At 44.2% G+C, this 57,671-nt stretch carries 56 protein-coding genes, 1 rRNA gene and 1 pseudogene (2 of these 58 running past the window's edge); 20 read left to right on the top strand and 38 right to left on the bottom strand.

What is annotated here, in order from left to right; all coding sequences use genetic code 11:
- The 3 genes from sacB to ACQE26_RS04515 all read left to right on the top strand — a co-directional run.
- On the top strand, positions 1–1,140 hold the 3' portion of the coding sequence (gene sacB, locus ACQE26_RS04525) for a levansucrase (RefSeq protein WP_500470762.1). It extends 282 nt beyond the left edge of the window; 1,140 of the gene's 1,422 nt are visible here — the last part of the coding sequence; its start codon lies beyond the left edge, outside the window; the stop codon is at positions 1,138–1,140.
- 61 nt (positions 1,141–1,201) lie between these two features.
- Complete coding sequence (locus tag ACQE26_RS04520; protein WP_500470761.1) at positions 1,202–2,758, top strand: glycoside hydrolase family 32 protein; 1,557 nt, start codon at positions 1,202–1,204, stop codon at positions 2,756–2,758.
- 77 nt (positions 2,759–2,835) lie between these two features.
- Positions 2,836–3,498 (top strand): GntR family transcriptional regulator, encoded by a 663-nt coding sequence (locus tag ACQE26_RS04515; RefSeq protein WP_060963823.1) that lies wholly within the window; start codon positions 2,836–2,838, stop codon positions 3,496–3,498.
- A 72-nt stretch (positions 3,499–3,570) separates the two neighbouring features.
- Here the strand turns inward: ACQE26_RS04515 and ACQE26_RS04510 are convergent, their stop codons facing one another.
- Both ACQE26_RS04510 and ACQE26_RS04505 read right to left on the bottom strand, forming a co-directional pair.
- Positions 3,571–4,080, bottom strand: a complete 510-nt coding sequence (locus ACQE26_RS04510) for a DinB family protein (protein WP_500470760.1) — start codon at positions 4,078–4,080, stop codon at positions 3,571–3,573.
- A gap of 50 nt (positions 4,081–4,130) precedes the next feature.
- Entirely contained in the window at positions 4,131–5,348 is a 1,218-nt protein-coding gene (locus ACQE26_RS04505; protein WP_500470759.1) for an MFS transporter, read from the bottom strand.
- 275 nt (positions 5,349–5,623) lie between these two features.
- Here ACQE26_RS04505 and ACQE26_RS04500 point away from each other — a divergent pair, with 275 nt between their 5' ends.
- Positions 5,624–6,499: a LysR family transcriptional regulator gene (locus ACQE26_RS04500; protein WP_500470758.1), complete on the top strand. Its 876-nt coding sequence runs from the start codon at positions 5,624–5,626 to the stop codon at positions 6,497–6,499.
- 65 nt (positions 6,500–6,564) lie between these two features.
- On the opposite strand, the gene ACQE26_RS04495 is transcribed toward ACQE26_RS04500, so the two are convergent.
- Positions 6,565–7,443: a LysR family transcriptional regulator gene (locus ACQE26_RS04495; protein WP_500470757.1), complete on the bottom strand. Its 879-nt coding sequence runs from the start codon at positions 7,441–7,443 to the stop codon at positions 6,565–6,567.
- A gap of 126 nt (positions 7,444–7,569) precedes the next feature.
- On the opposite strand from ACQE26_RS04495, the gene ACQE26_RS04490 reads away from it, so the two are divergent.
- The gene (locus ACQE26_RS04490) at positions 7,570–8,148 is read left to right on the top strand and encodes a LysE family translocator (protein WP_064108052.1); all 579 of its coding nucleotides are present in this window, start codon (positions 7,570–7,572) and stop codon (positions 8,146–8,148) included.
- 18 nt (positions 8,149–8,166) lie between these two features.
- Here ACQE26_RS04490 and ACQE26_RS04485 read toward each other — a convergent pair whose 3' ends face one another.
- The 7 genes from ACQE26_RS04485 to ACQE26_RS04455 all read right to left on the bottom strand — a co-directional run bounded on the left by ACQE26_RS04485 (position 8,167) and on the right by ACQE26_RS04455 (position 13,556).
- Positions 8,167–9,369 (bottom strand): MFS transporter, encoded by a 1,203-nt coding sequence (locus ACQE26_RS04485; RefSeq protein ID WP_500470756.1) that lies wholly within the window; start codon positions 9,367–9,369, stop codon positions 8,167–8,169.
- Positions 9,369–10,259 carry a LysR family transcriptional regulator gene (locus ACQE26_RS04480; protein ID WP_438421017.1) on the bottom strand — a complete coding sequence of 297 codons (891 nt, stop codon included), beginning with the start codon at positions 10,257–10,259 and terminating at the stop codon, positions 9,369–9,371. Before ACQE26_RS04480 ends, ACQE26_RS04485 begins: the two co-directional genes overlap by 1 nt.
- A 157-nt stretch (positions 10,260–10,416) precedes the next feature.
- Complete coding sequence (locus tag ACQE26_RS04475; protein ID WP_500470755.1) at positions 10,417–10,785, bottom strand: DUF1304 domain-containing protein; 369 nt, start codon at positions 10,783–10,785, stop codon at positions 10,417–10,419.
- A 30-nt stretch (positions 10,786–10,815) separates the two neighbouring features.
- Complete coding sequence (locus tag ACQE26_RS04470; RefSeq protein WP_004393039.1) at positions 10,816–11,454, bottom strand: nitroreductase family protein; 639 nt, start codon at positions 11,452–11,454, stop codon at positions 10,816–10,818.
- A 13-nt stretch (positions 11,455–11,467) separates the two neighbouring features.
- Positions 11,468–11,902: a MarR family winged helix-turn-helix transcriptional regulator gene (locus tag ACQE26_RS04465; RefSeq protein ID WP_016937339.1), complete on the bottom strand. Its 435-nt coding sequence runs from the start codon at positions 11,900–11,902 to the stop codon at positions 11,468–11,470.
- Between the two features lie 137 nt (positions 11,903–12,039).
- The gene (locus tag ACQE26_RS04460; RefSeq protein ID WP_060963817.1) at positions 12,040–12,918 is read right to left on the bottom strand and encodes a YitT family protein; all 879 of its coding nucleotides are present in this window, start codon (positions 12,916–12,918) and stop codon (positions 12,040–12,042) included.
- 185 nt (positions 12,919–13,103) lie between these two features.
- Positions 13,104–13,556, bottom strand: a complete 453-nt coding sequence (locus ACQE26_RS04455) for a MarR family winged helix-turn-helix transcriptional regulator (protein WP_045925748.1) — start codon at positions 13,554–13,556, stop codon at positions 13,104–13,106.
- Positions 13,557–13,675: 119 nt separating this feature from the next.
- Here ACQE26_RS04455 and ACQE26_RS04450 point away from each other — a divergent pair, with 119 nt between their 5' ends.
- Positions 13,676–14,110, top strand: coding sequence for a GNAT family N-acetyltransferase (locus ACQE26_RS04450; RefSeq protein WP_060963816.1), 435 nt, complete (start codon positions 13,676–13,678; stop codon positions 14,108–14,110).
- Positions 14,111–14,285: 175 nt separating this feature from the next.
- On the opposite strand, the gene pdxR is transcribed toward ACQE26_RS04450, so the two are convergent.
- Positions 14,286–15,734: a MocR-like pyridoxine biosynthesis transcription factor PdxR gene (gene pdxR / locus ACQE26_RS04445; RefSeq protein ID WP_500470753.1), complete on the bottom strand. Its 1,449-nt coding sequence runs from the start codon at positions 15,732–15,734 to the stop codon at positions 14,286–14,288.
- A 136-nt stretch (positions 15,735–15,870) separates the two neighbouring features.
- Between pdxR and ACQE26_RS04440 the strand changes: the two genes are divergently transcribed.
- Both ACQE26_RS04440 and ACQE26_RS04435 read left to right on the top strand, forming a co-directional pair.
- A complete protein-coding gene (locus ACQE26_RS04440; RefSeq protein ID WP_500470752.1) occupies positions 15,871–16,752 on the top strand; it encodes a DMT family transporter in 882 nt (293 codons plus the stop codon).
- Positions 16,753–16,866: 114 nt separating this feature from the next.
- Positions 16,867–17,844: an HD domain-containing protein gene (locus ACQE26_RS04435; RefSeq protein WP_500470751.1), complete on the top strand. Its 978-nt coding sequence runs from the start codon at positions 16,867–16,869 to the stop codon at positions 17,842–17,844.
- A gap of 238 nt (positions 17,845–18,082) precedes the next feature.
- Here the strand turns inward: ACQE26_RS04435 and ACQE26_RS04430 are convergent, their stop codons facing one another.
- The 4 genes from ACQE26_RS04430 to ACQE26_RS04415 form a co-directional block, all read right to left on the bottom strand.
- Entirely contained in the window at positions 18,083–18,751 is a 669-nt protein-coding gene (locus ACQE26_RS04430) for a TetR/AcrR family transcriptional regulator (protein ID WP_500470750.1), read from the bottom strand.
- Between the two features lie 94 nt (positions 18,752–18,845).
- Positions 18,846–19,568, bottom strand: coding sequence for an MBL fold metallo-hydrolase (locus tag ACQE26_RS04425; RefSeq protein WP_438421025.1), 723 nt, complete (start codon positions 19,566–19,568; stop codon positions 18,846–18,848).
- 91 nt (positions 19,569–19,659) lie between these two features.
- A complete protein-coding gene (locus tag ACQE26_RS04420) occupies positions 19,660–20,814 on the bottom strand; it encodes an FAD-dependent oxidoreductase (protein WP_500470749.1) in 1,155 nt (384 codons plus the stop codon).
- Between the two features lie 416 nt (positions 20,815–21,230).
- Positions 21,231–21,566, bottom strand: a complete 336-nt coding sequence (locus ACQE26_RS04415; protein WP_500470748.1) for a LysE family translocator — start codon at positions 21,564–21,566, stop codon at positions 21,231–21,233.
- A gap of 136 nt (positions 21,567–21,702) precedes the next feature.
- On the opposite strand from ACQE26_RS04415, the gene ACQE26_RS04410 reads away from it, so the two are divergent.
- On the top strand, positions 21,703–23,772 hold the full coding sequence (locus ACQE26_RS04410; protein ID WP_500470747.1) for a thioredoxin domain-containing protein: 2,070 nt from the start codon (positions 21,703–21,705) through the stop codon (positions 23,770–23,772).
- Here ACQE26_RS04410 and ACQE26_RS04405 read toward each other — a convergent pair.
- Positions 23,769–24,665 (bottom strand): CPBP family intramembrane glutamic endopeptidase, encoded by an 897-nt coding sequence (locus ACQE26_RS04405; RefSeq protein ID WP_060963805.1) that lies wholly within the window; start codon positions 24,663–24,665, stop codon positions 23,769–23,771. The genes ACQE26_RS04410 and ACQE26_RS04405 overlap by 4 nt on opposite strands.
- 216 nt (positions 24,666–24,881) lie before the next feature.
- Between ACQE26_RS04405 and ACQE26_RS04400 the strand changes: the two genes are divergently transcribed.
- Positions 24,882–26,213: an MFS transporter gene (locus ACQE26_RS04400; RefSeq protein WP_500470746.1), complete on the top strand. Its 1,332-nt coding sequence runs from the start codon at positions 24,882–24,884 to the stop codon at positions 26,211–26,213.
- Positions 26,214–26,245: 32 nt separating this feature from the next.
- Here the strand turns inward: ACQE26_RS04400 and ACQE26_RS04395 are convergent, their stop codons facing one another.
- The 12 genes and pseudogenes from ACQE26_RS04395 to ACQE26_RS04340 form a co-directional block, all read right to left on the bottom strand.
- Complete coding sequence (locus ACQE26_RS04395) at positions 26,246–26,626, bottom strand: VOC family protein (RefSeq protein ID WP_016937329.1); 381 nt, start codon at positions 26,624–26,626, stop codon at positions 26,246–26,248.
- A 56-nt stretch (positions 26,627–26,682) separates the two neighbouring features.
- Positions 26,683–27,621: a LacI family DNA-binding transcriptional regulator gene (locus ACQE26_RS04390; RefSeq protein WP_500470745.1), complete on the bottom strand. Its 939-nt coding sequence runs from the start codon at positions 27,619–27,621 to the stop codon at positions 26,683–26,685.
- A gap of 62 nt (positions 27,622–27,683) precedes the next feature.
- A pseudogene (locus ACQE26_RS04385) lies at positions 27,684–28,275 on the bottom strand (exodeoxyribonuclease III).
- Between the two features lie 46 nt (positions 28,276–28,321).
- Complete coding sequence (locus tag ACQE26_RS04380; protein WP_500470744.1) at positions 28,322–28,849, bottom strand: methylated-DNA--[protein]-cysteine S-methyltransferase; 528 nt, start codon at positions 28,847–28,849, stop codon at positions 28,322–28,324.
- A complete protein-coding gene (locus ACQE26_RS04375) occupies positions 28,846–29,409 on the bottom strand; it encodes a bifunctional transcriptional activator/DNA repair enzyme AdaA (protein ID WP_500471450.1) in 564 nt (187 codons plus the stop codon). The genes ACQE26_RS04380 and ACQE26_RS04375 overlap by 4 nt, the downstream gene beginning before the upstream one ends.
- A 198-nt stretch (positions 29,410–29,607) precedes the next feature.
- Positions 29,608–29,847, bottom strand: coding sequence for a 30S ribosomal protein S18 (gene rpsR, locus ACQE26_RS04370; protein WP_004392983.1), 240 nt, complete (start codon positions 29,845–29,847; stop codon positions 29,608–29,610).
- Between the two features lie 43 nt (positions 29,848–29,890).
- Positions 29,891–30,406 (bottom strand): single-stranded DNA-binding protein SsbA, encoded by a 516-nt coding sequence (gene ssbA / locus ACQE26_RS04365; protein WP_016937325.1) that lies wholly within the window; start codon positions 30,404–30,406, stop codon positions 29,891–29,893.
- Positions 30,407–30,445: 39 nt separating this feature from the next.
- Entirely contained in the window at positions 30,446–30,733 is a 288-nt protein-coding gene (rpsF, locus tag ACQE26_RS04360) for a 30S ribosomal protein S6 (protein ID WP_004392977.1), read from the bottom strand.
- A 111-nt stretch (positions 30,734–30,844) separates the two neighbouring features.
- On the bottom strand, positions 30,845–31,945 hold the full coding sequence (ychF, locus tag ACQE26_RS04355; protein WP_045925735.1) for a redox-regulated ATPase YchF: 1,101 nt from the start codon (positions 31,943–31,945) through the stop codon (positions 30,845–30,847).
- A gap of 127 nt (positions 31,946–32,072) precedes the next feature.
- Entirely contained in the window at positions 32,073–34,076 is a 2,004-nt protein-coding gene (locus ACQE26_RS04350; protein WP_500470742.1) for a molybdopterin-dependent oxidoreductase, read from the bottom strand.
- 46 nt (positions 34,077–34,122) lie between these two features.
- Positions 34,123–34,329 carry a DUF951 domain-containing protein gene (locus ACQE26_RS04345; protein ID WP_004392973.1) on the bottom strand — a complete coding sequence of 69 codons (207 nt, stop codon included), beginning with the start codon at positions 34,327–34,329 and terminating at the stop codon, positions 34,123–34,125.
- A gap of 85 nt (positions 34,330–34,414) precedes the next feature.
- A complete protein-coding gene (locus ACQE26_RS04340) occupies positions 34,415–35,419 on the bottom strand; it encodes a YkvI family membrane protein (RefSeq protein WP_500470741.1) in 1,005 nt (334 codons plus the stop codon).
- A 163-nt stretch (positions 35,420–35,582) separates the two neighbouring features.
- On the opposite strand from ACQE26_RS04340, the gene ACQE26_RS04335 reads away from it, so the two are divergent.
- Both ACQE26_RS04335 and yyaC read left to right on the top strand, forming a co-directional pair.
- Positions 35,583–36,086 (top strand): GNAT family N-acetyltransferase, encoded by a 504-nt coding sequence (locus ACQE26_RS04335; RefSeq protein ID WP_500470740.1) that lies wholly within the window; start codon positions 35,583–35,585, stop codon positions 36,084–36,086.
- 157 nt (positions 36,087–36,243) lie between these two features.
- On the top strand, positions 36,244–36,858 hold the full coding sequence (gene yyaC, locus ACQE26_RS04330; RefSeq protein WP_060963795.1) for a spore protease YyaC: 615 nt from the start codon (positions 36,244–36,246) through the stop codon (positions 36,856–36,858).
- Between the two features lie 29 nt (positions 36,859–36,887).
- Here the strand turns inward: yyaC and ACQE26_RS04325 are convergent, their stop codons facing one another.
- From ACQE26_RS04325 to rpmH, 10 genes are all read right to left on the bottom strand, one after another.
- On the bottom strand, positions 36,888–37,739 hold the full coding sequence (locus tag ACQE26_RS04325) for a ParB/RepB/Spo0J family partition protein (protein WP_500470739.1): 852 nt from the start codon (positions 37,737–37,739) through the stop codon (positions 36,888–36,890).
- Positions 37,732–38,493: a sporulation initiation inhibitor protein Soj gene (gene soj, locus ACQE26_RS04320; protein WP_007409899.1), complete on the bottom strand. Its 762-nt coding sequence runs from the start codon at positions 38,491–38,493 to the stop codon at positions 37,732–37,734. The genes ACQE26_RS04325 and soj overlap by 8 nt, the downstream gene beginning before the upstream one ends.
- 298 nt (positions 38,494–38,791) lie before the next feature.
- A complete protein-coding gene (gene noc, locus ACQE26_RS04315; RefSeq protein WP_500470737.1) occupies positions 38,792–39,643 on the bottom strand; it encodes a nucleoid occlusion protein in 852 nt (283 codons plus the stop codon).
- Positions 39,644–39,764: 121 nt separating this feature from the next.
- Positions 39,765–40,484, bottom strand: coding sequence for a 16S rRNA (guanine(527)-N(7))-methyltransferase RsmG (gene rsmG, locus ACQE26_RS04310; protein ID WP_045925731.1), 720 nt, complete (start codon positions 40,482–40,484; stop codon positions 39,765–39,767).
- 13 nt (positions 40,485–40,497) lie between these two features.
- On the bottom strand, positions 40,498–42,384 hold the full coding sequence (gene mnmG / locus ACQE26_RS04305) for a tRNA uridine-5-carboxymethylaminomethyl(34) synthesis enzyme MnmG (RefSeq protein WP_004392959.1): 1,887 nt from the start codon (positions 42,382–42,384) through the stop codon (positions 40,498–40,500).
- A 16-nt stretch (positions 42,385–42,400) separates the two neighbouring features.
- Positions 42,401–43,780, bottom strand: coding sequence for a tRNA uridine-5-carboxymethylaminomethyl(34) synthesis GTPase MnmE (gene mnmE / locus ACQE26_RS04300; RefSeq protein ID WP_007615094.1), 1,380 nt, complete (start codon positions 43,778–43,780; stop codon positions 42,401–42,403).
- Positions 43,781–44,068: 288 nt separating this feature from the next.
- Positions 44,069–44,710 (bottom strand): RNA-binding cell elongation regulator Jag/EloR, encoded by a 642-nt coding sequence (gene jag / locus ACQE26_RS04295; RefSeq protein ID WP_438421040.1) that lies wholly within the window; start codon positions 44,708–44,710, stop codon positions 44,069–44,071.
- Positions 44,707–45,456 carry a YidC family membrane integrase SpoIIIJ gene (gene spoIIIJ, locus ACQE26_RS04290; RefSeq protein WP_014471334.1) on the bottom strand — a complete coding sequence of 250 codons (750 nt, stop codon included), beginning with the start codon at positions 45,454–45,456 and terminating at the stop codon, positions 44,707–44,709. The genes jag and spoIIIJ overlap by 4 nt, the downstream gene beginning before the upstream one ends.
- Before the next feature lie 160 nt (positions 45,457–45,616).
- On the bottom strand, positions 45,617–45,967 hold the full coding sequence (gene rnpA / locus ACQE26_RS04285; RefSeq protein ID WP_016937314.1) for a ribonuclease P protein component: 351 nt from the start codon (positions 45,965–45,967) through the stop codon (positions 45,617–45,619).
- A gap of 152 nt (positions 45,968–46,119) precedes the next feature.
- Entirely contained in the window at positions 46,120–46,254 is a 135-nt protein-coding gene (rpmH, locus tag ACQE26_RS04280; protein ID WP_003178075.1) for a 50S ribosomal protein L34, read from the bottom strand.
- A gap of 619 nt (positions 46,255–46,873) precedes the next feature.
- Between rpmH and dnaA the strand changes: the two genes are divergently transcribed.
- From dnaA to ACQE26_RS04240, 8 genes are all read left to right on the top strand, one after another.
- Positions 46,874–48,214 (top strand): chromosomal replication initiator protein DnaA, encoded by a 1,341-nt coding sequence (gene dnaA / locus ACQE26_RS04275; RefSeq protein ID WP_016937312.1) that lies wholly within the window; start codon positions 46,874–46,876, stop codon positions 48,212–48,214.
- A 184-nt stretch (positions 48,215–48,398) separates the two neighbouring features.
- On the top strand, positions 48,399–49,535 hold the full coding sequence (gene dnaN, locus ACQE26_RS04270; RefSeq protein WP_021494589.1) for a DNA polymerase III subunit beta: 1,137 nt from the start codon (positions 48,399–48,401) through the stop codon (positions 49,533–49,535).
- Positions 49,536–49,669: 134 nt separating this feature from the next.
- Complete coding sequence (gene rlbA, locus ACQE26_RS04265; RefSeq protein WP_004392910.1) at positions 49,670–49,885, top strand: ribosome maturation protein RlbA; 216 nt, start codon at positions 49,670–49,672, stop codon at positions 49,883–49,885.
- A gap of 15 nt (positions 49,886–49,900) precedes the next feature.
- Entirely contained in the window at positions 49,901–51,013 is a 1,113-nt protein-coding gene (recF, locus tag ACQE26_RS04260) for a DNA replication/repair protein RecF (protein WP_013350724.1), read from the top strand.
- A gap of 17 nt (positions 51,014–51,030) precedes the next feature.
- Positions 51,031–51,276 (top strand): extracellular matrix regulator RemB, encoded by a 246-nt coding sequence (gene remB, locus ACQE26_RS04255; protein WP_004392908.1) that lies wholly within the window; start codon positions 51,031–51,033, stop codon positions 51,274–51,276.
- Between the two features lie 56 nt (positions 51,277–51,332).
- Entirely contained in the window at positions 51,333–53,249 is a 1,917-nt protein-coding gene (gene gyrB, locus ACQE26_RS04250) for a DNA topoisomerase (ATP-hydrolyzing) subunit B (protein ID WP_095241057.1), read from the top strand.
- A 216-nt stretch (positions 53,250–53,465) separates the two neighbouring features.
- Positions 53,466–55,925 carry a DNA gyrase subunit A gene (gene gyrA, locus ACQE26_RS04245; protein ID WP_500470735.1) on the top strand — a complete coding sequence of 820 codons (2,460 nt, stop codon included), beginning with the start codon at positions 53,466–53,468 and terminating at the stop codon, positions 55,923–55,925.
- A 362-nt stretch (positions 55,926–56,287) separates the two neighbouring features.
- Positions 56,288–57,671, top strand: a 16S ribosomal RNA gene (locus tag ACQE26_RS04240) (it continues 166 nt past the right edge of the window).

The raw sequence follows: 57,671 nt of genomic DNA, 5'->3' as shown, positions 1-57,671 counted from the left end.
GGAACAGTAGCTGAATACAACGGCTATCACGTCGTGTTTGCTCTTGCTGGAAGCCCGAAAGACGCTGATGACACATCAATCTACATGTTTTATCAAAAGGTCGGCGACAACTCGATCGACAGCTGGAAAAACGCGGGCCGTGTCTTTAAAGACAGCGATAAGTTCGACGCCAACGATGAAATCCTGAAAGATCAGACACAAGAATGGTCCGGTTCTGCCACCCTTACTTCTGACGGAAAAATCCGTTTATTCTACACTGACTTTTCCGGTAAACATTACGGCAAACAAAGTATTACAACGGCGCAGGTAAATGTGTCAAAATCTGACAGCGCGCTCAACATCAACGGAGTGGAAGACCACAAAACGATTTTTGACGGCGACGGAAAAACATATCAGAACGTTCAGCAGTTTATCGATGAAGGCAACTATACATCCGGCGACAACCATACGCTGAGAGACCCTCACTACGTTGAAGACAAAGGCCATAAATACCTTGTATTCGAAGCCAACACAGGAACAGATAACGGATACCAAGGCGAAGAATCTTTATTTAACAAAGCGTACTACGGCGGCAGCACGAACTTCTTCCGTAAAGAAAGCCAGAAGCTTCAGCAGAGTGCTAAAAAACGCGATGCTGAATTAGCGAACGGCGCCCTCGGTATGATAGAGTTAAATAATGACTACACATTGAAAAAAGTCATGAAGCCGCTGATCACTTCAAACACGGTAACTGATGAAATCGAGCGCGCGAACGTTTTCAAAATGAACGGCAAATGGTACTTGTTCACTGATTCACGCGGTTCAAAAATGACGATCGACGGTATTAATTCAAACGATATTTACATGCTTGGTTATGTATCAAACTCTTTAACAGGTCCTTACAAGCCGCTGAACAAATCAGGTCTTGTACTGCAAATGGGTCTTGATCCTAACGATGTGACATTCACATACTCTCACTTCGCAGTGCCTCAAGCCAAAGGCAACAATGTCGTGATCACAAGCTACATGACAAACAGAGGCTTCTTTGAGGATAAAAAGGCAACTTTTGCGCCAAGCTTCTTAATGAACATCAAAGGTCAGAAAACATCCGTTGTCAAAAACAGTATCCTTGAACAAGGACAGCTTACGGTTAACAACTAATCATAATAAAAAGAAAATGCCGATATTTCATTGGCATTTTCTTTTATTTCTAAACAAGATGGTGAATTCAATCATGGCACGAAAATGGCCCATTGCAATATTGATCATTCTGGGTGCGTTCCTGTTTGTCGGCTTACTGCCGGACGAAAGCAACAATTCCTCTAAAACAAACACGAAGAATAAACCGGATTACCGGGCGGCATATCATTTCACAACCCCGGACAAATGGAAAAACGACCCTCAAAAACCCGTTTTTTTCGATGGGAAATATCATTACTATTATCTTTATAATCGGGATTATCCGAACGGCAACGGCACAGAATGGCGGCACGCTGTATCAGAGGACTTGGTGCACTGGACGGACGAAGGCACGGCTATTCCGAAATACACCAACCCAAACGGCGATATATGGTCCGGTTCTGTCGTCATTGATAAACACAACACGGCAGGCTTCGGCAAAAACGCACTGGTCGCCATTACAACGCAGCCGACGGCCAAAACCGAAGCACAAGAACAATATTTATGGTACAGCACGGATAAAGGAAAAACATTTACATCCTATAGTGATCAGCCCGTCATGAAAAACCCTGGCACTAAAGATTTCCGGGACCCGAAGGTGATTTGGGATGAACAGGATAATAAATGGGTGATGGCCATGGCCGAGGGCGAAAAAATCGGCTTTTATGAATCACCCGATTTAAAGAATTGGCATTACACGGGCGGTTTTATTACCCAGCAGATCGGCCTCATCGAATGCCCTGACCTTTATATGATGCGTGCAGATGACGGAACGGCCAAGTGGATTCTCGGCGCAAGCGCAAACGGCAAACCTCAGGGCAAACCGAATACGTACGCTTATTGGACCGGAAACTTTGACGGAAAAGAATTTACTGCCGATCAAGCGGAACCGCAATGGCTCGATTACGGGTTTGACTGGTACGGCGGCGTCACATTTGAGGACGGCAATAGCAAAGATCCGCTGACAAAACGCTATGCGCTGGCATGGATGAACAATTGGGATTATCCGAATGAAACTCCGACACTAAAGAACGGCTTTAACGGCACGGATTCTATCGTTCGTGAAATCCGCCTTCAGCAGCAGGATGGCGGCACCTACAGCCTGATGTCAGAGCCGGTTGAAGCATTGAACCAATTAACCTCTTCAACGGACGGCGCTGAAGACAAACAGGTGAACGGTTCTGAAACGTTGCCGATCAAGGGTGATACGTATCAGCTTGATATGGATATCTCTTGGTCTGATATCAAAAATGCAGGCGTCAGACTCAGAGAATCAGCAGACCAAAAGCGGCATATTGATGTCGGTATTTCAGCAGAAGACGGCTGTGCCTATGTGAACAGATCATTTACAGATCAGCCTGATAAAACCGGGACATATACTGAAAGCAAAGCGCCATTTGACGGAAAAAAAGGGCGCGTTCATCTGAAAATTCTCGTGGATAAAACGAGTATTGAAGTATTTGCAGATGACGGAAAAACCGTTCTCACAAATGAAGTGTTTCCAAAACCAGAAGATCAGGGAATCACTCTCTATTCTGAAGGCGGTTCCGCTGACTTTCAGCATATTGAGATAAAGCATCTCGGTTCAATTCATCCTTAGATCTCTCTTCATTTCTAACCGGCGTTCAGACTGTGTTAAAATGCTTGTATGTATACTACGATTCATGAGGTGTTCCATTGGATAATCAAAACAAAGAACCTGTGCTGAAAAGAACCATCATGCGGGACGAAGTGTATCACACGCTCAGAAACTGGATCATAACGGGCAGGCTCAAACCTGAAACAAAGTTAAAGGACAAGGAACTGTCGGAAACATTGGGAATCAGCCGCACTCCGATACGGGAAGCCTTATTGCGCTTAGAAGATGACGGCTTGGTCATGACAAAGGCAAACAGATGGACGCTTGTCGCTCCGATTGAGTTAAAAGAAGCGGAAAACTTGTATTCCATTGTCTGGACGCTTGAAAAACTCGCGCTGCAGCAAGCCCTCCCGCATATGGACGCTGCAGTGATTCAGGAATTGAAACAGCTTAATGAAGAGTTGCTTCAAACGGTGAAGGCCGGCGATAAAATGGCCATTCTGGAAGCGGATAATGCATTTCACCATCGCATCATTCTGCTTACAGACAATGCCGAACTCTGCAAATTGCTTGCGGGCCTGAAGGTGAAAATCCAGAGAATGGAGATCCGCTATTTCAGCGAAGATGATGCATTGACCAGATCATACAATGAACACGCTGCTATCATTCACGCATTAGAACAGCAGGATGACGCCGCTGCCCTTGCAGCGCTTGAAGCGAATTGGAAAAACAGTTTAGAACGTCTGCAGAACATGTCTTAGCAAACGAAAAAGCCAAATCATGTGATTTGGCTTTTTACGGATATAACAAGGCAGCCGACTTGGCTGTCTTGTTTACTTTTTATTTATATATAAATAAATACCGTAATCCGTCGGCACAGAAGCATACCCCATCTGTCTGAGCATGGCTGTTATATTCCCGCGATGATACGTTCCGTGGTTCACAACATGGAGAATCATATCGGCCGTCGTGGTTTTCATGATGTCACCTGACGGATGCTCTATTTCAAGGGAGAGATTGATATTTTCCTCCTTTTGCAAAAAAAGTTGATATCGGTCTGATAATTCCAAAAATAGATCTTCCAGCTCTTCTATCTCTTTAGACAAGATGTCCTCTTTTTGCTGTTCAGCTGATTTCAGCGTATCCTCCAGACGCTCTCCGGAGAACACATCATACCACCCCTTATCCGACAGATACACATGAGTCAATACACCGGCTATCGACGGAAAGACACTTTGAATCTCTTTACGGTACACATCCTCCGGAAGCTCTTTAAGCCGGGTGAATATTTGCTGATTTGCCCAAAGATGATAATCATACAATTGCAGTGCCAGATGTCCCACAATACCCTCTCCTCTCTCGATACAGAACGTACGTTCCTCATTATACCACGCTACATGCGGCTCTGTACCGTTTTCTTCATTTGCAGCTGAGAAAACCCGATAAAGGCTGAAAATAATAAAAGAATCCCCGCGCTTATATAAATAAACCGCACGCCGAATACATCCGAGATCATCCCTGTCCCGATAATGGAAAACATAAAAATGAACTGAACTAATGCTGATCTCGCCGCTAAAATATTGACTCGTGTCTGTTCGGTCGTGATGTTTTGAAGAAAGGTTTCCTGCGTCAGATCTCTTAATACACAAGCCGGCCCCATACACAGCACCAGAAAAAGGGCCAGAACAGCACTGCTGGTCAATCCATAAATAAAAGTGAGCATTCCATATGCCAAGGCTCCCGTCAGCATAAGCGGAATGAGGCTGCGCTGAAACTTACCGGATAACCTATAGATGATCAAGCCGCCGATCATCGTCCCTGCATAATAGGCTCCGTTCACATATCCCCACCACGCTTCTCCTTTTTGAAGGACGTCATGCACATAAGTTAAGGACACAGATCCGATCCATATCATGCCTGCCCACGATTCGATCACATCCATCACCATAAGGGCCCGCAGCTGTTTCTGCTGAAATAAATACACCCAGCCGCTTGCCGCATCTGCAAAAAGTGAACGTTCCCTGACTGCTGCCGCCGCACAGATGCGTACTTGAAGAAACAGAATGATGCCCAAAACCGAAGAAACCAGTAACATGACAGTGATGATTATTGTATAGCTTTCTCCCAAAAACGCGATGATGACGCCGCCCAGAGACCATCCGGCAAACTGAACGGTCTGATCCGCCGCAGATAATAAGCCGTTCGCCTTCGCCCTTTGATCAGGAGGAATGATTTCTCCAATCAGCGCGCTTTTTATCGGAGCGAACCAGCCGTTGCAAAAAGAAATCCCTCCAATCAGACAAAACAGCAGAAAAAAGAAAGCGGATAAACCGGTTTGGATCACATAAAACAAACAGACTAACAGTGTCACCTGTATCAATTGAGAACCGATTAACAAAGACCGAAGCGCAAACCGGGCGGTGATCAGCGGCAAAACGGCGCTTCCCAATACGCGAAAGACAATGCTGACGAACGTCATGAGAGAAGCCGCCGCCGTCGAACCGGTTTTTGTAAACAAAAACAAGATAACAGCCATTGTATAAAGTGAAAACCCTAAATTGATAGCGGTCTGGCTGTATAAAATAGAGTAATACGCCCTCTTCAAATTCATCTTCTGCAACCCCGCTCCCTGATTCCGATCAGCTCTCTTAAAAAACAGAGTTCACTCCATCTATTAGTCTTTATGAGCAGAAAGGAAACTTTCAGCAAAAAATAATGAAACACTCTGGCTCATAGCACAACGAAGGATACCAATAGAAAAAACCGAGATTTTCGGTTGTGTACATATATGCCATTGCCATACTGGCACCTGCCCCTTATGATGTATAATGCATAATAAATATATCTATAATGCCTATAAGTAATAAAATGAAAGAGGTGACATTGATGGAATGGGAACAGCTTGAATATTTCCAAACGCTCGCACAAACTGAGCATGTCACAAAAGCCGCAAAGCTATTGTCCATCTCACAGCCAGCACTCTCCCGCTCAATTTCCCGATTGGAAAACCACTTAGGCGTCCCGCTGTTTGACAGACAGGGCCGTTCGATTACATTGAACAAATACGGAGCAATGTTTTTAAAACGGGTTCAGACCATGATGAAAGAGTATACTGACGGCCGAGAGGAAATTCAGGCTTTATTGCAGCCGGATCAAGGAGAAGTATCTCTTGGATTTTTACATACACTCGGGACAGCCATCGTTCCGGATGTCATCAAGACCTTTCAGCAAAAACACCCCGGGATCAGCATTACATTAAGACAAAACCATTCCTATTGGCTGCTCGATCAGCTGAAAGAAGGTAAGCTTGATCTCTGCCTTCTCGCATCCACTAAACCCGAAAAGTCGATTCGATGGGTGCAATTATGGAGTGAGGAACTCTTTTTATATGTACCGAAAGGACATCGGCTGGCGCATCGTGAAACCGTCACCCTGGACGAACTCGCCGAAGAACCTTTTATATTGCTGAAAGAGGGGTATGCGCTCCGTATGACGGCTGATCAGCTATTTGAACAGGCAGATATCCATCCGAAGATTATGTTCGAAAGTGAAGAGGCGGCAACTGCGGCCGGCTTCACGGCCTCCGGTCTCGGCGTTTCCATTCTGCCTGATTTAAAAGGCTTGGATCAAAGCAACCTCTCAAAAATACGCATCAGCTGGCCAAAATGCCAGCGCGTGATCGGCCTCGCCTGGATAGAAGGCAGATTTTTATCTCCTGTTGCTGAAACGTTCAAACAGCATGTGATTGAACATTTCGGCTGAACAATGCCGTCCTGACGAAAAAAAGCCGACGCTTGGACGCATCGGCTTTCAAATTTACCTAAACATTATTTATCACCAAACGACTCAAGAACAAGCGACACAAAAGCCTCGGCGGCCGGAAGCTGCCATTTTTTCTTTTTGACCAGCATATGAGAGTAAAGCCGCTCGAACGGCTCCGACTGCTGAAGAATTTTCAGCTTCCCCGCCTTTACCTCTTCTTTTACCGTGATATAAGGTAAAACAGAGAAACCGATTCCGCTCATCACCGTCTGCTTAATGGCCTCTATACTCCACAATTCCATTATTTGCAAATGACTGATATCATGTTTGACGAGAAACCTTTCAAACATGGTCCGGTAGCTGCATCCTTCTTCATTTGTAATAAAAAAGTTTTTGCCGCTTTGTTGATAATCGTCAAAATGATCCGGTGCGTCACTGCCTGCCACGAGGACGATGCGTTCCTCCAATAAGGAATGATGAATGCATTTTTCAATTTGTATCTCCGGATAAACCATAAATGCAATATCCACACGGCCGCTTAACAATTCCACCTGATTCTGTCCGCATGTTCCGTTGCTCAATATGATACTGACGTTCGGATACTTCATGGAATATTCCCTGATAATCGGCCCCAGCCTGGAGATGGTCAAAGACTCCGGCGCCGCAATTTTTAAAACGCCTTTAATCTCGTGAATGCTTTGCATATTTTTGATCTTGTCATGGGCGGAAAGTAAATCCTCGGCTAACGGAATCAGCTCTCTTCCTAAAGGCGTCAGCTTCAAACGTCTTTTTTCGTACGTAAATAACGCTCCGCCGATCTCCTGTTCAAGCGCTTGAATATGAGTCGTAATCGTCGACTGCGTATAACCCAGCTTTGCCGCCGCCCCTGTATAGCTTCCCTTATCTACAATGGTCTGAAATGTAATCAGATGTCTGATCTCCATATGAATTCACCTCTAAGATGTATCGAAAAAATCAATAATGCGATTTTGTTTTTCAATTTTATTTATACCTATTCTTATCATACAATAAAAAACGGCTCCATCACATTAGCAAATGAAGGTGATTTAATGAGTATCATAGCTTTTCTTTCTTATGTCCTGATGACATCTATTACGCCCGGGCCGAGCAATATTTTAATGATGAATGAAGCGCGCAGAGCCGGCTTTATCGGGTCATGGCGTTTTAATGGCGGCATCCTGACGGGATTTGCAGCACTCGGCATTCTCAGCGGTCTGTTCACAATGAGTGTTTATCATTGGATTCCCGTCGTGGAACCTTACTTTAAAATCGCCGGAGCTGTCTATTTGCTCTATTTGGCTTGGCAGATCTCTCTGCCCAAAACATCCAAAGGCGATTCTGAAAAAACACGATCGTCTTTTCTATCGGGATTTCTGTTTCAAATGATCAATATAAAGAGTATTTTATTCTTTTTAACCTTAATGAGCGCTTTTATATTGCCATTTCAGCACACGTATCCATTGATTGCTTTCTGGCTCGCGTCGGCTATTCTCCTGGGCTGGGCGGCTTTACTGCTCTGGTCGGCGTTCGGCTCTGTTTTTAAACATCTCTTTGAGAAACACGATAAAGCGTTTCGAATCGTGATGTGTCTGCTGCTCATCTATTCTGCGGTAAGCATTTATCTGTAATTCAAAAAAGATAAACGCCTATTGGTGTTTATCTTTTTTTCGTTTCATCAATAATCCCAGCCAGACTGAAACGGCGGCTGAAACGGCAGAAAGCGCCGTGATCATGGTGACAATGCCGCCCCAGCCGAATTGGTGATAGAAAGCGCCGCTTGCAGTCCCCCCGATGCTCCCTCCCACATAATAGGAAAACAAATATAAGGCTGCGGCCTGTGCCTTATCGCGTACTGCCAGTTCGCCAACCCAGCTGCTGGAGATCGAATGGCCCGCAAAAAAGCCGAATGTGAAAATCGCAACTCCTAAAATCATGATCCCTATATCAGCAGATAAAGTAATGCAGACACCAATCATGACAATCACCAATGAGAGTGTAAGAATTCTCCTTTTACCATATTTGTCTGCTAACATGCCCATCCACGTTGAACTGAACGTTCCGACAAGGTATACGAGAAAAATAAATCCGACTGCCGTTTGGCTTAGTGAATAAGGCGGCTTCATCAATTGAAAACCGATATAGTTATATAAAGATACAAAGCCGGCTTCCAGTAAAAAACCGATGATCAAAAGGCAGCCGAAACCGGGCGTCCTGTATTGAAGGTAAAATGAGGTGAAAATGTCGTTTCTTTTATATATCCGGGACGTAAAATGAGAAGAAGCAGGAAGGGTCGTCCAGAAGATAATGCTTGCCAGCAAACTGATGAGACCGATCGTCAGCAAAGCCGTATGCCAGCTGAAGGAATCCGTCAGAAAGCCGCTGATGATGCGCCCCGTCATGCCGCCTATCGAATTTCCGCTGATATAAAGCCCCATTGCCATCCCTAAGCTGTCCGGCTCAATTTCTTCAGCTAAATAAGCCATTGCCGCCGCGGGAAGCCCCGCTAATGCGGCTCCCTGCAACGCCCTGCAAACGACGAGCAGCTGAAAGTCCGAAACAAACCCTGTGAGAACAGCTAGGACGGATGCAGCAAATAATGACACGCCCATTATCTGCTTCCGCCCGTACATTTCTGAGAAAAAACCGGCGAATACCAGAGTGATAGCCAAAGCAATCGTTGCCGCTGATTGGCTTAAGCTTGAAACCGCCGGTGACAGATGAAAATCGTTTGCGATATCAGGCAGCAGCGGCTGCGTTCCCCAAAGGATGGCAAACGTGCAAAACCCGCCAGCAAACAAAGCGAAGTTTACCTTTTTGAATTGAAGTGTGCCGCGGCGAATGTAAGTCATTATCTCCCCCCTTTTCTGTTAAGCCGGGTTTGAATAAACGCTATAAAATTCTCCGCTGCCGGCGATAAATAGCCGTCCTTTCTCCAAGCCAAACCAATCTCTCTTTCACAGATCGGATTGGTGACACTGAGAAGTTTGACCTTTCGTTTATCAAAAACGTGCAAGTCAGGGATAAGAGACACACCCAGTTTAGCGCCGACTAACCCGGAAGCTGTCACAATATCTTCTCCCTCAAATACGACATCCGGTGAAAATCCCGCTTTTTCACACAACTCTTTAATCATGCCGTGAAGAACATTTGTATCTTTAAAAGAGATAAACGGTTCATGCTCCGCCATTTTCAAATCAATTTCATCATATGAGGCGAGCGGATGTTCAGCAGAAACGGCTAAATATAACTCTTCTGTTAAAAGCGGCTGGCAGATCACCTCATCGTTTTCATCACGAAGAGAAGTCAGTGCGATATCCACTTCTCTTGATGTTAATTGCTCGATAATCTGCTGATTTGACGCTTGGGTCAGCTGAAATTTGACATGAGGATACATGTGTTGAAACGAACTGATGATGTCCGGAACCATGCTCATGCCAAGTGACGGCAAAAAAGACAATAAAATTGTGCCGCTGTTGGGATGTATTTCATTCCATACTTCCTGCTTACCGATTTCAATTTGTCTGATAGATTGTTCCACACGATGCAAAAACATTTTTCCATACCGATTCAAATAAATATTTCTGCCTTTGCGGTCAAAAAGCTGAACGCCCAGCTCGTCTTCAAGCTTTGAAATCGACCGGCTGAGAGCGGGCTGAGATATGGACAGCTGTTTTGCTGCCTGTGTAATATGCTGCACTTGCGCCACTGTCTGAAAATAATTAATCTGATGCCAATCCATTGATTGCCTCCGCTGATTTGTTATTTCCACTTATCATACGTTACCCGATCTATAACTTCTAATTGTTAGTTTGCATGAAACTGATGCATATAAGGAATATTTTTCGAAACAGAATAAAAAAAGAGGGCTTCCGAGAAGGAAGCCCTCACTCCGTCTGCTACGCCAATAAAAGAAAAATAAGCGCTAAAACAGCCGGAAGTCCTTGTTTTACGATAATTGATTTGTTTGAAGTAAAGCCGCCGAAAAGAGCGGCGATGACCACGCAGATGACGAAAAACAATTGAATCATATGACCAATCGGATCAGCTCCGAGGATCAGCCCCCAAATGAGGCCGGCAGCCAGAAATCCATTATACAGACCTTGATTTGCAAACATGACCGCCACATTCCGATCACCTTCTAAATGCTTCGGCAATTTGAAGGACCGCTTAGCTGCCTTCGAATTGATAAAAAACATTTCAAGTATCATGATAAATATATGTTCTAAAGCTACAATTCCGACGAAAACAGCTGCAATCATGTCCACTGTCTCTCTCCTCTCAGCTTCACTTCAACCTTATTTCCATTGTGCGATGGTTTCGATAGGAAGACGGTAGGAAGCATATCCTTCGTCTGCCGCTTTTCCGATTGATAACAGCATGACCGGTACATAACGCTCTTTATCCATTCCGAAAACCTCGGCGATCTTTTCTTTGTCGTAGCCGCCGATTGGGTTTGTGTCATAGCCGTGCGCACGTGCCGTAAGCATCAGCTGCATAGAAACGAGGCCTCCGTCAATCAGAATGGTTTCACGGTTCACTTGCTCCGGAAGTTTTTCAAAGTGTGCCGTCAACGCAGCGATTTGTCTGTCTTTTACTTCCTGCGGCATGTAGCCCAGTTCGACCGCTTTTGAATAAATTTCTTCTAAATAGTCATCACTGTTCATATCTGCGAAAACCGCGATCACCGCAGATGATGTGCTGACTTGTGTTTGGTTAAAGCTGGCGAGCGGCGCGAGTTTTTCTTTTCCTTCAGGGCTGTCAATGACGAGGAAACGCCATGGCTGCGCGTTAACTGAAGACGGCGCTGTCGTTGCTTCTTCCAGGATTTGAGTCATTTCTTCTTTGCTGATTTTTACAGCCGGATCGTAATTTCGAATGGAACGGCGGCCTTTCATAATGTCCATAAAGTCGTTTGTTTTCAGTTCTGTTTTCATGTGTAATACACTCCTATGCTTTCATATTTTCTATATTATTCTGCATCTGCGACAATACGTTTTTTAACATACTGCGTTCTTCCGCGCTGACACCGGCAAGCATTTCCTTTATGAAACGCTCCTTCTCTTTTTTGGAAGTCTCAATTCTCTCCCGTCCCTGTTCAGTAAGCCGGACAAGTATAATGCGGTTGTCCTCAGGTTTGCGCCTTCTTGTGACCATTTCTTTGGTTTCAAGCTGTTTCAAGTGTCTTGTTACAGCCGCACCATCAATATTCACCTTTTTCTGAAGATCGCTTTGACTGATCTCGTCGACGTGAAAGAGCACGGCGAGAAGCTCAAGACGGGATTGGCTGATTCCGGTGCACGCTTCAAACTTCGCTCCGATTACTTTATGCAGTGATTGAAGCTGATATAAAATCTCGCCTTCCTCTGAACAACATGCTGTCAAAACCCATCCCTACTTTCTTTTGCGCAATTAATTGACTAGTCAATGTTTGATATATCAATAATATACACCCGCTATTCTTTTTTTGCAAGTTTTTTTCTCCTTTTAAAAAAAGCTGCCGGTGAACGGCAGCTCGCTTCTTAATGATTATGAACTTTTCTGAAATTACTGCCTTTTACTTCAGCCACATCATATACCGTTACAAAGGCGTGCTTATCAATGTCATTAATAATTTCCTTCAGTTTGGTCTCTTCCAAACGGTTGATGACACATGTGATTTCTTTGAATTTTTCATGAGAAAAACCGCCGTATGCTTCTTTATACGTAGCGCTTCGGCCTAATTCCTCACGAATGGTTTCGACCATTAATGCAGGCTCGTTGGTGATAATCTGAAATGTTTTAGAACCGCTTAAGCCTTCCTCAACCACATGAATCACCTTAGACGCAATATAGTAAGCAATCACGGAAAGCAAAGCACCTTGCAGCCCGAATACAAAAGAAACAAAAATAAACACAAAAATGTTTAAAAATAAAATGAGGTCGCTCGTGCCGAACGGCAATTTCCGTGACAGCAGCACGGCCAGCATATCAATTCCGTCTAATGCGCCGCCGTTGCGCAATGCCAAGCCCATTCCCAAGCCGATAATAATCCCGCCGACAACGGTGATTAACAGAGTGTCTCCCTCGATGATAGCCGGCGTGTGATGGAAAAAGCTTGTACCCGCGGCAAGTGAGATAATGCCGATAATGGATAGAAACGCAAAACCTTTCCCGATTTGCTTATATCCCAACCAGACAAACGGTATATTGATCACCGCAATTAAGATCCCTAGAGGCAAATGAAACAGCTGTGAACCGACAATGCTGAGCCCGGTCACCCCGCCGTCAGATACACTATTCGGAATCAATACGGTTTCCAGCCCATACGCGGCAATGATTCCGCCGATGATGACCATGATGGCCCGTACGATGGATTTTGCTTTGGATTTCTTACGTTTTTGTTTTTCGATTGTATTCATATCATTCCCCGCTTCAATTATTTTTGTCTAATTTAAATATACCATAATTGATACTTTTCGTTAAAAATAAGCCGATCAGCCGATTGTGAAGCAGGAACCGAGGAAGGTGATTTTACAGATAAAGTATCCATTTACGGCTTTAATCATTCAAAACACAACCAAACAGTAAAAGGAACTATTATCCATTAATAATCCCTTTTGTTTCCCTTCTTCACATATTCCCAATCATGCTCTATATTTTTTCTCACCCGCTGAAGAAGGCTGAAAATGGTTTCTTTTTCTTCAGATGTAAAGCCGGCCAAGGCTACTTCCGCAGAGTGCTCTCCTTCTCTTTGCAATAACGGATAAACCTTTCTTCCTTTTTCGGTCGGGAACAGTTTTTTTATTTTTTTATTTTGATCATCAGGACGCTTTTCAATAAACCCTTGTATTTCCAGTTTTTTTATCGCTCTCGCCGCTGTTGTTCGGTCGACTTTAATCATTTCCGCCAATTTTTCCTGTATCATTCCCGGGTTTTCACATATACGAACAAGATAGAGATACTGCCCTTTTGTTAAGTCTAATTCTTTAAATTCAATATTGCTGATGGAATCCAATGCCCGTGCAATCATGCCGATTTCCCGCAAAATATCAGTCATATCTTTTCAAACCCTTCGTATTTTTGTTGCATTTACAATATAATTGTTTTATCGTTACTTCTATAAGACCACAAGCAAGCCGTGCAGTCCAGACTAATATGTAAAAGGATTGGTTAATGATGAGGATAAAAAGAATAACGACGGAAATTGATTTACAAGCAGCGCTTGAGATTAGAAAAACAGTATTCATTGAGGAACAGCAAGTACCCGAATCCGATGAGTTTGATCAATTTGATACGCTTCAGGAACAGTGCGGGCATGTCTTGGTTTATCATGAAAATCAGCCTGCCGGCACAGGACGCGTCCGCATCGTAAACCATTCAGGCAAGCTCGAACGAATCTGCATCCTGAAGCCTTACCGCAAATACGGGTTGGGCAAAGTCATCATACGCGAATTAGAAAACATGATAAAAGAAAAAGGCATCACCCAATGTAAACTGCATGGACAAACACAAGCGGAAGGCTTTTATCACAAACTGGGCTATCAGACAGATTCACCGGAATTTATGGAAGACGGCATCCCGCATGTCTTAATGACAAAAGAGTTGGCTTAACCGAATAACAAACGGCCGAATGCAAGATTGACCGGAGTTAAAGGAGATTAGAATATTCTGATCTCCCTTAAATTTTCTTATCTATCCCTGCCTTGTCACTCACTTCATCCCGATTCGCCAAGTTTAAAACGAACCATACAGTTTGAATTCTGGCATGCCGCTGTCTTTTTTAAATTTATCTGCTTGCCAATTCCTCAATAATCAAACCCAATTCATAAATTCCCTTTTGAAGGTCTTCCAAGGATGCGTAAGCATATGACAGGCGAATATAATTTCCTTTTTCTTGAGCATAGATACTGCCAAGATTAAGCAGAATTCCCTTTGCTAAAGCTTTTTTATAAAGTAATTTCATAGATATTGAAGGGATTATTTTTAACCAAATAAAAAATCCCCCCTCTGGAATACTCCATTGAGCTGCTTTCTTCATATAGGTTTCCAAAGCTCTCGTCACATATTGCCTTCTTATCTTTAATTGATGTCTCACATATTCTAAGTGCTGCTGATATTCCCCGGATATCAGCCACTCCGCCGCAACCCTTTGAGATAATGAACTGGAGCCGTAATCTGTCTGCATTTTAATATCAGATAAACGTTCAATCACTGGTTCCGGCCCCACCATCCATCCAATCCTCAATCCCGGACTTAACGTTTTCGATAAACTTCCCAAATATAAAACATGGCCATTCTTATCCATTGTTTTAATAGGCGCCGGCGGAATGTTATCTATCCACAGCTCACGATATATATCATCTTCAATAATGGGAAGCTGGTTTTTCTCACTTGCCGTAAGGATTTCTTCCCGCCGCCGTTCTGACATTAAAATGCCGGTTGGATTATGAAAACAGGGATTTGTATATAATATGGCTCTTCCCCGTTCTCCCTTTGTCATATGAATGTGGTTTGGCAGAAGTCCCTCTTTATCCATAGGGAGCCCGGTAAGATTCATCCCGGCTGACTGAAATACGTGCAGCGAATAAAGATAAGACGGCTGATCGAGAAATACGGTCGATCCTCTTTGCAAAAGCCCCATTGATATAAGCTGTAAGGCCTGCAGCGCTCCAGAAACAATAAGAATCGAAGAAGGCGAAGCTTGAATTCCGACTGTTCTTAAATAGCCGCTTAATGCTTCTCTCAAAGGTAGATATCCTTTTGGTTCCTCATACCCGAATGCCTCTATGTTTTGAGAGACCTTTCCCATTATGTCTTTCATAACAGCCAAAGGAAAAATCTCATTTGAAAGCTCCCCTTTGCTGAGCTGAATAAGTTCCGGATTTGATTCTGATGTATTGATTTCTTGGACGATTCTTCTGCTTGGCTGCTGAATTCCGGAGTTTACATACTGATCCCAATCTGGGGAGGAATTTTTAGCTAAGAGTGTCCATGTATTATTGATCACAACTGTCCCTTTACCCATTCTGCCTTCGATTAATCCATCCGCCGTCAATTCCTCTAAAGCTGTAATGACTGTGCTTCTGTTTACTTCAAAGTGTTTAGCAAGCGTGCGCTGGCTTGGAATCTTACTTCCAATCGGCCATTCTCCATTTCCTATTTTCTCTTTTATATAATCAATGATCTGTAAGTATTTCGGCCGTTTTCTAACCGTTTTTCCCTCTGTAAAGCTCATAAAAAGCGATCTCCTTTACCAAAAGTGGTTGGGTCAACATTCGATTAACTGGTTGAAGCTATTTTATCAAATCTTTATTAGTATAAAACACATTAAATATAACTGGTTGGTTTTTATCAGATAAGGAGTGAAGATTTTGAAAAAGAATACGGTTCGAGTCTGTATATCTTACAGTCTGATGATTGGATTGTGGGCATCAGCTTTTCCGGGCATCCATGCGGGTCTTGAGAGTTACACGCCGGCACACCTCGCTTTGTTTCGCTTGTTGATTGGGTCAATGGCACTGTTGGTTTTTGCTGTTTTGACTCATATGCGTTTACCTGACATAAAGGATATCCCTGCAATTTTATCTTTAGGATTTTTAGGTTTTGCACTCTATCACATTTTGCTGAATATCGGAGAAAAAACAGTCAGCGCTGGAGTTGCAAGCTTACTCGTAACCATGACACCGATTTTTTCTGCAATGTTATCTCGTCTGTTTTTTGGTGAACATTTCGGTCTTTCCAAATGGGCCGGATCTATCATTAGCTTATTGGGTGTAGCATTGATTTCATTTGGGGCAGCAGACTATGCTCATTCAATAAAAGGCATTCTTTTCATTTTGCTGGCTGCTTTTTCAGAGAGTATCTATTTTGTCTTTCAATCCCGATTTATAAAAAAGTATGGTTTTATTCCATTTGTGACATTCACCATTTGGGGTGCAACATTGCCAATGCTGGTATTTCTTCCGGGGTTATGGGGAGAGGTTGTTCACGCATCGATGAATTCTACATGGTCTGTCGTTTACTTAGGCCTATTACCAACGGTTATCCCATACTTTGCACTTGCATACGTCACTTCAATCGTCGGCGCTTCAGAAGCAGCCATTTCACTTTACGCAACACCCGCTTTATCCTTACTCATTTCCTGGATTTGGATAGGCGAAGCCCCCGCCTTTATTTCTCTTTTAGGCGGAGCAGTCACAGTCATCGGGGTGTGTTTTATCTATTTGGAAGCAAATAAAATCAGGCTTAACTGAATTTTTCAGAATTGTGATATGTTAAGTATATCAATATTAAAAGGAAGAAAATCCATAATGCGATAGGTTGCAGCTTCTTTGCCATGCTTGGCGCATAAAAGGGGTGTAAGGAAAATGAAGATAACAGATAGTATTTATGGCGATTATGTTGTAGATGGAATTCTTGAAGAGCTTATTTTCAGTCATCCAGTACAAAGACTAAAAGGTGTTTACCAAGGAGGAGCAAGTTATGTTGTGAATCAAAAGTGGAATGTCACGAGGTATGAACATTCCATAGGCGTAATGCTTCTCATAAAAAAATTGGGCGGCTCTTTAGAAGAACAGATTGCAGGTTTACTTCACGATGTATCTCATACTGCATTTTCACACGTTATTGATTTTGTGTTTAACAATAAAAATGAGGATTATCACGAAAACATTTATCATCAAATCATAACTGATTCAGAAATCCCCCATATTCTCAGTACATATGGATTAAATTTCAAAGACATTCTATTAGACAACTCTAATTGGAATTTGCTCGAACAGCCAGCTCCTGAGTTATGCGCTGACAGAATCGATTATACCTTAAGAGATATGTATCGGTACGAAAACATCACAATGGAGGAAGTTGATCATTTCTTAGATCATCTAATAATTAAAGAAGGAAAAATATACTTAAAAGATATAAAAACTGCTGAATGGTTTGTAAGAACTTATTATAAAGAGGTTATTGATTTCTTTATGAATCCTCTTAATATTTACGGCTATGATTATTTGGCTAAGACTTTAAAAACCGCCTTGGATAAAGAAATCATTAACATAAACACACTGCTCGGAACAGATGAAGAAGTAATGAACATCTTGCGTTCTTCCGGGGATATAGATGTTAAAAATCTTGTAAGCCGCTTACATCGAAGAGTCATTGTTAAAGAAGATAAGGCTGATTATCATTTGCATCGTAAGAATAAATTGAGGCTTATTGATCCGTCTGTATTCTATGATAACAAACTTATCGCTTCCTCTGCATTATCAAATGAAATTAAAACGATGAACGAAAACGCGAAGAAAAAAGCTGAGGAAGGGATGTATGTAAAAATAATTTCAAACTGATTTACCTCTTGAGCCTGCTTGACAAATCAATCATTAGGCAGAGGTAGGGAATAGTCGTTCGTTAATGAAAAAGTAAAAACACGAAAACAAGCCGGTTCTTGTCACATCGGCTATTTGACTTGTCATTGGCGGCACGTCCATTAGAATACCCAGAAAGTAAAGGGTTCAAAAAAAAAACCAAGGTCGGCAAAAACCTTGGCTAAATAACCATTTGAAAACATTAAAAAAGTCAGTTAGGTTACTTCTTCATAGAAAGTATTCCTTGTAAAATAACTTCTATTCCCCAAACGAAACGCTCATCTCCATCACCAGAGAATAATTCTGAGTTTAGCATGCTAATCATCGGATACTTTGCTTTATCTATAATATTATATGAAGTACGCATTGCTTCCAAAGCTATGTCTTTTTCCTGATGACGAGATCTTTCAACCGCAATAGATGAAGCATAAAGAAGTAAGATATCAAGTCCCCAAGCTGCACTACGTGAACTCATACCACCTGCTTGTAAATTTCGAAGTAAGCATTCATTAATATCCATAGAATTAGGTCCGTTAGGCGTCGTTGTTAAAGTAAGTTCCGCTAAACCTGGAGTTTTTACTAACGTTATAAAATATGATTTAAGTACTTGGATAATTGCATCTTTCCAAGATACTGTATCATCCTCTATTAATTGAACATCTCGAAGAGCATAATCTAATACATCGGAACTTAACTTTAGATAACTATCTACATAAACATACAGGGATGCAGGGCCTGTATCTAGAGCTTTTGCAACCTTACGCATACTCATTCCTGAAATACCATTTTCACTTAGCAACTTATATGCTGTTCTTATGATAATGTCTCGACTCAGTGGTGACTTTGCTGGTCTAGTACGTCGATTGTTTACATTTTCAAAATTATTCATCATTCACCTTATATCATTTGATTTCATTTTTTCTTACAATATTTTAACACACCTAATATAGTTTCATACTCTCAACGGAAAACTACTCATATGGTTATTCTGCTGAACCAGTTGCAGCAATTTGTGCGATTTCTTCATTTAATGTCTCAGATTCATACATACCACCATGATAGCAGATTACTCGTTTTATATCGAAGGCTGCAAACTTTGTTATCGATTTATACGCTTTTTCTAAATCAGGTGTGTGCATAGGATTGGGACCTTCTAAAAGATCACGAATTATCATTGCATCCCCAGCAATTAACGTTTTTGATGCAAGATGATATAAGCTTATGTGACCATCTGTGTGACCTGGCGTATGAATAATAATAAGACCACCAGCAATGTTTAGTTCTTCGCCATCTGTTAATGTGCGTTGTATAACTGGTGCTGCTGTTGGTACTACGTAACCTTCACTAAATTGGTCGTCTAATGGTCCAGGTAATCCCTTAATAAGAGGTAGATTACCTTCAATATATGGACGTTCAAACTCGTGTGCCAATACTTTAATGTTTGGATTAACTTCAAGAAGTTTCGCTAGACTGCCCACATGATCGATATCTTGGTGTGTCAAAATAATCGCTGTTAGTTGATCGATAGATAAACCTCGTTTTTCTAATTCTGCAGCAATCAAATTTTCGCTACGTGGCATACCTGTATCTACAAGTACTACATCATTTTCACTTATAATTAAGGTAGGATTAATTGGCCATTGTCCCCCAGGAAAAGCCGGCACCTCTATATTTAAAGTCATTGGTTCAATAGTTGATTTTGTCATAATGATTTATAAGAGTCTGATATCAAACTCTTAAACACACCTCCATTTTGTTATCATTATTAAAATAAAGTTCCTATCAAGGACAACAGAGTTATTCCACATAATATGTTTTCATCAATTCAGTTAGTTTTTCAGCTGCGTTAATTTCAAAGAATAAATCCAAATTTCTTTTTGTTTCACTTGCTATCTCACCTGCATATTCGAACATTTTCATCTCATAACTACTGACAGCTTCATCAATATTTTCATGGGTGGTAATTGATAGTGCGAGTTCAGCTGCGTCAAGCATCGCAAGGTTTGCACCAGCACCTGCGAACGGTGACATTAAGTGTGCAGCATCTCCTAAAAGTGTGACACCTTTTTTATGTGTCCACTTATGCCCAACAGGCAGCATATAAATACGACGAGGAAAAATAGCACCGTTTGCATAATGAATATAATTTTTTAGCTCTTGGCTCCAGTCTTCAAATAATTTAAGAAGTTCTTTTTTTGCCTCTTTTAGATTTTCATAGTTAATATCGTTGTTGTGTAACCATTCTTTCGGCGCTTTAAAACTTAAATAAACACGGATTTTTCCATCACCATTCATTTGAGCTAACATGCCTTTATAATCACCGAGCGCAAATACACTCCCTAAACCATTCATCTCGACAATATCAGGGAATTGCTTTTTCGCATCCAAAATATTGATTTCTACCATACTAACACCTGAATATTCTGCTGTTTCTTTACTAACAAGTGGCCGAAGCTTAGAGAATGCACCATCTGCACCAACTACTAAATCTACTGTTTCAGTAGCACCGTTTTCAAAATGAAGTTTATGTTGACCATTTTCTAATGGAGTAGCATATAGAAGTTTATGCCCCCATTTAATAGACTCTTGATTGACAGAGTCTATTAACATATGACGCAACACTTTACGGTCAATTTCTGGACGAGATGTAGTCTGCTCTGCATTATCATTTGAGCTATCCTCATACAATACATCAGCTGATTTATTCATTACTTTTAACGCTTCACCTTCATAACGGCAAATTGCTTTAAATTGATCAAATAAGCCTGCTGCTCTAAGTGCTTTTTGTCCCATATCTTCTGTTAAATCAAGTGTGCCACCTTGTTCTCTTTGTGTTGCAGATGTTTCACCTTCAAAGATTACTGGATGAAACCCAGCTTGTTGTAAAATACGAGCCAAAGTTAATCCACCAGGACCAGCACCAATGATTGCAATACGTTTATTTTTATTCATAATATGGTTCACTCCTAACCATTAATCTTAAACGATCACGAACAGTGTTCGTTCGAAATATGCTTAACTAAAGAATTTGTTTAAATTGAATTCTTTTCACATCTGTTGATTACTATTATATTTAAAAATAATTATTCCAATATAATCGATTGTTTGGTTATATATATGTTATATCACAACGAACAGCGTTCGTAAAGAACAGCGTTCGTTTTTTTAGTTTTTTATCAATTTATAAATTGAGATTCCCAGTTAAAAAGAACAAGTGAACCTAGAAAGAGATCCTTTGGGCTTTATTTTTATATTCTAATTTGTATTTAAAGCGAGATTATAGGCTTCTCAACTCGGCATTGGTGGCACACTATATTAAAAAATCGCAAAAATCCATCTTGATTAAACAAATCAAAATGGATTATATGTTAGTTTTTTTCTAATGCTATTTTTGCTCCTAAAGAAACAAGGGCCATTCCAGTTATCTTATCAAAGATAAACTCAACAGACGGTTTTTTAAACCAAGAACCAATGAATTTAAGAAGGTAGACATATATGAGAAACCATGCTAACACTATCAATATGAATATTCCCGCTAAAATGATTGATTGTAAAATGACATTTCCACTTAAATCAATAAACTGCGGAAGAAAAGTGATATAAAAAATAATAGCTTTTGGATTTAATAATGTACTTGCTATACCTTGGAAATAGCAAGTTTTGTTTTTTGATCCTTTTGGAATTGCCCTTACAGCCACTTCCATGTCTTCTTCTTTATTCTCTTTCTTTTTAGATAGCAACGTTGTTTCTTTAGACAGAAACAAATAAAGAATAGACTACACATCTTTGTGGTACAGTAAAGCTATATCAACGGTAATACGAATGAAAGAAGGTGATCCCATGCCAAACAATAACAAACCCAACAGCTTAATCACGGAGAAGTCACCGTACTTACTTCAACACGCCCACAACCCAGTAAACTGGCACCCTTGGGGAGAAGAAGCCTTCGAAAAAGCGAAACGCGAAAACAAGCCGGTTCTTGTCAGCATCGGCTATTCGACTTGTCACTGGTGTCACGTCATGGCTCACGAGTCCTTTGAGGACGAAGAGATCGCCGGTATTCTAAATGATAAATTTATAGCCATCAAGGTTGATCGTGAGGAGCGGCCTGATATCGATTCCGTGTATATGAGAATTTGCCAGCTGATGACGGGGCAGGGCGGGTGGCCGCTGAATGTGTTCATCACACCTGATCAGAAGCCGTTTTATGCGGGGACGTATTTTCCGAAGACGAGCAAATTTAACCGCCCGGGCTTTATCGATGTGCTTGAACATCTGTCCGAAACGTTTGCGAATGATCGGCAGCATGTCGAGGATATTGCCGAAAACGCCGCCGCTCATCTTGAAGTCAAGGTTCACCCGGCTGAGGGCATGCTTGGCGAACAGGCAGTTCATGACACGTACCGCCAGCTGGCCGGCGGATTTGACACGGTGTACGGCGGGTTCGGCCAGGCTCCGAAGTTTCCGATGCCGCATATGCTCATGTTTCTGCTTCGCTACTACAGCTATACGGGTAAGGAACAGGCATTGGCAGGCGTAACCAAGACACTCGACGGCATGGCGAACGGCGGTATTTTTGACCACATCGGGTTCGGCTTTGCCCGCTACTCGACTGATAATGAATGGCTCGTGCCGCACTTTGAGAAAATGCTGTATGACAACGCCCTTCTCCTGACCGCCTATACGGAAGCCTATCAAGTCACGGGCAACGAGCGCTACAGACAGGTTGCGATGCAGATCGTGACGTTTATTCAGCGGGAAATGATGCATGAAGACGGCAGCTTTTTCTCAGCCTTAGACGCTGATACCGAAGGCCGCGAAGGGAAATATTACATATGGTCAAAAAAAGAAATCATGGATCTTCTCGGTGATGAACTCGGCTCGCTTTATTGCAAAGTATATAACATCACAGATCAAGGCAATTTTGAAGGAGAAAACATCCCGAACCTTATTTTCACGCGGCGGGAAGCCATCCTCGAAGAGACCGGCCTAACCGGACATGAGCTTACCGAACGTCTTGAAGGTGCAAGAAAAAAATTGCTGGAGGCGCGGGAAAACAGAAGCTATCCGCACACAGATGACAAAGTGCTGACCTCATGGAACGCGCTCATGATTGCCGGGCTGGCAAAAGCCGCAAAGGTATTTCACGAGCCGGACCTTCTCAGCATGGCGGAAACAGCGATCCGCTTTCTCGAACGTCACCTCATGCCGGACGGGCGCGTCATGGTCCGCTACCGCGAGGGCGAAGTGAAAAACAAAGGATTTATCGATGATTACGCTTTTCTCATCTGGGCTTACCTTGACCTGTATGAAGCGGATTTTGATGCGTCTTATCTGCAAAAAGCGAAAACGTTATGTACAAGCATGCTGGATCTGTTCTGGGATGAAGGACACGGAGGTTTCTTCTTTACGGGGAATGACGCCGAGACTCTTCTTGTCAGGGAAAAAGAAGTTTATGACGGAGCCGTGCCTTCCGGAAACAGCGCGGCTGCCGTACAGCTGCTTCGCCTCGGCCGCCTGACGGGTGATGGATCACTGATCGAAAAAGCTGAAGCCATGTTTTCTGTTTTCAAACGGGAAATCGAGGCCTACCCGAGCAGCAACGCTTTCTTCATGCAAAGCGTACTGGCGTATACAATGCCGCAAAAAGAAATCGTTGTGTTCGGAAGCAAAGATGATCCGGACAGAAAGCGTTTCATTGAGGCGCTTCAGGAACATTTCACTCCCGCCTATACGATTCTCGCCGCGGAACATCCGTCAGAGCTTGCAGGCATTTCTGATTTTGCCGCGGGTTATCAAATGATTGACGGTAAAACGACGGTTTACATTTGTGAAAATTTTACCTGCCGCAGGCCGACGACGGATATTGATGAAGCGATGAACACATTACAAATCAGCAGCAGAGCCTAGGCGGCCTGCTGCTTTTCTTTTTTCACAAAACGGAACGCGAGCCATGCGAAGATGATATTGATCACCAGAGTCGATATGCAATCATATATGTCATAGCCGCCGGCAGCTGTTGCAAATAGCGACGGAATGCCGCTGTACACCGAATGATCCTCTGTGAGAAAGATAAATAAAAACATATTATTGGCAGCGTGACCGCCCAAGGACATCTCCAGACTGCCTGTTTTAATCGTGATAAAGGTCCAGATCATGCCGATGGTGACATATCCGATTCCCGCCCAGAGAGCCCCGTTTTCCATCTCCGGATTTCCGAAATGAAGTGCGCCGAATAATCCGCCGACGATGACAGTCAAAACCACCGCATTTGCCGTCAGTTTTCCGGCGAACTGAAGCAGAAAACCCCGAAAGAGAAATTCCTCAGCGGAGGTTTGAATCGGCACCAAAAAGACGGCAGCCGCTAACAGAAGCAGAAAGCGTGAAGCATGGAATTCCTGAAGCGAGAAGCGATCCGGATGGATTGAAAAATCAATCAGCCCCGCCATAAACATCAACAAAAAGTAAGTGCCGAATCCAAAGAAAATCCGCTTCCAGTTCAGCGACTGATTCGGTGTGATGATGGATAAAAACCGCCGTTTCATAATGAAACGAACCGCTATCCAAATGCCCGGGATGGCTATGAAATAGACGATATGCTGTAAATAAATATCCGCCAGCGGGTCACTTAATGCCGCTTCATCCCAATCTATCGTCAATGAAGGATTGAACTCGGACGTGAGAAACATATAAAACACGGTCAATATGCTTCCAAAAAAGAACAAACCCGCAATGACCAACAGAGAAAGAAGATATCTCCACACACTATTTCTTCCTTCTGCGGGCCTTATAAACATATTCATATTTATGCATCAACTTCCTTTCCTTCAACATTTTACAATATAAACAGAATCAGATATAGAAAATGTTATATATTTTTAAGAAGAAAGCGCTATGCCGTTTCCTTCGGCTCTGGTTATTTGCACTCTGTTTTTGCCATAAAAAGACCTTTATAATGTATTTGTCAGATGAATTTACAGTATTTTCTGATTACATTTTGCCAAGTCAGGGGGTTTTTTATGAAACATCAGCCATTCTCAAATGTAGCGAACCGATTAGACCGTCTCCCCATTTCGCGTGTGCACTATCAAGTATTAACCGCTCTCGGAATCATTTATTTTTTCGATCTCGCTGATTTGTTTACGCTCAGCAACGTGGCTCCTGCGCTGATTGAGCATTGGGGCGTGAAGCTGTCTACCATTGCTGACATCACGGCTGCGTCCTTCCTGGGCATGTTTTTGGGCGCCTCGCTCGGCGGAAGGCTGTCCGATCGGATCGGCAGGAAAAAAGCGCTGAATTGTTTTGTCCTTATCTTTTCGATCTCATCTTTTCTGAATGCGCTGGCATGGGACATTCCTTCCTTAATGATTTTCAGGTTTTTGACAGGTCTCGGCGTCGCGGCCGCCATGATTGTCACTAACAGCTACTTGGCGGAATTCTTCCCATCCTCCGTTCGGGGAAAATACATCTCCTTTTGCGCCATGATCGGCTTAATCGGCGTTCCCGTCACAAACGTCGTATCCGCTTTTGTCATTCCGTTAGGCTCATGGGGATGGCGGCTCGTTTTTGTATGGGGCGCGGCCGGTCTCGTTTATTTCTTTTTTATCCGCCGGCTTGAGGAATCGCCGCGCTGGCACGAAAATCGGGGGGCATATGATCAGGCAGACGCCATTATGAATCGGCTTGAAGCCCGCGTAGAGAAAGAAAAAGGCCCGCTCCCCGCGCCAAAAGAAGCAGCAGAAGTACATACAGTGAAGCACGCCGGCTACTTAGGGCTGTTTCAGGGCAGGAATTTAAAGATCACCATCATCCTGTCTGCGGTATGGATTCTTGAAACCTTTGGCTTTTACGGCTTTGCCTCATGGGTGCCCAGCCTGCTGAAAAGCAACGGCATCACCATGGAAAAAACGCTGTGGTACAATGTGCTTCACTCTGTCGGCGCCCCGCTTGGCGCATTGCTCGGTTCCATGATATCCGAGACGTTCCAAAGAAAATGGATTCTGGCCGCAAGTGCTTTTCTGACTGCCATTGCCGGACTGTTGTACGGCATGACGTTTATTCCCGTGATGATTATTGTGTTTGGATTTGTCGTCAACGTCACGGAACGGGTTTTCACCTCAAATTTATACGCATACACATCAGAGCCGTATCCGACGGAATATCGTTCGGCGGGCAGCGGGCTTGCGTACGGGCTCGGCCGTTTTTCCAACATATTCGGTTCCCTGCTCGTCGGATTTATTGCCGTAAAACTCGGATACATCAGTGTCTTTTTGTTCATCGGCGGCTGCTGGCTTCTATGTTCCGTTCTGTTAATCCTCTTCGGACCGAAAACAAATGCACAGCAAATATAATCAATAAAACAGTGCGGGTTCACCCCGCACTGTTACACTGTGATTTCTATCAAATTGCCTTCCCCATCCTCTATCACGCTCTCATAATATCCGTCACCCGTTACGCGCGGGCCGCTTACAACCTGAAATCCGTCATTTTTAAACGTCTCCGTCAGTTCATTCACCCGCTCCTTGCTGCCTGTAGAAAACGCGAGATGCGCCCATCCGGTCATATTCTGTGACGGAGTTTCATCAATGCCGCCTTTTTTCATAAGTTCCAGCCGGCATCCGGAGTCAAATGAAAGAAAGTACGATTTGAAATCCTTTTTCTCATTATGGTAAAGGTCATTGGCCTTTGCCCCGAAGTATTTCTCATAAAATTCTTTCATCCGTTCTAAATCTTTGACCCATATCGCTGCATGTTCAATTCGCATATGTCCGCCTCCCTTTTTTCCTCAATCTAGTTATAAGGCATGAAATCCATTTCAGCTCAAGACTTTTTCTTCCGAAATTGATGCATAATTTGTTTTTTAGCCGTTTCTCCGTGCAAAAACAGCAAAAATGCTTCTTTTCCGATCCGTTCTAAATGAAGTTCCAAGGATGGAATATTCAAAACCCGGCTGACGCTCAAATTTCCTTCACCGATGATCTCCGCGTCCCATTTCTGTTCTTTCGCAAATTGGTACAAGCCGGCAGCCACATCATCACTGTGCGCATAGACGGCCGTCGGCGGCTTGCTGAACCCCCAGAAATGCTCACCCGCACGCTTCCCATCGTCCATATCATGGCAATCGACCAGAATGCGGGTTTCATCAAGAGAACCGAAAACCGCCTTATATGCATTTACCTTGTCGGCTGTACTCGGGCTTTTTTCCGCTTCCCGCACACATGTAAAAGCAACATCTTGATGCCCGCGGTTTTTCAAATACATAAAGCTCTCTCTGTAAGCCGCCTGTCTGTCGTTATAAGCGCAGGGAATTTCTTCGTGCTGTGTATATTCACAAGCGACAATGGGGCCGTATTCAAGGTAAGGCACGGCTGTTTCCCATTCATTCGCGCGGGAGGTGACAATCAGTCCGTCAATCTTTTTCATTTTCAGCAGTTCGAAATACGTCATCTCTATGGCGGGGTCATAGTTGGTGGGGAGAAGGGTTGTCACGTAATCATGGGCAAAGGCTTCCTTCGTGATACCGTTTACAATTTTGTCAAAGCAGGGATGGTCACTGTACGGCAATATCACGCCGATCGTATTGGTCTTTCCGCGAATCAGATCAATGGCTGTTCGATTAGGGGTATAATCCAGCTCCTTCATCACTTGATTCACAAGACGCCTTTTCTCCTCAGATACGTACGGATGTTGGTTTAACACGCGTGATACGGTGGCCACCGACACATTCGCCAGTTTCGCAATCTCTTTTATATTTGCCATGTGCTCCTCCATTTTCGATAATAAAAAAGCAGCAAGAGTGGATTTCTCTTACTGCTATCTCATCATAAATCCACTGTCATTTCAACAGGGCAATGGTCAGAACCCATGATATCGGCACAAATGGCCGCTTGGCTGATCCGGTGCTTCAGCCTGTCTGAAACAATAACATAATCGAGCCGCCAGCCGATATTTTTCTCGCGTGCATTCGTCCTGTAAGACCACCAGGAATACGCGCCTTCCTGATCGGGATATAAATAGCGGAACGAGTCGGTAAATCCCGCGTTCAGCAGAGTGCTGAACGCTTCCCGCTCCTGATCCGCGTTTGGCATTGGGCGTGTAGCAGTTGACGACGAACACGTGCTCAAATTCAAGCGTGATCACCCGTCCTTCTTGATCATGGCCGTCAATTCCCAATCCATAGGACACGTGCAGCGGCTCTTCTTTCGAGAAAACAGCCGTGCCCGAGTAGCCTTTTTTCACCGCATAGTTCCAATAGGCGTGATATCCTTCAGGCTGTAATGATACTTGTCCGTCCTGTACTTTTGTTTCTTGCAGACATAGAATATCGGCTTTCGTTTCCTGAACATAAGTATTGATATCTCTTTTTTTCATCACGGCACGCAAGCCGTTTACATTCCAAGAAATCAGTTTCATGTGTTCCCTCCCGCCGGCTCAGCCGGTATTAACATTCAGCATGTGTCTATTTCCATGTTTTATTGTGCCTGCCCTCTAATGCCAGCAGCTGTTTTTTCATTTCTAAACCGCCTCTGAATCCGGTCAGTTTCCCGTTTTTCCCAATGACACGATGGCACGGAACCGTAATCAATACCGGGTTTTTCCCGATTGCGGCGCCCACGGCTCTTACGGCTGACGGTTTCCGGATCATTTCTGCTATATCCGAATAGGAGTATGTCTCCCCGTACGGTATGTCCATAAGCGCTTTCCATACAGCAAGCTGAAATTCCGTCCCATAAAGATCGAGCGGGACGGAAAATACGGATCTGCCATTTTTGATGTACTCGGACAGCTCTGCTGTGTAAGGCGCCAATTTTTCATCATCACGCACCAATCGGTATTCCGGCATGGCTTTTCCAGCCCACTGCGCAAGTTCTTCAAAGTTACCATGATTTGAACCTATGAAGCAAAGCCCCTTGGAAGTAGCGGCTGTATACAGGCGCCAATCCTTCCATATGAAGCGTGTCCAATAGATCATCGTCTCTCTACTCATAATGAACCTCCCTGTCTCGTTCCGGCAGTTTTTCTGAATTCGGTGGGCGAACTTCCGGTTCTCTTTTTGAAAAGGGTCGCAAAATGCGCTGTGTTTGGAAATCCGACAGTCAGAGCGATCTCCATAACTGTCTTATCAGTATGCATTAAAAGATCCCCCGCCTTCGCGAGTCTTTTTTTCTGTATATACTCAATCGGAGATATCCCTTTGATTTTTTTAAATGTCCGCTGTAAATGATAGGGGCTGCCGTGACACATATCTGCCAGTACGCTCAGAGTCAGGGGTTCATGATAATGGCCGTCAATATACTCAGTGATTTGCGCAACCCATTCTTCATCTGGGAGGCGAAGGCCGTTCGGCCGGCACCTTTTACAAGGACGAAAATGTCTCTTTAGCGCTCCTTCAGCCGTAGCAAACACCAGTACGTTTTCCTTATTCGGAACCCTCGATTTACAAGAAGGGCGGCAGAAAATCCCCGTCGTTTTTACCGCATAATAAAATGTCCCGTCATAGGAAGCATCATTGTGTATGATTGCTTTCCACTTCTCATCTGTCACCATCTCTATCTCAGTCACCCCCTGTTCTTCAGTATAAACAAATTCATTTTATAAGTACGCATATTTGAATAGGCGAGCAAGATAACAAAGACGGATGTAAGAAGCCCTTCCATGTTTCATGTGAAACATTTCGGCAGGATGGAGAGGGAATGATATAAAAAAAGAGCAGGAGCCTGCAGGCTCTTGCTCTTTTTTTTCGGCTTACTCGCCAGTTACGTATGGAAGTAAAGCCATTTGACGTGCGCGTTTGATCGCGATAGTCAATTTACGTTGGTATTTCGCATTTGTTCCAGTTACACGGCGAGGTAAGATTTTACCACGCTCAGAAACAAACTTTCTAAGAAGATCTACATCTTTGTAATCGATGTGCGTAATGCCGTTAGAAGTGAAGTAACAAACCTTACGGCGTTTCGCACGACCGCCTCTGCGTCCTCCTGCCATTGTCATTTCCCACCTTTCTTGTTATGAATATAGCGATAATCTATTAGAACGGAAGATCATCATCCGAGATGTCAATCGGCTTGCCGTCGTTGGCAAATGGATCATCATTAAAGCTGTTCCCTTGATTTCTTCTCTGGCTGTTCTGATTTCCGCCGAACGGATTATCATTTTGGCCTCCGCCAAAGTATTGGCCTCCGCCGCTGTTTCCTTCGTTGTATCCACCTGAACCAGAACCGCCGCTTTTAGGCTCAAGAAATTGAACACTTTCAGCTTGGACTTCTGTCACGAAGACACGCTGTCCCTGCTGATTTTCGTAATTTCTTGTCTGGAGTCGGCCGTCTACGCCGGCAAGGCTTCCTTTTTTAAGAAAGTTTGCAACGTTTTCGGCTTGTCTTCTCCAAGTGACACAATTAATGAAATCGGCTTCACGTTCTCCGGACTGGTTTGTGAAAGTACGATTCACAGCAAGAGTAAACGTGGCGACAGCCGCACCGCTTGGCGTATAACGAAGCTCTGGGTCTTTTGTCAGTCTTCCGACTAATACAACTCGGTTAAGCATATGAAAGACCACCTTTTAACATTATATATTTCAAATTGCTTATTCTTCTTCTTTAACAACGATGTGGCGAATGATATCGTCACTGATCTTAGCTAAACGGTCGAATTCAGCAACCGCTGCAGCTTCAGACTGAACGTTTAAGATTTGGTAGAAACCGTCACGGAAATCGTTGATTTCGTAAGCAAGACGACGTTTACCCCAATCTTTTGTTCCAGTGATCTCCGCTCCGTTAGAAGTCAAAACGTTGTTGAAACGCTCGATAACTGCCTTCTTTGACTCTTCGTCAATGTTCGGACGGATAATGTACATAACTTCGTACTTTTTCATCTGTTTGCACCTCCTTTTGGTCTAAGCGGCCCTTAAATGGGCAAGGAGCAATAATTCTATTACTCACAAGTTTATATTATACCAAAGCTCTTGTCCCTTTACAACTGTGTCCTATACATTAAATCGGAAATGAATGACATCTCCGTCTTGGACTATATATTCCTTACCTTCCAGACGCACTTTTCCGGCTTCTTTAGCTCCGGACATTCCGCCGCCTGCCAAGAGGTCTTCATAAGCAACCGTTTCAGCGCGGATAAAGCCGCGTTCAAAGTCAGTGTGGATGATACCCGCACACTCAGGAGCTTTCATGCCTTTTCTGAATGTCCAAGCGCGCACTTCCTGTTCGCCCGCCGTAAAGTATGTCGCAAGGCCGAGAAGAGAGTATGAAGCTTTAATCAGCTGATCAAGGCCTGACTCTTCAATGCCGAGCTCTTCTAGGAACATTTGCTTTTCTTCGCCTTCCAATTCAGCAATTTCAGACTCAATTTTCGCGCAGACGACGATGACTTCGGCATTTTCACCCGCGGCGTACTCACGGATTTTCGCAACGTATTCATTGTCTGAAGGATCAGCCACTTCATCCTCGCTTACATTCGCCACATAAAGCACGGGTTTTGACGTAAGCAAATGAAGCTGCTTCACAAGCTTTTGCTGTTCTTCCGTAAATTCAACGGAACGTGCAGGCTTTTCTTGTTCGAAAGCTTCTTTTAATTTAGACAGAATGTCAAATTCAAAAACCGCTTCTTTGTCTTTTTGCTTCGCAAGCTTGCTTACCCGTGTAATGCGTTTTTCGACTGTCTCCATGTCGGCAAGAATCAATTCAAGATTGATCGTTTCAATATCATCAATCGGATCGACTTTCCCTGACACGTGCGTAATATTGTCATCAGCGAATGCCCGTACAACGTGACAGATCGCATCTACCTGACGGATATGAGAAAGAAACTTATTTCCGAGCCCTTCACCTTTAGATGCGCCTTTTACGATCCCTGCGATATCAGTGAATTCAAACGCAGTCGGCACCGTTTTTTTCGGGTTCACCAATTCAGTCAGCTTTTGCAGACGTTCATCAGGCACTTCCACGATTCCCACGTTCGGATCAATTGTACAGAACGGGTAGTTGGCTGATTCGGCACCAGCCTGGGTAATTGCATTAAATAACGTCGATTTTCCCACATTCGGCAAACCGACAATTCCAGCAGTTAAAGCCATTCTTTCATCTCCTCTATATCAAACCATCATCGTATTAAACGTATTGTAAACCTAGAGCAATTATAAGGAGGTTCATAGGAAAAGACAAGCTGAGAAAAAAGCATTCCCCGCCCTCTCTTTCCTTAGATTATCCTTTTTTAACCGCTACCAGACAGTCAAAAAGCGTACTTCCCATTCCATTATCGGAATTTGAATCTTTTGTAAGCATGTTGACCGAGCCTCCGAATGCCGACCACATGCCTTCATCTATATTCACCGTCTTCGGGTGAGCCTGCTTCATGATTTTCACCCTGCCGCGCAGACGTCCGCGGTCATTGTATACCTCTGCCGTATCTCCGTCCTGAAGAGAAAGCTCCTCGGCGATATCCGGCGACAGATCCACCTGAATCTGCTGAAGCTTTTCAATAAACGGCACGTGCTGTGAATGATTGGAGCGCTGCGGATGAATGGACAGCAGCGTATACGGATATTTCCCGGCCAGCCCGGCGTCGCGATAAACGGATTCTTCCGGCACTTCTAATTGAGGGAGGCCGCTGTATCCTTTCTGTTCTGCCAATGACGAGACGAATTCAAACTTTCCGCTTGGGGTTAAAAACTGGAAATCATTCCACGGAACCTGTTTGACCGGAAGCGGCATATGGCCTTTTTCCTTTAATCGCTCAAGGGTGATTCCTTCTTTCTCCAAAGAAGAGAGCCCCATTTTCAAAAAATCTTCCGTACTGTAATCAAACAGCTCCCCGAATCCGAGACGCTTGGCGAGCTCCGTCCAGATCCAGCGGTCTGATTTCGCCTCTCCCTGCGGTTCCGCAAGCTTTCTGCCATACTGAACATAGTGATGATACATGCTGGAGTAATAAATATCTTCTTCTTCAAAAACAACGGCGGTCGGCAGTACATAGTCACAGAGCTTCGCCGTATCGGTCATGACCGAATCAATGGCCACTGTGACCGGTGTTTTTTCAAACGCTTCCTTCACTTTTTTTGTATTCGGCACCTGTGTCAGCGGATTGCCGCACGTCACGATAATCATCTCAATCGGCGGGTCGGCTGCGTTCAGCGCCTCTTCGGCCTGTGTCATCATCGAAAACGTTCTCGTGTTTTTCTTCAGATCAGGACGGGTGAGCTCGGCCTTTTCAAAGCTTTCACCGACTTGGACATTTCCGAAGTTGGCTCCGCCGCCTTTAATACCGACATTTCCGCTCGCTGCCGCTAAAGCGTCAATCCAGCGTATCGTCCCGCCGCCGTTTTTATATCTCTGCATCCCAAGACCCATAAAAGTAGAAGCGGGACCGTCAGCATATAGATCAGCAAGATATTCAAGCACTTCTAAAGATGTTTCGGTTTTCTCAATGATCTCATCCAATGAAATCGTGTGCAGCAGCTTTTCTATTTCTTCAAAACCGATCGAATGCTTTTGAATGAAATCGGCATCCGTTCTGCCGGTTTGGCATAATATTTTCAAAACACCCGCCGCAAGCCAGCCATCCATTCCGGGTTTAACGGAGATATACCGGTCGGCAAGCTTTGCAGTCGGGTTAAAAATAGGGTCAATGACCGTCAGTGTCGCTCCTTTTTTCTTCACCTGCTGCAAATGATGATAAAGGTGCATATTCGTCCGTGACACGTTTCTGCCCCATACGATCACATGCTTGCTGTGATAAATATCAAGCGGTCCATGCCCGTAAGAACGGCCGAAATCCCAGCGCTGCGCCTCAATTCCGGACCCCCAGCAAATGCTGCCCGCAATCTCCGTCACACCGCCGTATCCATTGAAAAAACGCTGGTCGAGCGCTTTCAAAAGACCGTTATTGGCATAATCATGACTGTGCAGCACAGCGGCAGTGCCCAGCGTTTCCTTAATCTCCGCCATTTTTTCCGCAATTTCATCTAACGCCTGCTCCCAAGAAATGCGGACAAATTCGCCGTCTTTCTTTTTTAAAGGAAAACGAAGCCGCTCCGGTGCATTCGTTTTCGTCTCCAGCATTCTGCCCCGGCCGCAAATTTTCCCTTCTGTGATGGGGTGATTCGGGTCTCCGTCTACTTTCGTCACCTTTCCATCCTCAACTGTCACCAAAAAGCCGCAGCTGTCCCAGCAATTCAGCGGACACGCTGACTGATGCACTTTGCTCATCTGGCCTCTTCCTCTCCTCTATATGAAAAAGCATGAGCGTCAGCCTTTATGATGTAGGCTCCTCATGCTTGACGAGTACTTTTTTCAGCTTTCTCTCAAAATCTCTTCTCGGTATCATGACACTGTGGGAACAACCCGTGCATTTGATCCGAATATCCATTCCCATCCGAATGATTTTCCACCTGTTTTCACCGCAAGGGTGCGGCTTCTTCATTTCAACAATATCATTCAGGCCAAAGTCTTTATCCGCCAAGACCCTTCACCTCTCTTCATAGACTGCTTTATTCATTGTACAAAAAAAGTCAGGATAAGAGCAACGTCGGCACTCAAAATGAGCATTATACTTTTTTCCATCTCCCTAATACAGGGTAAAGAAGAAGACATACCAGCAAATAAAGACTTAAGAGCCCGTAAATGGGATACAAAATGGCGATTAAATCTGAAAAGCCGATTGTCGTAAAAGGCACCATCACAGCTAAAAGAAGAAGAACGAGCGTCCACCTCGGCAATTTCACAAAAACAAGCATGCGGCTGGACAGCCCGAACAGACCGGTCACGGTTGTCGTATATATGGCTAAAAAAAGCACGGCTGTCATACAAAGAAACAACGGATAAGGAGCACCTTCAAGTACGGCAAAGAGAGGGATCTCATAATGTGTGAGACTGCCTGAGAGCTGTACAAGCGTTTCATTGTAGACAAATGAAATCACACCGAAAATCAGCCCGCTGACAACACTGGCGATTTTCGCTTCTCCCAGTCCTTTCATATCCTTCCCGACAGAAGAAAGAACCGCCACAACAGAAAGGATATTTAATGACGTAAAGGTGATGCTTGCCGGCCAATTATATTGACGGGTCAAATCTATCGTCCACGTATAGTGATGGGTTGTCTGAAAAAAGATCAAGGCATATAACAGCCCCGCTACAAGAATCGGTATCAAGATACTATTCAGAGATAATATTCCTTTTATATCCCAAAAGAATAAACAGATGGTCACAATGCAAAGAAGAAAAATACCGATCCAAAACGGCAGCTTGTACATTTGCAGCGTCACACCGCCGCCGGCAATCATGACCGTCGTCGTTGAAAATAAATAAAACATGATAAGAACATCATAGATTTTGGCAAGAGCCGGCCCCATCAAATGCTCTAGCACAGGTAAAAAGTGCGTTGATTGGACCTTATAGCTGATCTTCAGCACAATATAAGCCGAAATGGTGAACATGACTGTAAACAATACAATGGCCAGTCCGCTTTCAACACCGAAAAACTGCCATATTTCCTGCCCGCTTGCATACCCGGCTCCAATCTGGCTGCTTAATATGAGCAGCATCCACCTCATTCCGGCTCTCCACAACCTTATCACCTCATAAAATTTCTGATAATCTCCGCATATTGCTACTATATTGAGCGACAGCGGCAATCATTCATACAAACGGGACAAATATGGTACGATGAAGATGATTGACTACTCAGAAAATTCATTCGTGTAAGGAGCTCAAATCATGTACATCAGGCGTTTAACAGCAATTGACACCCAGCTTTACTCCAGCATCAGGCTCAAAGCCTTAAAAGATCACCCGGACGCATTTGCGGTCAGCTATGATGAGGAGAAAGAATGGCCGCCCGAAAAATTCAAAGCCAGGCTTGAAGCCGACAATGCTATAGTGCTTGGCGCCATTGAGAAAGGCAGTCTTATAGGCATCATTAAAATATCCAATCATCCGCTTTATAAACTAAGACACATTGCGGTTATCGGTTCTATGTATGTTTCTCCTAAACATCGAGGATCCGGCGCAGGAAAAGCCTTAATGACTGAAGCCATCAGCCAAGCAAAAAAGATGAAAGATACGGAACAGCTCCATCTCTCGGTTACTTCAACCAATGAACCTGCAAAAAAACTCTACGCTCAGTTAGGTTTTATCCTCTTCTCTACAGAAAAAAGAGCGCTGAAATTAGATCACCAACAATATGTCGATGTAGATCATATGGTCTTATATCTTTCATGAACTTGAAGGACAACAGCTTCAGGTTCATTTTTTTTACCCGGCAGACTGATTATGACATAAGCATAAAAAAAGACAGTGCTGGATATACTGTAAACAACCATACATCACCACAAACATCAGTGTAATACTCGTATGACATGACAAGGAAGTGAACCCTATGAATCGAAAAGGCGGGCTTTTTTCTCAGGAACGGGCAAAACAATATGTGTCCCATACGGATTCCTCTGCCGCGAATCAAATACAAGCGATCCTTGCTTCATCTTTACGTAAAGCAGGCGGCAGGCCGTTAGTCACCGTGTGTATCGGTACAGATCGATCAACCGGAGATTCATTAGGTCCGCTTGTGGGAACAAAGTTAGAAAAAATGAAGTTAGGCAGATTACACGTTTACGGAACACTGTCAGACCCCGTTCACGCCGTAAATATGAAAGACAAACTGAAACATATTCAACATATACATAAAAATCCGTTTATTATAGCGGTTGACGCTTGTTTAGGCCGCGTTAAAAGCGTAGGGTCATTTCAAATCGGCGATGGACCGCTAAAGCCCGGAGCCGGTGTTCAAAAAGACCTTCCTGAGATCGGTGACGTTCATATTAATGGAATCGTCAATGTCAGCGGGTTTATGGAGTATTTTGTCCTGCAGAATACGAGGCTTCATCTTGTGATGAGCATGGCGAATGTTTTGGCAGAGGGATTACAGCTGACAGATAAATCAGAAGGACGACAGGAACGGCTCAGTCCGTTTCATAAGCTGACAAGACGAATATAAAAAAACCATCTTTTAAAAAAAGATGGTTTTTATGCTTCTCTTTCTGACAACAGTTCGAGGATACGTTCAAGGTCTTCATTTGAGAAAAACTCAATCTCAATTTTCCCTTTTTTCTTTTGTCTCTTAATATTGACTGTTGTTCCGAAATAATTTTGCAAATATGATTCCCGCTCTTTTAACACCACATCTTGAACAGGTTCTTTTTTCTTTGTTTCACGTGGAACATTATTGTTTAACTGCTGAATGAGCTGTTCAAGCTGACGGACGTTCAGCTGTTCTTCAACCACTTTCTTCACTAGCGGTTCAAGCTTGTTTTTATTTTTCAAACCGAGCAAGGTCCTGCCGTGCCCCATGGATAACGTACCTTCTGCAATAAGGTTTTGGATGCTTTCAGGCAGTGTCAGCAGTCTCAAATGGTTGGCAATATGAGGTCTGCTTTTCCCGAGCCGTTTAGCGAGCTGTTCCTGGGTAATATCCAAATGTTTCAGCAGTGAATCATATGCCAGAGCTTCTTCAAGCGGTGATAAATCTTCACGTTGAAGGTTCTCCAAAAGAGCGATTTCCCGCATCAGCGATTCAGATAACTCCCGCACGATGGCCGGCACTGTTTCTTTCCCGGCAAGCTTTGCAGCGCGATAACGGCGTTCCCCGGCTACAATATCGTAGCCTTTCAGTGATTTTCTCACGATAATGGGCTGAAGAACGCCATGCTGAATGATGGATTCCTTCAGTTCAGCTAGTGACTCATCATCAAATTGTTTTCTTGGCTGATAAGGATTGGGGCGCAAATCACTGATTTTAATCTCTTCCACTGTCTCTTCAGACAAATCAACTTGATTAAACAACGCATTAATCCCTTTTCCGAGCCCGCCTTTAGCCATTCGCTGCCACTTCCTTTGCTAAATCTAAATATACTTCCGCACCTCTCGAACGCGGATCGTATAATATGATCGGCTTGCCGTGACTCGGCGCCTCACTTAAACGGACATTACGAGGAATAATGGTTTGATACACCTTATCTCTAAAGTATTTCTTCACCTCTTCTATCACTTGAATACCGAGATTCGTTCTGGCATCAAGCATCGTCAGAAGCACTCCTTCTATCATTAAGTCTGTATTTAAATGTTTTTGCACAAGCCGAACTGTATTTAATAATTGACTCAATCCTTCAAGAGCGTAGTATTCGCACTGAACCGGGATAACAACTGAATCTGATGCGGTAAGCGCATTAATCGTTAATAACCCGAGAGACGGAGGACAATCAATAATCATATAATCGTAATTTTGTTTCACTGATTCTAATGCTCTTTTCAGCCTTACCTCCCGTGAGATCGTCGGAACCAATTCGATTTCCGCTCCCGCAAGCTGGATTGTGGCTGGAATGACATCTAAGTTCTCTACTGAAGTCGGTTTAATAATATCTGTTACATCTGCGTCATCTACTAAAATGTCGTACACACAATGATCCACATCGGCTTTTTCAATCCCTAATCCGCTCGTTGCGTTGCCCTGCGGATCAATATCAACAAGAAGAACCCTTTTACCTATGTAAGCTAAGCAAGCACCCAGATTAACAGAAGTCGTTGTTTTCCCGACTCCGCCTTTTTGGTTCGTAATTGCTATGATTTTTCCCACGATGTCACCTACCTTCACATGAACATGTACTGTCTTGTTTCTATCTTATCAAAAAAAGAGTAAAGCGTTTTATTTTTTTCATAATTTGTTTATCAGCAAGTGAAAAAAATGCAAACGAAAAAGACAATTTCTCTTATAAATTCTCCGATAAAGTGACTTTTTTGACTGTAAAAAGACAATTCACGACACAAAAAGATAAATTTTTACATTTATAATACATAGTGCAGAATACATCTATTATTATCTCAAAATAGTTTTTTGACTAAAATAAAAACTCCCCTGCTGATCAGGAGAGTTTTTATTTAGGTATCCGAATGGTAAGCTGAATGTACTCTTCGAATTCTTCTTCCTCAGTATTCAGTCTGACGCCGCTGTCTTCCACCATGGACAAGGACTGGCGAATCGTATTCATCGCAATTCTTGTATCCCTGCTGAACGCTTTGCGTCTCGGCTTCGGTTTCTGCTTATTCTGTTCAAGCATTTTCACCACTCGGTCTTCCGTCTGCTTGACGTTTAAGCTTTTCTCGATGATTTCCGCAAGCAATGTGACCTGAAGCTTAGGCTGTTTGAGCGGAATCAGGGCTCTTGCATGGCGTTCCGTGATTTTTTTCTCCATAATCGCATCCTGGACGGGTTCAGGAAGCTTTAACAATCGGAGCTTGTTCGCAATCGTTGACTGGCCTTTTCCTAAGCGCTGCGCCAAGGCTTCCTGTGTTAAATCATGAAGTTCTAACAGCCTTGCGTACGCATGAGCTTCCTCAATGGAGGACAATTCTTCTCTCTGCAGGTTTTCAATCAAAGCGACAGAAGCTGTTTCCGTATCAGAGAAATTCTTTATAATTGCGGGAATATTTTCCCATTCAAGCGTCTGTACCGCTCTCCAGCGCCTTTCACCCGCAATGAGCTCATATTGTCCTTCATCTTCTGTATGTCTGACAACAATCGGCTGAATGATGCCGTGTGTATGGATAGTCATTGCTAACTCTTTGATCTTTTCATCTGAGAAAATGGTGCGTGGCTGAAAACGGTTGGGAACGATAGCATGTACCGGTATTTCGAGTATCTCTTCTTTGTTTGTATCATGCTCTGCTATCTCCGGTTCCTCTTCCTTCTCACCAAACCCGAAGAAACGAGAGAATGAATGCTTCATGTACCTACACCACCTTTAAAAACTGCCATTTTTATAATTCTATTTTCTCATGGTTTTTCCTGCTGTATCTTCATCAATTTTGCAGAAAATATGATGGAATTGTCACATCAGGCTGTCTAAATTACCCTTCAATTGGCGATTTATTCGGAGTACCCGGTTTTCTCGGATATTTTTTCGGAGTGCTTTTCGTCTTGCGAATGATCATAATGTTCCGTTCACTTTCTTCGACGGGAAGTGTAAAGGAATGAACTTGTTCAAGCTCTCCTCCCAATACTTTAATCGCCTTTTGCCCCGCTTTCAGTTCTTCATCAGCGGCTGCTGCTTTTAGTGCCGCAAATACGCCGTTTTTCTTGACAAGCGGCAGACAAAGCTCACTCAGGACTGACAGACGCGCCACCGCACGAGCGGTCACGAGATCAAAGCTTTCCCGGACGTCCTTCCGCTGTCCGAATGTCTCTGCCCTGTCATGGACAAATGTCGTATGCTCTAATTGTAAAGCATCAGAGAGAGTTTCCAAAAACGTAATCCGCTTATTCAGTGAATCGACGATGGTGACATGCAGATGCGGGAAGCAGATTTTGACGGGCAGGCTTGGAAAACCGGCACCGGCGCCAACGTCACAAAGAGTAGTGACCTTTTCAAAATCAATATAAAATGCCGCCGTAATCGAATCATAAAAATGCTTAAGATATACTTCCTTTTTCTCAGTGATGGACGTCAGATTCATTTTTTCGTTCCATTCCACGAGCATCTGGTAATACAACTCGAATTGCTCCAGCTGGCGGTCAGAAAGGGAAATCCCTTTCTCCGCTAAACTGGATGTAAATTCCTCTATATTCATGCCGTCATCCTTTCTATTCAGCTACCTTGGCAATACGGCCCTGCTCCAGGTAAACCAGCAGGATTGAAATGTCTGCCGGATTGACCCCGGAAATACGGGACGCTTGAGCAACTGATAAAGGACGCACTTCTTTCAGCTTTTGACGGGCTTCAGTAGCAATTCCTTTAATGGCGTCATAATCAATCCGATCAGGGATTTTTTTGTTTTCCATCTTCTTCAGCTTCTCCACTTGCTGCAAGGATTTTTCGATATATCCTTCATATTTCACTTGGATTTCCACTTGTTCCGCCACATCTTGCGGAACCGGAGAATCAGCAGGCGCAAGTTTTGTCACTGTTTCATAGTTCATTTCCGGACGTTTCATTAAATCTGTGCCGCGCACTCCATCTTTCAGTTCGCTTCCGCCGAGTGAACGGATATATTCCTGATTCTCAGGAGACGGCTTGATAATAACAGACCAGAGACGTTTTTTCTCAGCTTCGATCGCCGCTTTTTTCTTTTCAAACGCTTCATAGCGCTCATCCGAAATTAAGCCGATCTCATGGCCGATTTCCGTCAGACGAAGATCCGCGTTATCATGGCGGAGCAGCAGTCTGTATTCCGCCCGTGAAGTCAGCAGACGGTACGGTTCATTGGTTCCTTTCGTTACCAAATCATCAATCAATACGCCGATATACGCATCGGAACGGCTGAGGATAACCTCTTCTTTTCCAAGCGCTTTGCGGCCTGCGTTAATTCCTGCCATAATTCCTTGCCCGGCTGCTTCCTCATAGCCTGATGTACCGTTAATTTGACCGGCCGTGTACAGGTTAGGGATTTTTTTCGTCTCCAGTGTAGGCCAGAGCTGTGTCGGTACGATCGCGTCATACTCAATCGCGTATCCGGCTCTCATCATCTGCACCTTTTCCAGTCCCGGAATGGTCGCCAGCATCCGTTGCTGAACGTCCTCAGGAAGGCTCGTGGATAAACCTTGAACGTATACTTCCTGCGTATTTCTGCCTTCCGGCTCAAGGAAAATCTGGTGACGCGGTTTATCATTAAACCGAACGACTTTATCTTCAATCGAAGGGCAATATCTCGGTCCTGTTCCCTTAATCATACCGGAATACATTGGCGAACGATGCAGGTTGCTGTCAATGATCTCATGAGTCTCAGGACTCGTGTAAGTCAGCCAGCAAGGCAGCTGATCGGTAATGTATTCAACCGTTTCATATGAGAAAGCGCGCGGAACCGGATCTCCCGGCTGGATTTCTGTTTTGCTGTAATCAATGGAATCGCTTGAGACGCGAGGAGGCGTTCCCGTTTTAAAACGAACGAGATCAAAACCAAGCTCCTCTAAGTGCTCAGAAAGTTTAATAGACGGCTGCTGGTTATTCGGACCGCTTGAGTAAGACAGATCTCCGAGAATGATCCGCCCTCTTAAATACGTTCCGGTTGTCAGCACGACCGTTTTTGCCTTATATTCAGCACCGGTTTGCGTAATGACACCGCGGCACTCACCGTCTTCAATGATTAAACGCTCGGCAATCCCTTGAAGAAGTGTCAAATTCGGTGTTTTTTCCAGCGTATGCTTCATTTCATGCTGATATTGGAATTTATCCGCCTGCGCACGCAGCGCACGTACGGCCGGACCTTTCCCTGTATTCAGCATTCTCATTTGAATATGAGTTTTATCTATATTTCTAGCCATTTCTCCGCCGAGCGCGTCAATTTCGCGGACGACAATCCCTTTTGCGGGGCCGCCGACAGACGGATTACATGGCATAAACGCAACCATATCAAGATTGATCGTCAAAACAAGCGTTTTGGCTCCCTGGCGCGCGGATGCGAGGGCAGCCTCAACACCGGCATGCCCGGCGCCGATGACAATCACGTCGTATTGGCCTGCTTCATACCCCATGGTTTTTTCCTCCCTTTTATTTACCTAAACAAAATTGTGAAAAGAGCTGATCAATTAAGCTTTCGTGGACGGCATCACCGATGATTTCGCCCAGCAGCTCCCAGCACCTTGTCAGATCAATTTGCACCATATCAATCGGAACATCCTGTTCAATTCCGTTCAGCGCATCATCAATCGCTTGCTTTGCCTGATGCAGAATCGAGATATGACGGGTATTGCTGACATATGTGAGATCTCCGCTTTCGATCGCTCCTGTATAAAATAGCGACTGGATCGCTTCCTCTAAGTCTTGTATGCCTTCTTCTTTCAGCAATGAGGTCGTGACGACAGGCCGGCCTTTCGCAAGCTCCTTGACGCGCTCAGCGTCAATCTTAGCCTCAAGATCCGTCTTATTCATAATGACTATGACGTCCATTCCCTCAACCGCTTCAAATAATTTCACATCTTCTTCAGAAAGCTCCTCGCTGTGGTTGAGCACAAGCAAAATGAGATCCGCTTCCTTCAGAACCTGGCGTGACCGTTCTACACCGATTCTTTCGACGATGTCTTCGGTCTCACGGATTCCGGCGGTATCGACAAGCCGGAGCGGCACGCCTCGGACATTGACATATTCCTCAATCACATCACGCGTCGTTCCCGGAATATCCGTTACGATCGCCTTCGTTTCATGGACAAGACTGTTAAGCAAAGAAGATTTCCCGACGTTCGGACGGCCGATGATCACGGTAGACAAGCCCTCGCGTAAAATTTTCCCCTGCTCAGACGTACGAAGCAGCGCTTCAATTTCTTTCTTCACGCCGCTTGCCTTTTCCACTAAAAGCTGATGCGTCATTTCTTCGACGTCATCATATTCCGGATAATCTATATTAACCTCAACATGGGCAAGTGTTTCTAACAATTCATCCCGAAGACGGCGGACTAGTGCGGAAAGCCGTCCTTCCATCTGGTTCATGGCGACATTCATGGCACGGTCCGTTTTGGCCCTGATCAGATCCATCACCGCTTCCGCCTGTGAAAGGTCAATCCGTCCGTTTAAAAATGCACGCTTCGTAAACTCACCGGGTTCCGCCAGTCTCGCACCTTCTCTTAAAGCAAGCTGGAGCACCTGATTAACCGTCACAATTCCTCCGTGACAGTTGATTTCAATGACATCTTCCCTTGTGAATGTTCTGGGCGCTCTTAAAACAGACACCATCACTTCCTCAATAATCCGTCCCGTCGTGCTGTCTGCGATATGCCCGTAATGAATGGTATGCGATTCTGCCGAACTGAGCGTTTTGCCTTTCGGACCCTTGTACATTTTGTCGGCGATTTCTACGGCTTCCGGGCCGCTCAGCCGAACGATCGCGATCGCGCCTTCACCCATCGGAGTTGAAATCGCTGCAATTGTATCCATGCTGTTCACCTCTCTTTATCTCTGTTTCCATCTATATAAAAAATTGATTTACGCCAAAATTAAAAGATAACATAGTTTGGTTTGAAGTGGAAGATACGTTATCCACAAAGGCAGAAATTCATCCCTTATTACTTTAACTTATCCACATGTGAATAACAATTAATTTTATTTCCTAAAACCTTTTTTATCAACAGCATACACCGAAAAAGAAAAAACTTAAACGCAAAAAATGCGATTCTGCTTAGGAATAGAGCCATTTTCGCCAATAAAAAAACCGAAGTTCCGATTTTACCCGGACTTCGGTTTTCTGCTATCTTTATGGGAAATAACGAGATGACGGTACCGGCCTTCACCGGTAGAAAAAGTTTTGATATTTGGGTGTCTCGACAGAGCGTCATGGATGATTTTTCTTTCGCCTGACGGCATCGGTTCCAAATGCACATCTTTTTTTGTTTTCGACACCTGCTTGGCCAGCCTGTTTGCCAGCTGATCCAGAATTTCTCTTCTTTTCAGACGATAATTTTCAGCGTCGACAACGGCGTGGCGATACTGCCCGGAGCCACGGTTCAAAACAAGCTGCGCCAATGTTTCCAGAGCATTGAGTGTTTGTCCTCTTTTGCCGATAAGCAGCGCTGCTTTTTCACCTTTAATATGAAAACAAACTGTTTTTTTGTTTTCTTCCGTGACAATCTCAGAAGGCCCCGCAATGGAATTGATGATTTCTTCCAGATACGCTTTCGCTTCCTGAACAGGATTTTTTTTCTCTTCCAGTTCTACGATCGCATTCTTTTTTCCGAAAATACCCAAAAATCCTTTAGATTCTTCCTGCACCACCGTTATTTCTACTTGATCTTCCGTCAGTTGAAGTTCCTGAAGGCCTGATTGAACTGCTTCTTTGACATTCCGTCCCGCAGCAGTCACCTTCTTCACTTTTTCTTTCCTCCAGCTTTCTGCGTTTCCGGATCGTGTTTAATGTCAGGCCCTTTAATAAGGAATGTCTGAGCAATCATAAACAGGTTTCCGACTACCCAATAAAGAGAAAGCGCACTCGGGAAGTTGATCGCAAATACGATGATCATGATCGGCATAATCCATACCATCATTGCCATTTGAGGATTCTGAGATGGATTTCCGGCCATCATCAGCTTCTGCTGGACAAAAGTGGCCACACCGGCAACGATAGGAAGAATATAGTAAGGATCTTTCTCTCCTAAATCAAACCATAAAAAGCTGTGCTGTGAAATGGCTTGCGTACGCATAATCGCGTGATAGAATCCGATCAAAATCGGCATTTGAATCAGGATCGGAAAACATCCTGCCAGAGGGTTTACCCCGTGCTTCGAAAACAGGGCCATTGTTTCCTGCTGAAGCTTCTGCTGCGTTTTTTGGTCTTTTGAGCTGTATTTTTCTCTAAGCTTCTGCATTTCCGGCTGAAGCGCCTGCATCGCTTTTGAGCTTCGAAGCTGCTTGATCATCAGCGGCAGAATCAGCAGACGGATTAAAATCGTAACGATGATGATCGATAAACCATAGTTATCACCCGTCAGTTTCGCTACGTACGTAATGACTTCTGACAATGGATACACAACATATTTGTCCCAGAAATGCGGACTATTCGCCGTAATCGGCTCTTTTACACTCGAGCACCCGGCCAGCAGCACGAGCATACCGACCATACTCAGTAGTAACCATATTCTCCTTTTCAAGAACGTTTCCTCCTATACCATTCTTTATAAACCTTGTATGTATTTTAGCATCTTTCAGTTTTAAATGGCGGTCATTTTTCGCCAAACAAAAGGAAGCGCTTTTAAAAACGTGAAGAAAACAAAATATGAGCTATTTTGACGAAGATTTCTTATATAAAGAGGTTTTTCTGAATAAGTGCTGCAGACTTTTTTTTGTTTCTTCAAAACTGAGGTCGGCGGCGGGTTTTCTAGCGATAATAATAAAATCTTTCGGCTTGAGCAGCTCTTTTTCCTCCTGGACCGCCTGTCTGATTAACCGCTTCACCCGGTTGCGCACGACGGCGTTGCCGATTTTTTTACTGACAGAGAGCCCTACCCGGAGCTCTTCCTGCTGCGGCTGATCGAGCGTATACAGCACGAACTGGCGGTTTGCCATAGACGTTCCGCGTTTAAACACTTTTTGAAAATCTTCATTTTTCTTTAACCGATTTCGCTTCTTCACTTTGATTCACTCCGATATTCACTCGCAGAAACTTTTATTACTATCTAAAAAAAACGGGCCGCCGGAATACTGAAGAAATTTCTCCAGTACCGGGCGACGCATGATCTCTTTTCTCTTAATGTGAAAAAAGACCACTGACATTATTCAGTGGCCTAAGCTGATAATACTTTTCTGCCTTTGCGGCGACGGCGTGCTAATACTAGACGACCGTTTTTTGAACTCATACGGCTTCTGAAGCCATGAACTTTACTGCGTTTACGGTTATTCGGTTGGAATGTTCTTTTCATTTATGACACCTCCCTCGAGGAATAGCTGTTAAAGACAGTCTTACTTATTATATTTGTGCTGCCTATTCATTGTCAACTTCAGCAGTGCTTTTATTTCTTACAACCATAATAGGATAACATACCTTAACCAGATTAGAAACCTTAATTTTCATATTCCTTTTTTTAACGCAAAACCGCCGCGCGCCCTCCGGAAAAAACGGTATGTGGATAATTTTTTGGCCTTTTTTTAATATCCACAATCGTTATCGACAACATTTTCACATTGCTAACCCCTGTGGACAAAGATTTTTCAACAAGTTGTCAGGTTTGTGGATAAGATTACGAGAACCGTTGCAAGTCCTCGCTTAATTTGATATTATATTTGTGTTTTAACTCTTAATTATTGATTCACTCCGTTCTCCTTATCCACAAAGTGTGGATAAGTTGTGGATTGTTTTCACACAGCTTGTGTAGATTGTTGTCCACAACTTGTGGAATTTGTCGAAAAGCTATTTTTCTACTATACTATATGTTTTCAACATTTCGTGTGTACGAATGGTCAGAGCCATATGCTCTTTTTTTGTGTTCTATAACAGGGGAAGAGCGCTGATTTTAAAGAAAAGGAGGGCTGTGCCGGATAATGGAGAATATATTAGATCTTTGGAATCAAGCTTTAGCTCAGATAGAGAAAAAGTTAAGCAAACCGAGCTTCGAAACTTGGATGAAGTCGACGAAAGCCCATTCGCTGCAAGGAGATACCTTAACCATCACCGCTCCCAATGAATTTGCCAGAGACTGGCTGGAGTCCAGGTACTTACATCTCATTGCAGATACCATATATGAATTGACCGGGGAAGAATTGAGCGTCAAATTTGTCATTCCTCAAAATCAGGATGCAGAAGACTTTTTGCCGAAACCGCAAGTGAAAAAAGCGGCAAAAGAGGAACCGTCTGATTTTCCCCAAAGCATGCTCAACCCGAAATATACATTCGACACATTCGTCATCGGATCGGGAAACCGATTCGCCCATGCAGCATCACTGGCTGTAGCGGAAGCACCCGCTAAAGCGTACAACCCTTTATTTATTTACGGGGGAGTCGGTTTAGGAAAAACCCACTTAATGCACGCAATCGGCCATTATGTCATTGATCATAATCCTTCAGCCAAAGTGGTGTACCTGTCTTCTGAAAAATTCACAAATGAATTCATCAACTCAATCCGCGACAATAAAGCCGTTGATTTTCGCAACCGCTACCGGAATGTTGATGTACTTTTGATAGATGATATTCAATTTTTAGCCGGAAAAGAACAAACACAGGAAGAGTTTTTCCATACATTCAATACGCTTCATGAAGAAAGCAAACAAATCGTGATTTCCAGCGACAGACCGCCGAAAGAGATTCCGACCCTTGAAGACCGTCTGCGTTCTCGGTTCGAATGGGGATTGATTACGGATATCACGCCGCCTGATCTGGAAACGCGGATTGCCATCCTGAGAAAGAAAGCGAAGGCGGAAGGCCTTGATATTCCGAACGAGGTCATGCTCTACATCGCGAATCAGATTGACAGCAACATCCGTGAACTGGAAGGGGCATTAATCCGGGTTGTTGCCTATTCATCTTTAATCAATAAAGACATTAATGCGGACCTGGCTGCAGAAGCATTGAAAGATATTATTCCTTCCGCAAAGCCTAAGGTCATCACGATAAAAGAGATTCAGCGGATTGTCGGACAGCAGTTCAACATTAAGCTTGAAGATTTCAAAGCGAAAAAGCGTACGAAATCCGTTGCGTTCCCAAGGCAGATTGCCATGTATCTTTCCAGAGAAATGACGGATTCTTCTTTGCCTAAAATCGGGGAAGAATTTGGCGGGAGAGACCATACAACCGTCATTCATGCTCATGAAAAGATTTCAAAACTGCTGATTGATGACGAGCAGCTTCAGCAGCAGGTAAAAGAAATAAAAGAACAGCTTAAATAATAGAGCCCTCGGATGAACCGGGGAAAGTGTGAATAACTTCTCGCCAGTCATGCACAGTCTGTCCACATGTGGATAGGCTGTGTTTCCTGTCTTTTTCACAACTTATCCACAAATCCACAGGCCCTACTATTACTACTGCTATTTTTAAAATATATTAATTATATTATCCGTTAGGAGGATAAACATGAAATTTACGATTCAAAAAGATCGTTTAGTTGAAAGTGTACAAGACGTTCTAAAAGCCGTTTCATCCAGAACTACAATTCCTATTCTCACCGGTATTAAGATCGTAGCCTCAGATGAAGGAGTATCTTTTACGGGAAGCGATTCTGATATTTCAATCGAGTCATTCATTCCGAAAGAAGAAGATGACAAAGAAATCGTGACGATTGATCAGCCGGGAAGTATCGTGCTGCAAGCGCGTTTCTTCAGCGAAATCGTTAAAAAACTGCCGATGGCGACGGTTGAAATCGAAGTTCAAAATCAATATTTAACAATTATCCGTTCCGGAAAAGCGGAATTTAATTTGAACGGTCTTGATGCAGATGAATATCCGCATCTTCCGCAAATCGAAGAGCACCATGCCATTCAGATTCCGACGGATCTTTTGAAAAACTTAATCCGTCAAACCGTGTTCGCTGTGTCCGCCTCAGAAACACGCCCTATCTTGACAGGTGTAAACTGGAAAGTGGAAAACGGTGAATTATTATGCACTGCCACGGATAGCCATCGGCTCGCTTTAAGAAAGGCAAAGCTTGATATTCCGGAAGACAGCTCTTACAACGTCGTCATCCCCGGAAAAAGTTTAACCGAGCTGAGCAAAATTCTTGATGACAATCAAGAGCTGGTCGATATCGTCATTACAGAAACCCAAGTTCTGTTTAAAGCGAAAAACGTATTGTTCTTCTCGAGGCTGCTTGACGGAAACTATCCGGACACGACAAGCTTAATTCCGCAGGAAAGCAAAACGGAAATCGTTGTGAACACAAAGGAATTTTTACAGGCGATTGACCGTGCTTCTTTATTGGCGAGAGAAGGCCGCAACAACGTTGTAAAGCTTTCTGCCAAACCGGCGGACTCGCTTGAAATTTCATCAAATTCTCCTGAAATCGGGAAAGTTGTCGAAGCTGTGCTCGCTGACCGGATTGACGGTGAGGAATTAAATATTTCATTCAGTCCAAAATATATGATGGACGCACTGAAAGTACTTGAAGGAGCGGACATCCGTATCAGCTTTACGGGAGCGATGAGACCGTTTCTTATCCGTACGCCGAATGATGAAACCATCGTTCAGCTCATCCTTCCGGTCCGAACGTATTAATCAAACAGAATGTGCTGCCGGCTTAGTTCGGCAGCTTTTCTATTCATCAGCCGCTCCCTCAAGTTTTCCCTTTCCTTATTTCAGGATTTTTTAGTACAATTAGATATTAGTGATATTTGAAAGAGGTCGATATTATGGCAAATCCGATTTCGATTGACACAGAAATGATTACGCTTGGCCAGTTTTTAAAATTAGCCGATGTGATTCAGTCCGGCGGTATGGCGAAATGGTTTCTGAGCGAGCATGAGGTGACAGTCAACAATGAACCTGACAATCGCCGCGGCAGAAAGCTTTATGTTGGAGACGTGGTCGCGATTGAAGGATTTGGTTCATTTCAAGTCGTCAATTAAAGCGGGTGACAGCGGTTGTATATCCAAAATTTAGAATTAACATCCTACCGTAATTATGAGCGCGCTGAGCTTCAATTCGAAAACAAGGTGAATGTGATCATCGGAGAGAATGCCCAAGGCAAAACCAATCTGATGGAAGCCATCTATGTCCTTTCGATGGCAAAATCACACCGCACCTCAAATGATAAAGAACTTATACGGTGGGACGAAGACTATGCTAAAATAGAAGGAAGAGTGATGAAGCGCAACGGGGACATCCCAATGCAGCTAGTCATCTCCAAAAAAGGTAAAAAGGGCAAGGTCAATCACATAGAACAGCAAAAACTCAGTCAGTATGTCGGAGCGCTGAACACCATTATGTTCGCTCCGGAGGACTTAAATCTCGTCAAAGGCAGCCCGCAGGTCAGGAGGAGATTTCTTGATATGGAGATCGGGCAGGTTTCTGCCGTTTATCTGTATGATTTATCTCTTTATCAAAAAATCCTTTCCCAGCGGAATCATTTTCTGAAACAGCTGCAAAGCCGGAAACAGACTGACCGGACTATGCTTGACGTTCTCACTGATCAGCTGATTGAGGCAGCCGCAAAAGTTGTCGCCAAACGTCTGCAGTTTACGGCGCAGCTTGAAAAATGGGCGCAGCCGATCCATTCGGGCATTTCCCGGGGGCTTGAGGAACTGACGCTTAAGTATCACACGGCGCTTGATGTATCAGATCCTAAAGATTTGTCGAAAATAGGTAACAGCTACCAGGAGTCTTTTTCGAAATTAAAAGAAAAAGAAATAGAACGGGGCGTCACCTTATTCGGACCGCATCGGGATGATGTCCTTTTTTATGTGAACGGACGCGATGTGCAGACTTACGGTTCGCAGGGACAGCAGCGTACGACGGCTTTGTCTTTGAAGCTGGCCGAAATAGATTTGATTCATGAAGAAATTGGAGAATATCCCATTTTACTTTTGGATGATGTACTAAGCGAGCTGGATGATTACCGCCAGTCCCATTTGCTTCATACAATCCAAGGCCGTGTGCAGACATTTGTCACCACGACGAGCGTGGACGGCATTGACCACGAAACCTTACATCAAGCAGGAATGTTCCGTGTGGAAAACGGTGCGTTAGTGAAGTGAAGAAATGAGGTGAGCGATTGTATATTCATTTAGGTGACGACTTTGTCGTTTCAACACGCGATATCGTCGGCATTTTTGACTGCAAGGTCAATGTATCGCCGATTGTTGAAGAATTTCTGGACAGACAGAAAGAAAAAGTAGTGCCGTCCGTAAACGGCACGCCAAAGTCTATCGTAGTCACGACTGAGAATATATATTACTCTCCCTTATCTTCCGGCACACTGAAGAAACGTGCGCAATTTATGTTAGAAATAGATTCTTAGCGGATCTTTACAATGAATATATCGTTTAAGAAAAGTGTAGGTGAATGTGCATGGCTATGGAACAGCAGCAAAATAGTTATGATGAGAATCAGATACAGGTATTAGAAGGGTTGGAAGCTGTTCGAAAGAGACCGGGGATGTACATCGGATCAACTAACAGCAAAGGCCTTCACCATTTGGTATGGGAAATCGTCGACAACAGTATTGACGAAGCCCTGGCCGGTTATTGTACAGATATTAACATCGTAATTGAGAAAGATAACAGCATTACCGTTACAGACAACGGGCGCGGAATTCCGGTCGGTATCCAAGAGAAGATGGGCCGCCCTGCGGTTGAAGTCATCATGACCGTTCTTCACGCCGGCGGTAAATTTGACGGAAGCGGATATAAAGTATCCGGCGGTCTTCACGGTGTAGGGGCGTCCGTCGTAAACGCCTTGTCGACCACTCTTGACGTTACGGTTCATCGTGACGGGAAAATCCATTATCAGGCGTATGAACGCGGTGTGCCGGCGGCTGATCTTGAAGTGATCGGTGACACTGACAAGACCGGGACGATTACGCATTTCGTTCCCGATCCGGAAATTTTCAAAGAAACAACTGTATATGACTATGATCTGCTTTCAAACCGTGTCCGGGAATTGGCCTTCCTGACAAAAGGCGTAAACATCACGATTGAAGACAAACGTGAAGGACAAGAACGGAAAAACGAGTACCACTACGAAGGCGGAATCAAGAGCTACGTTGAGTACTTAAACCGTTCCAAAGAAGTCGTTCACGAAGAGCCGATTTATATCGAAGGCGAGAAAGACGGCATTACGGTTGAAGTTGCATTGCAATACAACGACAGCTATACAAGCAATATTTATTCTTTCGCGAATAATATCAACACATACGAAGGCGGCACGCACGAGGCCGGATTTAAAACCGGTCTGACCCGTGTCATAAACGACTATGCAAGAAGAAAAGGGATTTTCAAAGAAAATGATCCGAATTTAAGCGGGGATGATGTGAGAGAAGGGCTGACTGCCATTATTTCAATTAAGCACCCTGATCCGCAATTCGAAGGGCAGACGAAAACGAAGCTCGGCAACTCTGAAGCGAGAACGATCACTGATACGCTGTTTTCTTCTGCGCTGGAAACATTTCTTCTTGAAAATCCGGATTCAGCCCGTAAAATCGTTGAAAAAGGTTTAATGGCCGCAAGAGCGCGGATGGCGGCGAAAAAAGCGCGGGAATTGACCCGCCGCAAAAGCGCGCTTGAGATTTCCAATCTGCCGGGCAAACTGGCGGACTGTTCTTCTAAAGATCCGAGCATTTCCGAGCTCTATATCGTAGAGGGTGACTCTGCGGGCGGATCAGCGAAACAGGGACGGGACCGCCATTTTCAAGCCATTCTGCCGCTGCGCGGTAAGATTCTGAACGTTGAGAAAGCCAGACTTGATAAGATTCTCTCAAATAATGAGGTCAGATCAATGATTACGGCTCTCGGCACGGGTATTGGAGAAGACTTTAATCTTGAAAAAGCGCGTTATCATAAAGTAGTCATCATGACGGATGCCGATGTCGACGGCGCCCACATCAGAACGCTTTTATTAACGTTCTTCTACAGATACATGCGGGAAATTATTGAAAACGGCTATGTCTACATTGCTCAGCCGCCGCTTTATAAAGTGCAGCAGGGAAAACGGGTGGAATACGCTTATAACGATAAGCAGCTTGATGAGCTTTTAAAAGAGCTTCCGCAATCGCCTAAGCCCGGCCTTCAGCGTTATAAAGGTCTCGGAGAAATGAACGCGACTCAGCTTTGGGAAACGACTATGGATCCGGCGACCAGAACGCTTCTGCAAGTCAATCTTGAAGATGCGATGGATGCTGATGAGACGTTCGAAATGCTGATGGGCGACAAAGTAGAACCGCGCAGAAACTTCATAGAAGCAAACGCCAGATACGTGAAAAACCTTGATATTTAACCATGAAAGCCTTATTTTCGTTAAGAAATAAGGCTTTTTTCTCAAAGCGGCTTCAAGCGGCCTCTGAAAACCCGCAAAACCCGTATATTCTGCTAAATTAATGTGTATAAACACAAGTTTATTGATATAATGGAGAATAGTGAAATCGTATTGAAGATCATAATGGACAATCTACTCCCACATTATTTCATGTGATACTTCAGGGAGGTTTTTTTAATGAGTGAACAAAACACACCACAAGTACGTGAAGTCAATATCAGTCAGGAAATGCGGACATCCTTCCTGGACTATGCAATGAGCGTTATCGTATCCCGGGCGCTTCCGGATGTGCGTGACGGTCTGAAGCCGGTTCACAGACGGATTTTGTACGCAATGAATGATTTAGGCATGACCAGTGACAAACCATATAAAAAATCTGCCCGTATCGTCGGCGAAGTTATCGGTAAGTACCACCCGCACGGTGATTCAGCGGTTTACGAATCAATGGTCAGAATGGCGCAGGATTTTAACTACCGCTACATGCTTGTTGATGGACACGGCAACTTCGGTTCGGTAGACGGCGACTCAGCGGCTGCGATGCGTTACACAGAAGCGAGAATGTCAAAAATCGCAATGGAAATCCTCCGGGACATTACGAAAGATACGATTGATTATCAAGATAACTATGACGGCGCAGAAAGAGAACCTGTCGTCATGCCTTCGAGATTTCCGAATCTGCTCGTAAACGGGGCTGCCGGTATTGCGGTCGGAATGGCGACAAATATTCCTCCGCATCAGCTTGGGGAAGTCATTGAAGGCGTGCTTGCCGTAAGTGAGAATCCTGAGATTACAAACCAGGAGCTGATGGAATACATCCCGGGCCCGGATTTTCCGACAGCCGGTCAGATTTTAGGCCGGAGCGGTATCCGTAAGGCATATGAATCCGGACGGGGATCAATCACGATCCGGGCTAAGGCTGAAATCGAAGAGACATCCTCGGGAAAAGAAAGAATTATTGTCACGGAACTTCCTTATCAGGTCAACAAAGCGAGATTAATTGAAAAAATCGCAGATCTCGTCCGGGACAAAAAAATCGAAGGAATCACCGATCTGCGTGACGAATCCGACCGTAACGGAATGAGAATCGTCATTGAGATCCGCCGTGACGCCAATGCTCACGTCATTTTGAATAACCTGTACAAACAAACGGCCCTGCAGACGTCTTTCGGAATCAACCTGCTGGCGCTCGTCGATGGACAGCCGAAGGTATTAAACCTGAAAGAATGTCTGGAGCACTATCTTGATCACCAAAAGGTCGTGATCCGACGCAGAACGGCTTACGAACTTCGCAAAGCGGAGGCGAGAGCTCACATTCTGGAAGGGTTAAGAATCGCTCTCGATCATTTAGACGCGGTGATTTCTCTTATCCGTAGTTCTCAGACGGCTGAAATTGCGAGAACGGGTCTAATCGAACAATTTTCACTGACTGAAAAACAGGCGCAAGCCATTCTGGACATGCGTCTTCAGCGATTAACCGGTCTGGAGCGCGAAAAGATCGAAGAGGAATATCAATCACTTGTTGCGCTTATCGCCGAGCTGAAAGATATTTTAGCCAATGAAGAAAGAGTGCTCGAGATCATCCGTGAAGAACTCAACGAAATCAAAGAGCGGTTCAATGATGAGAGACGCACTGAAATCGTGACGTCCGGTCTTGAAACAATTGAAGATGAAGATCTCATCGAGAGAGAAAACATCGTCATCACGCTGACTCATAACGGCTATGTTAAGCGCCTCCCAGCGTCCACATACCGCAGTCAAAAACGGGGCGGAAAAGGCGTGCAGGGAATGGGAACGAATGAAGATGACTTTGTGGAACACTTAATTTCTACATCGACGCACGATACGATTCTGTTCTTCTCTAATAAAGGGAAGGTATATCGTTCAAAAGGATATGAAATCCCTGAATACGGCCGTACCGCAAAAGGCATTCCGATTATTAACCTCCTGGAGGTTGAAAAAGGCGAATGGATTAATGCCATTATTCCGGTCAGCACATTTGATGAGGAGCTTTACCTCTTCTTCACGACCAAACAAGGGGTGTCGAAACGTACGGCACTGTCCCAGTTTGCGAATATACGGAATAACGGGCTGATCGCTTTAGGTCTTCGGGAAGACGATGAACTGATGGCCGTCCGTCTGACTGACGGCAAGAAACAAATCATCATCGGAACGAAGAATGGTTTGCTGATCCGTTTCCCTGAAGAAGATGTAAGACAAATGGGACGCACCGCTGCAGGTGTTAAAGGCATCACGCTGACAGATGATGATGTCGTGGTAGGCATGGAGATTCTTGAAGAAGACTCCCATGTCCTCATAGTGACAGAAAACGGCTACGGCAAACGTACGCCGGCCTCAGAATACAGAGTCCAAAGCCGGGGCGGAAAAGGCCTTAAAACATGTAAAATCACTGACAGCAACGGTCCGCTAGTAACAGTAAAAGCCACAAGAGGCGAAGAAGACCTAATGATTATTACGGCAAGCGGCGTGTTAATCAGAATGGATATTAACGATATCTCCACTACGGGACGTGTAACACAAGGCGTCCGTCTGATCCGCATGTCCGATCAAGAGCACGTGGCCACTGTGGCACTAGTGGAAAAGAATGAAGAAGAGCCGGAAGAAATGGAAGAAGAATAGATGAAAAAGCGCAGCTGTAACAAGCTGCGCTTTTTCTATATAAAGAAAAGAAAAAAGCTTTGACACACAGCGACGATGCTGATATAATTCTTTTTGTTGTCTTTTCAACACAAAGACATTCTGCTAAAAAAGTTTTTTAAAAAAAGTATTGACCTATCAAACTGAAAATGTTATGATTAAGAGGTCGCTTCGAGAGAAGTGAAAAAAGTTCTTTGAAAACTAAACAAGACAAAACGTACCTGTTAATTCAAAGTTTTAAATAAATCGCACAGCGATGTGCGTAGTCAGTCAAACTAAGGTCTGCACGATGCAGATCACACAGACGTTACTGCAGGATGCAGTGAACTTAGTCTGTGATCCATTTATCGGAGAGTTTGATCCTGGCTCAGGACGAACGCTGGCGGCGTGCCTAATACATGCAAGTCGAGCGGACAGATGGGAGCTTGCTCCCTGATGTTAGCGGCGGACGGGTGAGTAACACGTGGGTAACCTGCCTGTAAGACTGGGATAACTCCGGGAAACCGGGGCTAATACCGGATGGTTGTTTGAACCGCATGGTTCAGACATAAAAGGTGGCTTCGGCTACCACTTACAGATGGACCCGCGGCGCATTAGCTAGTTGGTGAGGTAACGGCTCACCAAGGCGACGATGCGTAGCCGACCTGAGAGGGTGATCGGCCACACTGGGACTGAGACACGGCCCAGACTCCTACGGGAGGCAGCAGTAGGGAATCTTCCGCAATGGACGAAAGTCTGACGGAGCAACGCCGCGTGAGTGATGAAGGTTTTCGGATCGTAAAGCTCTGTTGTTAGGGAAGAACAAGTGCCGTTCAAATAGGGCGGCACCTTGACGGTACCTAACCAGAAAGCCACGGCTAACTACGTGCCAGCAGCCGCGGTAATACGTAGGTGGCAAGCGTTGTCCGGAATTATTGGGCGTAAAGGGCTCGCAGGCGGTTTCTTAAGTCTGATGTGAAAGCCCCCGGCTCAACCGGGGAGGGTCATTGGAAACTGGGGAACTTGAGTGCAGAAGAGGAGAGTGGAATTCCACGTGTAGCGGTGAAATGCGTAGAGATGTGGAGGAACACCAGTGGCGAAGGCGACTCTCTGGTCTGTAACTGACGCTGAGGAGCGAAAGCGTGGGGAGCGAACAGGATTAGATACCCTGGTAGTCCACGCCGTAAACGATGAGTGCTAAGTGTTAGGGGGTTTCCGCCCCTTAGTGCTGCAGCTAACGCATTAAGCACTCCGCCTGGGGAGTACGGTCGCAAGACTGAAACTCAAAGGAATTGACGGGGGCCCGCACAAGCGGTGGAGCATGTGGTTTAATTCGAAGCAACGCGAAGAACCTTACCAGGTCTTGACATCCTCTGACAATCCTAGAGATAGGACGTCCCCTTCGGGGGCAGAGTGACAGGTGGTGCATGGTTGTCGTCAGCTCGTGTCGTGAGATGTTGGGTTAAGTCCCGCAACGAGCGCAACCCTTGATCTTAGTTGCCAGCATTCAGTTGGGCACTCTAAGGTGACTGCCGGTGACAAACCGGAGGAAGGTGGGGATGACGTCAAATCATCATGCCCCTTATGACCTGGGCTACACACGTGCTACAATGGGCAGAACAAAGGGCAGCGAAACCGCGAGGTTAAGCCAATCCCACAAATCTGTTCTCAGTTCGGATCGCAGTCTGCAACTCGACTGCGTGAAGCTGGAATCGCTAGTAATCGCGGATCAGCATGCCGCGGTGAATA

It is taken from the genome of Bacillus sp. 5RYD7K, from assembly GCF_059831465.1.
Note: the sequence above shows the minus strand (reverse complement) of the source record. Positions and strands in the feature narration are given on the sequence as shown.

What these genes read in the sequence shown, in the direction of transcription:
- ACQE26_RS04490 (WP_064108052.1), top strand. Translation starts at nt 7,570, where the DNA reads ATGAGTATCATAGCTTTTCTTTCTTATGTCCTGATGACATCTATTACG.
- ACQE26_RS04425 (WP_438421025.1), bottom strand. Translation starts at nt 19,568, where the DNA reads ATGACAAAATCAACTATTGAACCAATGACTTTAAATATAGAGGTGCCG.
- dnaA (WP_016937312.1), top strand. Translation starts at nt 46,874, where the DNA reads ATGGAGAATATATTAGATCTTTGGAATCAAGCTTTAGCTCAGATAGAG.
- mnmG (WP_004392959.1), bottom strand. Translation starts at nt 42,384, where the DNA reads ATGGGGTATGAAGCAGGCCAATACGACGTGATTGTCATCGGCGCCGGG.
- spoIIIJ (WP_014471334.1), bottom strand. Translation starts at nt 45,456, where the DNA reads ATGGTCGGTATGCTCGTGCTGCTGGCCGGGTGCTCGAGTGTAAAAGAG.
- ACQE26_RS04410 (WP_500470747.1), top strand. Translation starts at nt 21,703, where the DNA reads ATGCCAAACAATAACAAACCCAACAGCTTAATCACGGAGAAGTCACCG.
- rpsR (WP_004392983.1), bottom strand. Translation starts at nt 29,847, where the DNA reads ATGGCAGGAGGACGCAGAGGCGGTCGTGCGAAACGCCGTAAGGTTTGT.
- rpmH (WP_003178075.1), bottom strand. Translation starts at nt 46,254, where the DNA reads ATGAAAAGAACATTCCAACCGAATAACCGTAAACGCAGTAAAGTTCAT.
- ACQE26_RS04480 (WP_438421017.1), bottom strand. Translation starts at nt 10,259, where the DNA reads ATGGATTGGCATCAGATTAATTATTTTCAGACAGTGGCGCAAGTGCAG.
- yyaC (WP_060963795.1), top strand. Translation starts at nt 36,244, where the DNA reads ATGAATCGAAAAGGCGGGCTTTTTTCTCAGGAACGGGCAAAACAATAT.
- ACQE26_RS04400 (WP_500470746.1), top strand. Translation starts at nt 24,882, where the DNA reads ATGAAACATCAGCCATTCTCAAATGTAGCGAACCGATTAGACCGTCTC.
- mnmE (WP_007615094.1), bottom strand. Translation starts at nt 43,780, where the DNA reads ATGGATACAATTGCAGCGATTTCAACTCCGATGGGTGAAGGCGCGATC.
- ychF (WP_045925735.1), bottom strand. Translation starts at nt 31,945, where the DNA reads ATGGCTTTAACTGCTGGAATTGTCGGTTTGCCGAATGTGGGAAAATCG.
- rpsF (WP_004392977.1), bottom strand. Translation starts at nt 30,733, where the DNA reads ATGAAAAAGTACGAAGTTATGTACATTATCCGTCCGAACATTGACGAA.
- ACQE26_RS04390 (WP_500470745.1), bottom strand. Translation starts at nt 27,621, where the DNA reads ATGGCAAATATAAAAGAGATTGCGAAACTGGCGAATGTGTCGGTGGCC.
- ACQE26_RS04485 (WP_500470756.1), bottom strand. Translation starts at nt 9,369, where the DNA reads ATGACTTACATTCGCCGCGGCACACTTCAATTCAAAAAGGTAAACTTC.
- ACQE26_RS04415 (WP_500470748.1), bottom strand. Translation starts at nt 21,566, where the DNA reads ATGGAAGTGGCTGTAAGGGCAATTCCAAAAGGATCAAAAAACAAAACT.
- ACQE26_RS04375 (WP_500471450.1), bottom strand. Translation starts at nt 29,409, where the DNA reads ATGGTGACAGATGAGAAGTGGAAAGCAATCATACACAATGATGCTTCC.
- ACQE26_RS04395 (WP_016937329.1), bottom strand. Translation starts at nt 26,626, where the DNA reads ATGCGAATTGAACATGCAGCGATATGGGTCAAAGATTTAGAACGGATG.
- ACQE26_RS04405 (WP_060963805.1), bottom strand. Translation starts at nt 24,665, where the DNA reads ATGAATATGTTTATAAGGCCCGCAGAAGGAAGAAATAGTGTGTGGAGA.
- ACQE26_RS04380 (WP_500470744.1), bottom strand. Translation starts at nt 28,849, where the DNA reads ATGAGTAGAGAGACGATGATCTATTGGACACGCTTCATATGGAAGGAT.
- ACQE26_RS04460 (WP_060963817.1), bottom strand. Translation starts at nt 12,918, where the DNA reads ATGAATACAATCGAAAAACAAAAACGTAAGAAATCCAAAGCAAAATCC.
- ACQE26_RS04495 (WP_500470757.1), bottom strand. Translation starts at nt 7,443, where the DNA reads ATGGAGATCAGACATCTGATTACATTTCAGACCATTGTAGATAAGGGA.
- ACQE26_RS04470 (WP_004393039.1), bottom strand. Translation starts at nt 11,454, where the DNA reads ATGAAAACAGAACTGAAAACAAACGACTTTATGGACATTATGAAAGGC.
- ACQE26_RS04450 (WP_060963816.1), top strand. Translation starts at nt 13,676, where the DNA reads ATGAGGATAAAAAGAATAACGACGGAAATTGATTTACAAGCAGCGCTT.
- ACQE26_RS04325 (WP_500470739.1), bottom strand. Translation starts at nt 37,739, where the DNA reads ATGGCTAAAGGCGGGCTCGGAAAAGGGATTAATGCGTTGTTTAATCAA.
- ACQE26_RS04340 (WP_500470741.1), bottom strand. Translation starts at nt 35,419, where the DNA reads ATGAGGTGGATGCTGCTCATATTAAGCAGCCAGATTGGAGCCGGGTAT.
- noc (WP_500470737.1), bottom strand. Translation starts at nt 39,643, where the DNA reads ATGAAGCATTCATTCTCTCGTTTCTTCGGGTTTGGTGAGAAGGAAGAG.
- pdxR (WP_500470753.1), bottom strand. Translation starts at nt 15,734, where the DNA reads ATGAGCTTTACAGAGGGAAAAACGGTTAGAAAACGGCCGAAATACTTA.
- ACQE26_RS04505 (WP_500470759.1), bottom strand. Translation starts at nt 5,348, where the DNA reads ATGAATTTGAAGAGGGCGTATTACTCTATTTTATACAGCCAGACCGCT.
- rsmG (WP_045925731.1), bottom strand. Translation starts at nt 40,484, where the DNA reads ATGAATATAGAGGAATTTACATCCAGTTTAGCGGAGAAAGGGATTTCC.
- ssbA (WP_016937325.1), bottom strand. Translation starts at nt 30,406, where the DNA reads ATGCTTAACCGAGTTGTATTAGTCGGAAGACTGACAAAAGACCCAGAG.
- ACQE26_RS04500 (WP_500470758.1), top strand. Translation starts at nt 5,624, where the DNA reads ATGGAATGGGAACAGCTTGAATATTTCCAAACGCTCGCACAAACTGAG.
- ACQE26_RS04455 (WP_045925748.1), bottom strand. Translation starts at nt 13,556, where the DNA reads ATGACTGATATTTTGCGGGAAATCGGCATGATTGCACGGGCATTGGAT.
- ACQE26_RS04350 (WP_500470742.1), bottom strand. Translation starts at nt 34,076, where the DNA reads ATGAGCAAAGTGCATCAGTCAGCGTGTCCGCTGAATTGCTGGGACAGC.
- ACQE26_RS04435 (WP_500470751.1), top strand. Translation starts at nt 16,867, where the DNA reads ATGAAGATAACAGATAGTATTTATGGCGATTATGTTGTAGATGGAATT.
- ACQE26_RS04430 (WP_500470750.1), bottom strand. Translation starts at nt 18,751, where the DNA reads ATGAATAATTTTGAAAATGTAAACAATCGACGTACTAGACCAGCAAAG.
- rlbA (WP_004392910.1), top strand. Translation starts at nt 49,670, where the DNA reads ATGGCAAATCCGATTTCGATTGACACAGAAATGATTACGCTTGGCCAG.
- gyrB (WP_095241057.1), top strand. Translation starts at nt 51,333, where the DNA reads ATGGAACAGCAGCAAAATAGTTATGATGAGAATCAGATACAGGTATTA.
- gyrA (WP_500470735.1), top strand. Translation starts at nt 53,466, where the DNA reads ATGAGTGAACAAAACACACCACAAGTACGTGAAGTCAATATCAGTCAG.
- ACQE26_RS04335 (WP_500470740.1), top strand. Translation starts at nt 35,583, where the DNA reads ATGTACATCAGGCGTTTAACAGCAATTGACACCCAGCTTTACTCCAGC.
- ACQE26_RS04420 (WP_500470749.1), bottom strand. Translation starts at nt 20,814, where the DNA reads ATGAATAAAAATAAACGTATTGCAATCATTGGTGCTGGTCCTGGTGGA.
- dnaN (WP_021494589.1), top strand. Translation starts at nt 48,399, where the DNA reads ATGAAATTTACGATTCAAAAAGATCGTTTAGTTGAAAGTGTACAAGAC.